The organism is Agromyces excoecariae (assembly GCF_051715505.1).
Taxonomy (GTDB): domain Bacteria; phylum Actinomycetota; class Actinomycetes; order Actinomycetales; family Microbacteriaceae; genus Agromyces.
On sequence record NZ_JBPSLA010000012.1, the window covers coordinates 113,952 to 171,622 of the forward strand.

The 57,671-nt window shown below is 69.4% G+C and carries 50 protein-coding genes and 4 tRNA genes (2 of these 54 cut by a window edge); 14 read left to right on the forward strand and 40 right to left on the reverse strand.

What is annotated here, in order from left to right:
• From efp to ACSJD1_RS12305, 12 genes are all read right to left on the reverse strand, one after another.
• Positions 1–456: the 5' portion of an elongation factor P gene (gene efp, locus ACSJD1_RS12250; RefSeq protein WP_438855580.1), read on the reverse strand. 108 nt of this gene lie to the left of the window's left edge; only the first 456 of its 564 coding nucleotides appear in the window; its start codon is at positions 454–456; its stop codon lies beyond the left edge, outside the window.
• A 97-nt stretch (positions 457–553) separates the two neighbouring features.
• On the reverse strand, positions 554–994 hold the full coding sequence (gene aroQ / locus ACSJD1_RS12255) for a type II 3-dehydroquinate dehydratase (RefSeq protein ID WP_438855581.1): 441 nt from the start codon (positions 992–994) through the stop codon (positions 554–556).
• A gap of 55 nt (positions 995–1,049) precedes the next feature.
• A complete protein-coding gene (gene aroB / locus ACSJD1_RS12260) occupies positions 1,050–2,132 on the reverse strand; it encodes a 3-dehydroquinate synthase (protein ID WP_438855582.1) in 1,083 nt (360 codons plus the stop codon).
• Positions 2,129–2,677 carry a shikimate kinase gene (locus tag ACSJD1_RS12265; protein WP_438855583.1) on the reverse strand — a complete coding sequence of 183 codons (549 nt, stop codon included), beginning with the start codon at positions 2,675–2,677 and terminating at the stop codon, positions 2,129–2,131. Before ACSJD1_RS12265 ends, aroB begins: the two co-directional genes overlap by 4 nt.
• Entirely contained in the window at positions 2,670–3,881 is a 1,212-nt protein-coding gene (gene aroC / locus ACSJD1_RS12270; protein WP_438855584.1) for a chorismate synthase, read from the reverse strand. Before aroC ends, ACSJD1_RS12265 begins: the two co-directional genes overlap by 8 nt.
• A gap of 24 nt (positions 3,882–3,905) precedes the next feature.
• The gene (locus ACSJD1_RS12275; RefSeq protein WP_438855585.1) at positions 3,906–4,784 is read right to left on the reverse strand and encodes a shikimate dehydrogenase; all 879 of its coding nucleotides are present in this window, start codon (positions 4,782–4,784) and stop codon (positions 3,906–3,908) included.
• Between the two features lie 7 nt (positions 4,785–4,791).
• A complete protein-coding gene (mltG, locus tag ACSJD1_RS12280; RefSeq protein ID WP_438855586.1) occupies positions 4,792–6,492 on the reverse strand; it encodes an endolytic transglycosylase MltG in 1,701 nt (566 codons plus the stop codon).
• An 82-nt stretch (positions 6,493–6,574) separates the two neighbouring features.
• Entirely contained in the window at positions 6,575–7,045 is a 471-nt protein-coding gene (gene ruvX / locus ACSJD1_RS12285) for a Holliday junction resolvase RuvX (RefSeq protein ID WP_438855587.1), read from the reverse strand.
• Positions 7,046–7,047: 2 nt separating this feature from the next.
• Positions 7,048–9,705 (reverse strand): alanine--tRNA ligase, encoded by a 2,658-nt coding sequence (alaS, locus tag ACSJD1_RS12290; protein WP_438855588.1) that lies wholly within the window; start codon positions 9,703–9,705, stop codon positions 7,048–7,050.
• A gap of 69 nt (positions 9,706–9,774) precedes the next feature.
• Positions 9,775–9,963, reverse strand: a complete 189-nt coding sequence (locus ACSJD1_RS12295; RefSeq protein ID WP_155052127.1) for a hypothetical protein — start codon at positions 9,961–9,963, stop codon at positions 9,775–9,777.
• Between the two features lie 134 nt (positions 9,964–10,097).
• Positions 10,098–10,721 carry a 30S ribosomal protein S4 gene (rpsD, locus tag ACSJD1_RS12300; RefSeq protein WP_438855589.1) on the reverse strand — a complete coding sequence of 208 codons (624 nt, stop codon included), beginning with the start codon at positions 10,719–10,721 and terminating at the stop codon, positions 10,098–10,100.
• A gap of 185 nt (positions 10,722–10,906) precedes the next feature.
• Positions 10,907–12,385: a replication-associated recombination protein A gene (locus ACSJD1_RS12305; RefSeq protein WP_438855590.1), complete on the reverse strand. Its 1,479-nt coding sequence runs from the start codon at positions 12,383–12,385 to the stop codon at positions 10,907–10,909.
• A 117-nt stretch (positions 12,386–12,502) separates the two neighbouring features.
• Between ACSJD1_RS12305 and ACSJD1_RS12310 the strand changes: the two genes are divergently transcribed.
• The 3 genes from ACSJD1_RS12310 (at position 12,503) to ACSJD1_RS12320 (ending at position 15,364) form a co-directional block, all read left to right on the forward strand.
• Positions 12,503–13,267, forward strand: coding sequence for a peptidylprolyl isomerase (locus ACSJD1_RS12310; RefSeq protein WP_438855591.1), 765 nt, complete (start codon positions 12,503–12,505; stop codon positions 13,265–13,267).
• Positions 13,268–13,378: 111 nt separating this feature from the next.
• Entirely contained in the window at positions 13,379–14,611 is a 1,233-nt protein-coding gene (locus ACSJD1_RS12315; RefSeq protein WP_438855592.1) for a DUF349 domain-containing protein, read from the forward strand.
• Positions 14,612–14,779: 168 nt separating this feature from the next.
• Positions 14,780–15,364, forward strand: a complete 585-nt coding sequence (locus ACSJD1_RS12320) for a type IV toxin-antitoxin system AbiEi family antitoxin (protein WP_438855593.1) — start codon at positions 14,780–14,782, stop codon at positions 15,362–15,364.
• On the opposite strand, the gene ACSJD1_RS12325 is transcribed toward ACSJD1_RS12320, so the two are convergent.
• From ACSJD1_RS12325 to pdxS, 10 genes are all read right to left on the reverse strand, one after another.
• Positions 15,334–17,589 (reverse strand): RelA/SpoT family protein, encoded by a 2,256-nt coding sequence (locus tag ACSJD1_RS12325; protein ID WP_438855594.1) that lies wholly within the window; start codon positions 17,587–17,589, stop codon positions 15,334–15,336. The two genes, ACSJD1_RS12320 and ACSJD1_RS12325, sit on opposite strands and share 31 nt — an antisense overlap.
• A 74-nt stretch (positions 17,590–17,663) precedes the next feature.
• Positions 17,664–18,677 (reverse strand): protein translocase subunit SecF, encoded by a 1,014-nt coding sequence (secF, locus tag ACSJD1_RS12330; RefSeq protein WP_438855595.1) that lies wholly within the window; start codon positions 18,675–18,677, stop codon positions 17,664–17,666.
• A complete protein-coding gene (gene secD / locus ACSJD1_RS12335; protein ID WP_438855596.1) occupies positions 18,677–20,422 on the reverse strand; it encodes a protein translocase subunit SecD in 1,746 nt (581 codons plus the stop codon). Before secD ends, secF begins: the two co-directional genes overlap by 1 nt.
• A 63-nt stretch (positions 20,423–20,485) precedes the next feature.
• Positions 20,486–20,863 (reverse strand): preprotein translocase subunit YajC, encoded by a 378-nt coding sequence (yajC, locus tag ACSJD1_RS12340; RefSeq protein ID WP_438855597.1) that lies wholly within the window; start codon positions 20,861–20,863, stop codon positions 20,486–20,488.
• A 67-nt stretch (positions 20,864–20,930) separates the two neighbouring features.
• The gene (gene ruvB, locus ACSJD1_RS12345) at positions 20,931–21,974 is read right to left on the reverse strand and encodes a Holliday junction branch migration DNA helicase RuvB (RefSeq protein ID WP_438855598.1); all 1,044 of its coding nucleotides are present in this window, start codon (positions 21,972–21,974) and stop codon (positions 20,931–20,933) included.
• A complete protein-coding gene (gene ruvA, locus ACSJD1_RS12350; RefSeq protein ID WP_438855599.1) occupies positions 21,971–22,591 on the reverse strand; it encodes a Holliday junction branch migration protein RuvA in 621 nt (206 codons plus the stop codon). Before ruvA ends, ruvB begins: the two co-directional genes overlap by 4 nt.
• Positions 22,588–23,211 (reverse strand): crossover junction endodeoxyribonuclease RuvC, encoded by a 624-nt coding sequence (gene ruvC / locus ACSJD1_RS12355; protein WP_438855600.1) that lies wholly within the window; start codon positions 23,209–23,211, stop codon positions 22,588–22,590. Before ruvC ends, ruvA begins: the two co-directional genes overlap by 4 nt.
• A 10-nt stretch (positions 23,212–23,221) precedes the next feature.
• Positions 23,222–23,980: a YebC/PmpR family DNA-binding transcriptional regulator gene (locus ACSJD1_RS12360; protein WP_438855601.1), complete on the reverse strand. Its 759-nt coding sequence runs from the start codon at positions 23,978–23,980 to the stop codon at positions 23,222–23,224.
• A gap of 94 nt (positions 23,981–24,074) precedes the next feature.
• The gene (pdxT, locus tag ACSJD1_RS12365) at positions 24,075–24,719 is read right to left on the reverse strand and encodes a pyridoxal 5'-phosphate synthase glutaminase subunit PdxT (protein ID WP_438855602.1); all 645 of its coding nucleotides are present in this window, start codon (positions 24,717–24,719) and stop codon (positions 24,075–24,077) included.
• The gene (gene pdxS, locus ACSJD1_RS12370; protein WP_438855603.1) at positions 24,713–25,603 is read right to left on the reverse strand and encodes a pyridoxal 5'-phosphate synthase lyase subunit PdxS; all 891 of its coding nucleotides are present in this window, start codon (positions 25,601–25,603) and stop codon (positions 24,713–24,715) included. The genes pdxT and pdxS overlap by 7 nt, the downstream gene beginning before the upstream one ends.
• A gap of 123 nt (positions 25,604–25,726) precedes the next feature.
• Here pdxS and ACSJD1_RS12375 point away from each other — a divergent pair, with 123 nt between their 5' ends.
• Both ACSJD1_RS12375 and pdxY read left to right on the forward strand, forming a co-directional pair.
• Positions 25,727–27,067 carry an aminotransferase class I/II-fold pyridoxal phosphate-dependent enzyme gene (locus tag ACSJD1_RS12375; RefSeq protein ID WP_438855604.1) on the forward strand — a complete coding sequence of 447 codons (1,341 nt, stop codon included), beginning with the start codon at positions 25,727–25,729 and terminating at the stop codon, positions 27,065–27,067.
• 7 nt (positions 27,068–27,074) lie between these two features.
• Positions 27,075–27,926, forward strand: coding sequence for a pyridoxal kinase PdxY (gene pdxY, locus ACSJD1_RS12380; RefSeq protein ID WP_438855605.1), 852 nt, complete (start codon positions 27,075–27,077; stop codon positions 27,924–27,926).
• Positions 27,927–27,981: 55 nt separating this feature from the next.
• On the opposite strand, the gene ACSJD1_RS12385 is transcribed toward pdxY, so the two are convergent.
• From ACSJD1_RS12385 to ACSJD1_RS12425, 9 genes are all read right to left on the reverse strand, one after another.
• Positions 27,982–28,548, reverse strand: a complete 567-nt coding sequence (locus ACSJD1_RS12385) for an HIT family protein (protein WP_438855606.1) — start codon at positions 28,546–28,548, stop codon at positions 27,982–27,984.
• Positions 28,545–30,455, reverse strand: a complete 1,911-nt coding sequence (gene thrS / locus ACSJD1_RS12390) for a threonine--tRNA ligase (RefSeq protein ID WP_438855659.1) — start codon at positions 30,453–30,455, stop codon at positions 28,545–28,547. Before thrS ends, ACSJD1_RS12385 begins: the two co-directional genes overlap by 4 nt.
• A 453-nt stretch (positions 30,456–30,908) precedes the next feature.
• Positions 30,909–31,667, reverse strand: a complete 759-nt coding sequence (locus tag ACSJD1_RS12395; RefSeq protein ID WP_438855607.1) for a PP2C family serine/threonine-protein phosphatase — start codon at positions 31,665–31,667, stop codon at positions 30,909–30,911.
• A 2-nt stretch (positions 31,668–31,669) separates the two neighbouring features.
• Positions 31,670–32,380 carry a vWA domain-containing protein gene (locus ACSJD1_RS12400; RefSeq protein ID WP_438855608.1) on the reverse strand — a complete coding sequence of 237 codons (711 nt, stop codon included), beginning with the start codon at positions 32,378–32,380 and terminating at the stop codon, positions 31,670–31,672.
• A 20-nt stretch (positions 32,381–32,400) separates the two neighbouring features.
• Positions 32,401–34,629: a hypothetical protein gene (locus ACSJD1_RS12405; RefSeq protein ID WP_438855609.1), complete on the reverse strand. Its 2,229-nt coding sequence runs from the start codon at positions 34,627–34,629 to the stop codon at positions 32,401–32,403.
• On the reverse strand, positions 34,607–37,192 hold the full coding sequence (locus ACSJD1_RS12410; RefSeq protein ID WP_438855610.1) for a hypothetical protein: 2,586 nt from the start codon (positions 37,190–37,192) through the stop codon (positions 34,607–34,609). The genes ACSJD1_RS12405 and ACSJD1_RS12410 overlap by 23 nt, the downstream gene beginning before the upstream one ends.
• 596 nt (positions 37,193–37,788) lie before the next feature.
• Positions 37,789–37,863, reverse strand: a tRNA-Val gene (locus ACSJD1_RS12415).
• 30 nt (positions 37,864–37,893) lie between these two features.
• A tRNA-Cys gene (locus ACSJD1_RS12420) sits at positions 37,894–37,964 on the reverse strand.
• A 52-nt stretch (positions 37,965–38,016) separates the two neighbouring features.
• A tRNA-Gly gene (locus tag ACSJD1_RS12425) sits at positions 38,017–38,089 on the reverse strand.
• Positions 38,090–38,384: 295 nt separating this feature from the next.
• Here ACSJD1_RS12425 and ACSJD1_RS12430 point away from each other — a divergent pair.
• Positions 38,385–38,460: transfer RNA gene (locus tag ACSJD1_RS12430), tRNA-Val, on the forward strand.
• A 57-nt stretch (positions 38,461–38,517) separates the two neighbouring features.
• Here the strand turns inward: ACSJD1_RS12430 and ACSJD1_RS12435 are convergent.
• The 3 genes from ACSJD1_RS12435 to zapE all read right to left on the reverse strand — a co-directional run bounded on the left by ACSJD1_RS12435 (position 38,518) and on the right by zapE (position 41,653).
• Positions 38,518–39,102, reverse strand: a complete 585-nt coding sequence (locus ACSJD1_RS12435; protein ID WP_438855611.1) for a type II toxin-antitoxin system PemK/MazF family toxin — start codon at positions 39,100–39,102, stop codon at positions 38,518–38,520.
• A gap of 41 nt (positions 39,103–39,143) precedes the next feature.
• The gene (locus tag ACSJD1_RS12440) at positions 39,144–40,367 is read right to left on the reverse strand and encodes an ammonium transporter (protein ID WP_438855612.1); all 1,224 of its coding nucleotides are present in this window, start codon (positions 40,365–40,367) and stop codon (positions 39,144–39,146) included.
• A 230-nt stretch (positions 40,368–40,597) separates the two neighbouring features.
• Entirely contained in the window at positions 40,598–41,653 is a 1,056-nt protein-coding gene (gene zapE, locus ACSJD1_RS12445) for a cell division protein ZapE (protein ID WP_438855613.1), read from the reverse strand.
• Positions 41,654–41,796: 143 nt separating this feature from the next.
• Between zapE and ACSJD1_RS12450 the strand changes: the two genes are divergently transcribed.
• Together ACSJD1_RS12450 and ACSJD1_RS12455 are read left to right on the forward strand one after the other, a co-directional pair.
• Complete coding sequence (locus tag ACSJD1_RS12450) at positions 41,797–42,696, forward strand: sulfurtransferase (RefSeq protein ID WP_438855614.1); 900 nt, start codon at positions 41,797–41,799, stop codon at positions 42,694–42,696.
• 35 nt (positions 42,697–42,731) lie between these two features.
• Positions 42,732–43,172, forward strand: coding sequence for a SufE family protein (locus ACSJD1_RS12455; protein WP_438855615.1), 441 nt, complete (start codon positions 42,732–42,734; stop codon positions 43,170–43,172).
• Between the two features lie 39 nt (positions 43,173–43,211).
• On the opposite strand, the gene ACSJD1_RS12460 is transcribed toward ACSJD1_RS12455, so the two are convergent.
• Positions 43,212–44,396, reverse strand: coding sequence for an alpha/beta hydrolase family protein (locus tag ACSJD1_RS12460; RefSeq protein WP_438855616.1), 1,185 nt, complete (start codon positions 44,394–44,396; stop codon positions 43,212–43,214).
• Between the two features lie 102 nt (positions 44,397–44,498).
• Here ACSJD1_RS12460 and ACSJD1_RS12465 point away from each other — a divergent pair, with 102 nt between their 5' ends.
• From ACSJD1_RS12465 to ACSJD1_RS12485, 5 genes are all read left to right on the forward strand, one after another.
• Positions 44,499–45,089 (forward strand): DUF3000 domain-containing protein, encoded by a 591-nt coding sequence (locus ACSJD1_RS12465; RefSeq protein WP_438855617.1) that lies wholly within the window; start codon positions 44,499–44,501, stop codon positions 45,087–45,089.
• A complete protein-coding gene (locus ACSJD1_RS12470) occupies positions 45,082–46,278 on the forward strand; it encodes a ribonuclease D (RefSeq protein ID WP_438855618.1) in 1,197 nt (398 codons plus the stop codon). The genes ACSJD1_RS12465 and ACSJD1_RS12470 overlap by 8 nt, the downstream gene beginning before the upstream one ends.
• Before the next feature lie 77 nt (positions 46,279–46,355).
• Positions 46,356–47,564, forward strand: a complete 1,209-nt coding sequence (locus ACSJD1_RS12475; RefSeq protein WP_438855619.1) for a thiolase family protein — start codon at positions 46,356–46,358, stop codon at positions 47,562–47,564.
• Between the two features lie 11 nt (positions 47,565–47,575).
• Positions 47,576–49,714: a 3-hydroxyacyl-CoA dehydrogenase NAD-binding domain-containing protein gene (locus ACSJD1_RS12480; RefSeq protein WP_438855620.1), complete on the forward strand. Its 2,139-nt coding sequence runs from the start codon at positions 47,576–47,578 to the stop codon at positions 49,712–49,714.
• Positions 49,715–49,778: 64 nt separating this feature from the next.
• On the forward strand, positions 49,779–50,309 hold the full coding sequence (locus ACSJD1_RS12485; protein WP_438855621.1) for a dihydrofolate reductase family protein: 531 nt from the start codon (positions 49,779–49,781) through the stop codon (positions 50,307–50,309).
• Positions 50,310–50,409: 100 nt separating this feature from the next.
• Here the strand turns inward: ACSJD1_RS12485 and dxs are convergent, their stop codons facing one another.
• The 5 genes from dxs to dut form a co-directional block, all read right to left on the reverse strand.
• Complete coding sequence (gene dxs / locus ACSJD1_RS12490; protein ID WP_438855622.1) at positions 50,410–52,353, reverse strand: 1-deoxy-D-xylulose-5-phosphate synthase; 1,944 nt, start codon at positions 52,351–52,353, stop codon at positions 50,410–50,412.
• A gap of 130 nt (positions 52,354–52,483) precedes the next feature.
• Positions 52,484–55,294: an aconitate hydratase AcnA gene (gene acnA, locus ACSJD1_RS12495; protein WP_438855623.1), complete on the reverse strand. Its 2,811-nt coding sequence runs from the start codon at positions 55,292–55,294 to the stop codon at positions 52,484–52,486.
• Positions 55,295–55,452: 158 nt separating this feature from the next.
• The gene (locus tag ACSJD1_RS12500; RefSeq protein ID WP_438855624.1) at positions 55,453–56,220 is read right to left on the reverse strand and encodes a DUF3159 domain-containing protein; all 768 of its coding nucleotides are present in this window, start codon (positions 56,218–56,220) and stop codon (positions 55,453–55,455) included.
• Entirely contained in the window at positions 56,217–56,837 is a 621-nt protein-coding gene (locus ACSJD1_RS12505; protein WP_438855625.1) for a DUF3710 domain-containing protein, read from the reverse strand. Before ACSJD1_RS12505 ends, ACSJD1_RS12500 begins: the two co-directional genes overlap by 4 nt.
• Entirely contained in the window at positions 56,834–57,292 is a 459-nt protein-coding gene (dut, locus tag ACSJD1_RS12510; RefSeq protein WP_438855626.1) for a dUTP diphosphatase, read from the reverse strand. Before dut ends, ACSJD1_RS12505 begins: the two co-directional genes overlap by 4 nt.
• 38 nt (positions 57,293–57,330) lie before the next feature.
• On the opposite strand from dut, the gene ACSJD1_RS12515 reads away from it, so the two are divergent.
• Positions 57,331–57,671: the 5' portion of a DUF3093 domain-containing protein gene (locus ACSJD1_RS12515; RefSeq protein ID WP_438855627.1), read on the forward strand. 124 nt of this gene lie beyond the right edge of the window; only the first 341 of its 465 coding nucleotides appear in the window; the start codon lies at positions 57,331–57,333; the stop codon falls past the right edge of the window.

Below are 57,671 nucleotides of genomic sequence, written 5' to 3' on the forward strand. Positions count from 1 at the left end.
GGCCGCCTTGGTGCCGCCCGTCGAACGGTCGCCCTGCAGGCCCGGCTCGGTGTAGGTGATCTCGAGCACGACCGACGCGGGCAGCTCGATGTAGAGCGGGTTGCCGTTGTTCAGCGCGATGGTGACCGCCTGGTTCTCGAGCATGAAGTTCTTGGCGTCGCCGACCACCGTGGCGGGAACGGTGAGCTGGTCGTAGTCGGTCTGGTCCATGAACACGAAGCCGTCGCCGTCGTTGTACAGGTACGTGAAGTCGCGACGGTCGACGTTCTCGACGTCGACCTTGGCACCCGCGTTGTACGTCTTGTCGACGACCTTCCCGGTCACGACGTTCTTCAGCTTGGTGCGCACGAACGCACCGCCCTTGCCGGGCTTGACGTGCTGGAACTCGACGACGCTCCAGAGCTGGCCGTCGATGTTCAGGACGACGCCGTTCTTGATGTCAGCGGTGGATGCCATGGAAGTGCTTTCCGTTCGGTGGAGGGGAAGTCTCTGGGCACGCCGAAGGGCATGCGACTGATCGAGTGTAGTCGACTCGGCTGGACGAGCGCAGGAGTCAGCCGGCCGACCGCAGGAGCCAGTCGACCGCGAGCCGGTACGAGTCCGACCCGAAGCCGGCGATCACGCCGGTCGCGACGCCCGAGATCACGCTCGTGTGGCGGAACGTCTCGCGCGCGTGCGGGTTCGACAGGTGCACCTCGACGAGCGGCAGGCCCACGGTCTTCAGCTGCGCGGCTGCGTCGCGGAGGGCGTAGCTATAGTGCGTGAACGCCGCGGGGTTCAGCACCACCGGCAGGCGGCGATCGACGGCCTCGTGGATCCATCCGATCAGCTCGGCCTCGTCGTCGCTCTGGCGCAGGTCGATCTCGACGTCGTCGGGCACGGATGCCTGCAGGCTCGCACCGATGTCGGCGAGGGTCTCCGACCCGTACACCTCGGGCTCGCGCGTGCCGAGCCGGCCGAGGTTCGGTCCGTTGAGGACGAGGATCGTGGTCATGCCCGAAGCCTAGCGGCGCAGCATCCGTCACCCGACCGGTGGCCCGACGCGGCGCTCAGGACGCGATCTCCTGGTACGCCGCGAAGAGCAGCGACTGGTCGGGGGCGAGCATGACGGTGGGCTTGGCGAGGTCGTCGAGCACGATGAACCGGAGCTGCCCGGCTCGGGCCTTCTTGTCCCGCTGCATGGTCGCGAGGAGCGTGTTCCAGCGGCCGGCCGGGTAGGTGGTCGGCAGGCTCAGCAGGTCGAGCACGCGCTTGTGCCGGTCGGCGACCTCGTCGGAGAGGCGCCCCGAGAGGCGTCCGAGTTCGGCAGCGAACGCCATGCCGACCGCGACCGCCGCGCCGTGGCGCCACTGGTAGCGCTCGGCGTGCTCGACCGCGTGGCCGAGCGTGTGGCCGTAGTTGAGGATCTCGCGGAGGCCCTGCTCGGTGAAGTCCTCGCTCACCACGTCGGCCTTCATCCGGATGGCGAGCTCGACCACGCGCCGGAACTCGGGCGTCGACGGGTCGGTCGCGACCTCGGGGTCGGCCTCGATCAGATCCAGGATCTCGGGGTAGCGGATGAACCCGGCCTTCACGATCTCGGCGAAACCGGCGAGGATCTCGTTCGTGGGCAGCGTGTCGAGGACCTCGAGGTCGCACAGCACCTCGGCGGGTGCGTGGAAGGCGCCGACGAGGTTCTTGCCCTCGTTGGTGTTGATCCCCGTCTTGCCCCCGACGGCCGCGTCGACCATGCCGAGCACCGTCGTGGGCACCTGTACGATCCGGACGCCGCGGAGCCAGGTCGCGGCGACGAAGCCCGCGAGGTCGGTGATCGCTCCCCCGCCGAAGCCGACGATCACGTCGGTCCGCGTGAAGTCGGCCTGCCCGAGGATCTGCCAGCAGAACGCCGCCACCTCGACGCGCTTGGCCGCCTCGGCGTCGGGGACCTCCGCGAGGAGGACCTCGAACCGGTCGGCGAGCGACTCGCGGAGCGCCGCGGCACGCGCGCCGAGCGTGGCCGGGTGCACGATGAGCACCTTGCGCGCCGACGAACCGATCGCCTCGCCGAGCCCGTCGACGACACCGCGCCCGATTCGCACGTCGTACCCCGCCTCACCACCGACCCGGATCACCGTCGCCTCGTGCTCGCTCATGCGCGTCCTCCAGCCCACTCGGTGATCTCCGCGACGATCCGCGCGACCGAGCGACGCGTGGTGTCGATGCTGAGGCCGGCGACCTCGTCGTACAGGGGGCGGCGGTCTTCGCGGATCCGGGTCCAACGCTCGATGCCGCCGTCGGCGAGCAGGGGCCGGGTGCCGCCGCTGAGCCTCGGGGCGACCGCCTCGGGCCGCACGTCGAGCCGGACGACCGTGAGGGCCGCGAGGTCGGCGCGCGTGTCGGCGTCCAGCACCGCGCCGCCGCCGAGCGAGACGATCGCCTCCTCGCGGAGCGCGTCGGCGACCACCTCGCGCTCGATCACGCGGAAGTACGCCTCGCCCTCGCGGTCGAAGATCTCGGTGATCGGGCCGTAGCGTTCGACGATGCGCTGGTCGGTGTCGATGAAGGGGGCGCCGACGGATGCCGCGAGCCGGGCGCCCACGCGGGACTTGCCCGAGCCCATCGGCCCCACGAGCACGATCGGCAGCGGCACCGGGCGTCGACCGCCGGGCACGACGTTCGCGGTCGAGCGCTCAGGCACGGACCGCGCCGTCGGCGACCTCGCTCGCGAGCGCATCGGGGATCGCCGCAAGGTACCCCTCGAGGTTGCGACGCGTCTCGCCCACCGAGTCGCCGCCGAACTTCTCGAGCACCGCGTTCGCGAGGGTCAGCGCGACCATCGCCTCGGCGACGACGCCGGCCGCCGGAACGGCGCACACGTCGGATCGCTGGTGGTGGGCGGGTGCGGGCTCGCCGGTCGCCACGTCGATCGTCGGGAGCGCGTGCGGCACGGTCGCGATCGGCTTCATGCCGGCCCGAACGCGCAGCACCGTGCCCGTGGACATGCCGCCCTCGGTGCCGCCCGCGCGGTCGCTCGCACGCACGATGCGGCCGTCGGCCAGGTGCAGCTCGTCGTGCGCGGCCGAGCCGCGCCGGGTGGTGGTGAGGAATCCGTCGCCGACCTCGACGCCCTTGATCGCCTGGATGCCCATGAGTGCGGCCGCGAGCTGGGCGTCGAGGCGACGGTCCCAGTGCACGTGCGAGCCGAGCCCGGGCGGAAGCCCGTACGCGAGCACCTCCACGACGCCGCCGAGCGTGTCGCCGTCCTTGTGCGCGGCGTCGACCTCGGCGACCATCCGCTCGCTCGTCACCGGGTCGAAGCAGCGCAGCGGATCGGCGTCGAGCCGGTCGACGTCGCCGGGCATGGGCAGTTCGCTGCCCTCGGGGACCTGGACCGGACCGATGGCGACGGTGTGCGAGACGAGGCGGATGCCGAGCTCGGCGAGGAAGGAGCGAGCGACCGCGCCGAGCGCGACACGGGCCGCGGTCTCGCGCGCGCTCGCGCGCTCGAGCACCGGGCGGGCCTCGTCGAAGCCGTACTTCTGCATGCCGACGAGGTCGGCGTGCCCCGGGCGCGGGCGCGTGAGCGGCGCACCCCGACCGCGACCGAGCGCCTCCGCCTCGACCGGCTCCGGGCTCATCACCTGCTGCCACTTCGGCCACTCGGTGTTGCCGATCCGCAGCGCGACCGGGCTGCCGAGGGTCAGCCCGTGCCGAACGCCGCCCGAGACGGCGAGCTCGTCCTGCTCGAACTTCATGCGCGCGCCGCGGCCGTAGCCGAGCTTGCGGCGCGCCAGGTCGGCGCGGATGTCATCGAGGGAGACGGGGATGCCTGCGGGGAGGCCTTCGAGGATCGCGACGAGTTCGGGGCCGTGCGATTCCCCGGCGGTGAGCCAACGGAGCATGCCCACCATCCTCCCACAGCGGGGTCAGAGGCTCCGGCGCATGACGTCGAGCACCGCGGCCTCGTCGGGCAACGGTTCGAACGGCTCGCCCGAGACGAAGATGCGCACCTGGAGCAGCGCCTGGTGCAGCAGCATCCCGAGCCCGTGGGTCACCCGGCCCTCCCGTTCGAGCCACGCGGCGGCGAGCACCGACGGCCACGGGTCGTAGGCCACGTCGAGGAGCACGGCCGAACCGGCGAGCGCGTCCGACGGGGCGACGCCGAGGTCGGTGCCGCCGGGCACCGTGCTGACGACGAGGTCGGCGGATGCCGCGAACGCGAGTTCCGCGAGCGGTCGCACGCGCACGACGATTCCCAGTCGGCGTGCGAGTTCCTCGACGCCGATCGCGCGGTCCGGGTTGCGCACGAGCACGTCGACCTCGACCGCGCCGAGGTCGGCGATCGCGACGAGCGCCGACGATGCCGTCGCCCCGCCGCCGATGAGCACCGCACGGTGGACCCGCTCGAGGCCGGCCTCGCCGAGCGTGCGGACGATGCCGCCGACGTCCGTGTTGAACCCCTGGATCGTGCCGTCCTCGGCGAACCGCACGGTGTTGGCCGCACCGGCGAGTTCAACGAGCCGATCGGCCCTGTCGAGATGGTCCAGCACCTCGTGCTTGAGGGGCATGGTGAGCGACAGGCCGCGCCAGGACGCACCCGCATCGCCGCCGACGCGCTCGAGGAACTCGGCGAGCCCGCCCGATCTCACCTCGATCGCGTCGTAGTCCCACTCGAGTCCGAGCCGGTCGTAGGCCGCTCGATGCAGCGCCGGGCTCCTGGAGTGCTCGATCGGCGACCCGAGCACGGCCAGTCGCACGCGGTGCGTCGGCGCGACCGGATCCGTCGCTCCGGGCGAGTTCGCCATCGAGGTGCTATCCGTTCTCGTCGAGGTATCGCAGGAACTGCTCGACCGCCGCCTCGTGCTCCTCGAGCGTGGCCGAGAACACGGTCTCGCCGGTCTCGAGGTTCACCGTGACGAAGTAGAGCCACGGACCGTCGGCCGGATTCTGGGCGGCGTCGATCGCGACGTCGCCCGGGTTTCCGATCGGGCCGGGCGGCAGGCCGGGGTGCACGTAGGTGTTGTACGGGTTCGCGGGATCGGCACGCTCGGCGTCGGTGGTCGTCACGACCGTGTCGTCGCCCGTGCCGTAGTGCACGGTCGAGTCGAACTGGAGCAGCTGCGACGGGAACTGGTTCGCATCGAGCCGGTTCCGGATGACGCGCGAGACCTTGTACGCGTCCTCCTCCGAGCCCGCCTCGCGCTCGATCATCGAGGCGATGATCACGGTCTCCCAGCGGTCCTCGGGCGCGACCCCGGCGTCGTCGAGGGCCTGGAACGACCGGTCCACGAGCGTCTGCACGACCTCGTCGGCGGTGACGTCGGGCCCGAAGGTGTAGGTCGCCGGGAAGAGGAAGCCCTCGACGCCGGTGGCCTCGGCCGGCAGGCCGAGCGCCTGCGGGTCGGCCGCCGCGGCCTGGAGGTCCTCGACGGGGATCCCGGTTGCAGCGGCGGCGTTCGCGAGTGCGTCACGCGCCCAGAGGCCCTCTTGGATCACGAAGGTGTTCTCGAGCTTGTTCTCGGGGTCGAGCAGCGCGTCCAGGGCGGCATCCGCGCTCATCTGGTTCGCCATCCGGTAGGCGCCCGGATAGAAGATCGGCTGCTCGGAGCGACTCGTGACCTCCTCGATGAAGGCCTCCGAGGAGGCGACGATGTCCTGCTCCTCGAGGTTCGCTGCGATGGTCTCGCCGCCGTCGCCCTCGTTGATCATGAAGACGACCTCGCCGCTTCCCGCCCCGGTGTAGTCCTCGGGCGGCTGGAAGCGCTCCATGAGCGAGGTGATCGGCCCCTGCAGGAAGAACGCGGCGCCCGCGACGAGCGCGCCCAGCACGATCAATGCGATGAGGCATCCCCAGGCTCCCCGTCGACGACGGTTGGGCTCGCGTTCGTGCTCCTCGAACTCCCATGCGGCCGCCGCCCGACGGTCGGAGCGCGACGGGCGCGACGCGTCGTCGCCCAGGTCGGCGAACGGGTCCTGGTGGTGGGGGTCGGTCTCGGCGACCAAGCCGCGTCCACCGGTCGGCGGCCAGTCGTCCGGTCCGGCACCTGCGCGGCCGCGGAGCGGTCCGGTGGACGTCGCGGCGAACGCGTCGTCGGTGGCGTAGCGGTCGCGGTCATCGGCGGCGTAGCGATCACGGTCGTCGGCGGCGTCTCCTCGCACGCCCTCATCGTCCCACTGGGCCACCGGCTCGCGCGCCGGCTGCCGGACCGGATGCTGGCCGGGCAGTCCCATCGACCCGGTCCGCGCGACGCGTGCGGACTGCGGCGGCGGCACCTCCTCCCGACGCACGGCCTGCGGCGCCGCCTGTGCGGCGCGCCACTCGGCCTCTGCCGCACGCTCCGCTTCCTCGGCCGCCGCACGCCGCGCCTCCATGGCGGCCTGGCGCTCTGCGGCCGCGGTCGCGGCATACCGGGCCTGCTCGGCCGCCGCACGCCGTTCATCCTCCACGGCGGCGCGCTGTGCGGCCTCCGCCGCCTGCCGCTGCTCCATCTCGCGCAGTTCGCGACGGGTCATCGGCGCCGCCGTCGGCGGGTCGGTCGGGGGCGGCGTGGGTGCGGAGCCGCTTCGGCGCTCTGGGGGGAGCTGGGTCACGAGGTCAGGAGCCTTCCTCGACGGAGATCGTGCGTCCGGGGGCGGTGCCCGATGCGCGCTCGGCATCGATGGCATGTTGCAGAATGATAACGGCTGCGGCTTGGTCGATGATCGGACGCTGCTTCTTGGCGGACTTCCCCGCGGACCGAAGCGCCTGCTGAGCGCTCACGGTCGACATCCGCTCGTCGACGAGTCGCACCGACGCCCCGGTCTCCGCCAGTCGCTCGGCGAAGCCGACCGCATCGGCCGTCGAGGCCGTCGGCAGGCCCGACAACGACAGCGGGTTCCCGACCACCAGCTCGACGGCCTCGTACTCAGCGGCCAGGTCGAGCACGCGACGGAGGTCTGAGCCGTCCTCGTCGGCGCTGCGCGCGATCGTCTCGACGGGCACGGCGAGGATCGCCGACGGATCGCATCTCGCCACCCCGATGCGCGCCCGGCCGACGTCGATACCGAGTCGCGCACCGGCTCGCACGATCAGGCTCCCGCTGCGGTTCGCGCGGCACCGAGCGCCGCGGGGATCGCCCCGAGGTCGGTGCCGCCGCCCTGCGCGAGGTCGGGCTTGCCGCCGCCCCCGCCGCCGAGCGCCGCAGCCATGGCCTTCGCGATCGCGCCGGCGTTCGCACCGGCGTCGCGCGCGGCCGGCGACGTGGCCGCGATCGCGAGCGGCTTGCCGCCGACCTCGCCGACCAGGGCGACCACGGATGCCGCATCGCCCAGCCTGCCGCGCACGGCTGTCGCGAGCGAGCGGAGCTCGTCGCCCGAGCCGAGCTTCCCGACCGCCTCGGTGACGAGCAGCAATTCACCGACGCGCTGCGCCTTCGACGCGAGGTCGGGGACGCGGTCGTTCAGGGCCTTCGACTCGAACGCCTGGATCTTCTTCTCTGCGGCCTTGAGGCTCGCGACGAGCTCGCCGACTCGGTCGACCAGCAGCTCCGGCCGAGTCTTCAACGTGCCGGTGAGCTCCTGCACGAGGGCGCGCTCGGCGGCGAATCGGGCGAACGCATCACGCCCGACGAGCGACTCGACGCGTCGGTTCGACGCGCCGACCGAGGACTCGCCGACGATGTTGATCATGCCGATCTCGGCGCTGCGGGCGACGTGCGTACCCGCGCAGAGCTCGCGCGACCAGGGTCCGCCGATGTCGACGACGCGCACGACGTCGCCGTACTTCTCGCCGAACAGTGCCATCGCCCCGAGCGCCTTGGCGTCGTCGATGGGCATCTCGCGGGTGACGACCTCGAGGTTCTCGCGCACGGCGCCGTTCGCGACCTCCTCGATCTCGCTGCGCGTCTCGGCGGAGAGCGCCTGGTTCCAGCCGTAGTCGAGGCGGAGGTAGCCCGCCTTGTTGAACGAACCGGACTGGTGCGCGGTGGGCCCGAGCACCTGGCGGAGGGCCGCGTGCACGAGGTGGGTGCCCGAGTGCGCCTGCGTCGCGCCGCGGCGGTAGTCCTCGTCGACGATGCTCGTCGCCGGGACCCCGACGCCCACCTCGCCGGCGGTGACCTTCACCGTGTGGCTGATGAGCCCCTTGACGGGCTTCTGCACGTCGAGCACCTGCAGCTCGAAGCCGTCACCGACGATGCGGCCCTGGTCGGGCGCCTGGCCGCCGGACTCGGCGTAGAGCGAGGTCTCGGCGAGGATGACCTCGGCCGTCTGGCCGGCCGAGGCCGCCGCGACCGGGCGGCCGTCGACGAGGATGCCGAGCACGCTCGAGTCGGTCACGAGGTCGGTGTAGCCGGTGAAGACCGTCTCGCCCTTCGCGCGGAAGTCGCTGTAGACCGAGAGGTCGGCGAGCACCTTCTTCTTCGACTTCGCGTCGGCCTTGGCGCGCGAGCGCTGGTCGGCCATGAGCGTGTCGAACGCCTGGCGATCCACCGCGAGCCCGGCCTCCTCCGCCATCTCGAGCGTGAGCTCGATCGGGAAGCCGTAGGTGTCGTGCAGGAGGAACGCCGTGTCCCCCGCCAGCCGCTCCGCGCCATCCGCCTTGGTCTTCGCGACCGCGGTGTCGAGGATCGCGGTGCCGGCGGTCAGCGTGCGGAGGAAGGCGGCCTCCTCGCCGAGCGCGAGCTGCTCGATCTGGGTGTAGCTCGTCGCGACCTCGGGGTACGCGGCCGACATCGCGTCGCGCGAGGCGGCGAAGAGCTCCCGGAAGGTCGGGGCCTCGACGCCGAGGAGTCGCATCGCGCGGATGCTCCTGCGGAGCAGGCGTCGCAGGATGTAGCCGCGCCCCTCGTTCGACGGCGTGACGCCGTCGCTCATGAGCATGAGGGAGGAGCGGATGTGGTCGGCGATGACGCGCATGCGCACGTCGTCCTCGTGGTCGGCGCCGTAGCGACGACCCGAGAGCCGCGCAGCGGCGTCGAGGACCGGGCGGACCTGGTCGATCTCGTACATGTTGTCGACGCCCTGCTTGATGAAGGCGACGCGCTCGAGGCCCATGCCGGTGTCGATGTTCTTCTTCGGCAGTTCCTTCACGATCGTGAAGTCGACCTTCGACTTCACGTCGGCGATCAGGTACTGCATGAACACGAGGTTCCAGATCTCGACGTACCGGTCGTCGTCGGTCGCCGGCCCGCCGTCGATGCCGTACTCGGGTCCGCGATCGAAGAAGATCTCCGAGCACGGCCCCGCCGGACCGGGCTGGCCGGTGTGCCAGTAGTTCGTGTCCTTGCCGAGGCCCTGGATCCGCTCGTCGGGCAGTCCCGCGACGCGCTTCCAGATCTCGCGCGCCTCGTCGTCCTCCTCGTAGACCGTGACCCAGAGGTCCTTCGGGTCGAAGCCGTAGCCTCCCTCGGCCTCCGAGGTGGTCAGGAGCTCCCACGCGGCCGTGATCGCCCCCTCCTTGAAGTAGTCGCCGAAGGAGAAGTTGCCGTTCATCTGGAAGAACGTGCCGTGACGAGGGGTCTTGCCGACCTCTTCGATGTCGTTCGTGCGGATGCACTTCTGCACGCTCGTGGCGCGGGGGTACGGTGCGGGAACGACTCCGGTGAGGTACGGCACGAACGGCACCATGCCGGCGACCGTGAAGAGCAGCGACGGGTCGTCGGACACGAGCGAGGCCGACGGCACGACGGTGTGGCCCCGCGCGGCGAAGAAGTCGAGCCAGCGCTGGCGGATCTCGGCAGTCTGCATGATTCCGTTCTGGTTCGTGGGAATGGTGGAACGTCCCGCGCCTGGCGCGGGTTGCGTCGCGCGCCGCGACTAGTGGTCCTCGGCCGCCCGGAGCTCGGCCTCGCGCGCGTGGTAGCCCTCGGCGACCGCGCGACCGAACGCCCGAGCCTTGGCGTCGATCCCTTCGAAGAACTCACGGCCCTGCGCCGTGCGGTTGACCTGGTGCGCGACCGCGAACCCGGCCGCCACGCCGACGGTGAACCACAGGATGCTCTTCACGTCTCACTCCTCGAGGGGTCGTTGCGCTGCGCAGCGCGCACGCATCCCCCCAGTCTAGGGCGTGCGACGGATGCCGCGCGGAGACGACGAACGGGGCCGCGGCGAACCGCGACCCCGTTCGGGCGAACCGCCGACTAGCGGGCGGCGTAGTACTCGACGACGAGCTGAACGTCACACGTGACGGGCACCTCGGCGCGCTTCGGGCGACGCACGAGCGTGGCCTGGAGCTTGTCGAGCTCGACCTCGAGGTAGCCCGGGGTCTTGGGAAGCACGTCGACGTGGCCGCCGGCCGCCGCGACCTGGAACGGCTCGGTGCCCTCGGAGCGCTGCTTGACGCCGACGACCTGGCCCGGCTTCACGCGGAACGACGGACGGTCGACGATCTTGCCGTCGACGGTGATGTGGCGGTGCACGACGAACTGGCGGGCCTGCGAGATGGTGCGGGCGAAGCCGGCACGGAGCACGAGCGCGTCGAGGCGCATCTCGAGCAGCTCGACCAGGTTCTCACCGGTCAGGCCGTCGGTGCGGCGGGCCTCGTTGAACGCGATGCGGAGCTGCTTCTCGCGGATGCCGTACTGGGCGCGCAGGCGCTGCTTCTCGCGAAGGCGCACGGCGTAGTCGGAGTCCTGCTTGCGCTTGGTGCGGCCGTGCTCGCCGGGAGCGTACGGACGCTTCTCCATGTAGCGGGCGGCCTTCGGGGTGAGGGCGACGCCGAGCGCACGGGAGAGGCGGGTCTTGCTACGAGACTGGTTGGTCACGATGTCCTTTCGGAGGATTCTCAAACGGTGTGGTTCCGGGCGCGCCGAGCGCCGGAAAGACGATGTTCAGAGGGGTTCGCCACGGGGCGACCGGCTACAGGTCGCATCCCTTCGCCGTGGAAACCGCGCAGCCGCACGCGAGAATCTGGCTTCAGGCCAGCGTCGATCCTACCATGCGCGGCCCGTCAGCGCTCACCGCGCACGATGCGGCGGAGCTTGGCGAGGCGCGCGGACACCTCGCGTTCGTTCCCGTGCTCGGTCGGCGTGTAGTAGACGGCTCCCCCGAGCTCGTCGGGCAGGTACTGCTGGGGCACCACGCCGATCGGGTCGTCGTGGGGGTAGGCGTAGCCCCTGCCGTGCCCCAGCCGCTTCGAACCCGGGTAGTGGGCGTCGCGCAGGTGCTTCGGGACGCGGCCCGCACGACCCGCCCTGACGTCGGCGAGGGCGGCGTCGATCCCGAGGTAGGCGGCGTTCGACTTCGGTGCGGTCGCGAGGTGCACGACGGCCTGCGCGAGCGGGATCCGCCCCTCGGGCATGCCGATGTACTGGACGGCGTCGGCCGCGGCGACCGCCACGCCCAGCGCGGTCGGGTCGGCCATGCCGATGTCCTCCGAGGCCAGCACGATGATCCGACGCGCGATGAACCGCGGGTCCTCGCCGGCCTCGATCATCCGCGCCAGGTAGTGCAGTGCCGCATCGACGTCGCTCCCGCGCACCGACTTGATGAAGGCGCTGATGACGTCGTAGTGCTCGTCGCCGTCGCGGTCGTAGCGGAGCAGTGCCCGATCCACGGCGCGCGCGACCACCTCGGGCGTGATCACCGGCAGCGACACCGGTTGCGGGACGGCGTCGGGATCGGCTCCACCGACCTCGCCCTCCTCGTCGCCGTCCGCATCGTCACCGCGCCCGCCGGCTTCCGCCCCGCGCCCGACGGCGTCGGCACGGGCGGCTGCGCCGGGCGCATCCGCCGCCGCCTGAGCCGCCTCGCTCACCGCCGACGTCGACGCCGCCTCGAGCGCGGTGAGCGCGCGACGCGCGTCGCCCGACGCGAGCCGCACGATCGCGGCGCGCGCCTCGGGTGCGAGTTCGACCCGACCGCCGAGGCCGCGCGGATCGGCGACCGCGCGGTCGACGAGCATCGCGAGGTCGTCGTCGTCGAGCGTCTCGAGCGTGAGCAGCAGCGATCGCGAGAGCAGCGGCGAGATCACGGAGAACGACGGGTTCTCGGTCGTCGCCGCGACGAGGATGACCCAGCCGTTCTCGACGCCGGGGAGGAGCGCGTCCTGCTGGGCCTTGGTGAAGCGGTGGATCTCGTCGAGGAACAGCACCGTCGACACGCCGTAGAGGTCGCGGTCGGCGCGCGCCGCCTCCATCACCTGGCGCACGTCGCGGACGCCGGCGGTGACCGCCGAGAGCTCGACGAACTTGCGCCCCGACGAGCGGGCGATCGCCTGCGCCAGCGTGGTCTTGCCCGTGCCGGGCGGGCCCCACAGGATCACCGAGACCGCCCCCGACTCCCCCGTGCGGTCGGCCGCGAGCGCGACGAGCGGTGAACCGGGCGTCAGCAGGTGTCGTTGTCCGGCCACCTCGTCGAGGCTCCGCGGCCGCATGCGCACCGCGAGGGGGGTGGCGCCCGCGCGCAACCCCTGGGCCGAATCCACCATGCCGTCCAGCGTACTGGCGGGCACCGACACTCCCCCGCTCACCCGAACCGCAGGATTCGCCCCGGAATGCCGCGGTTGCGTAGGCTCTCCTCCGCAGGATTCCCCCGAAGGAGCAGCGTGGCAACGAACGACCGTCAGGCGCGCGAGGAGCGCTCGCGCCTCCGCACGTACCAGGCCCGCCAGGAGGTCCACCGACGCGCGGTGCGTCGCCGGACGCGCGACAACGTGATCGCCGGTGTGGCGCTCGTCGTGGTGCTCGCGATCGCAACCGCCGCCCAGCTGTTCTACTTCTCCGGCGGGCCGGGCACCCCCGAGGCGGAACCCACGCCCTCGCCGACTCCGACCGCCGAGGCCGAGGCGCCCTCGCCCGACCTGGCGGAGGACCGCACCTGGGTCGGGGCACTGACCCTGAACGACACGACGCTCTCCGTCGAGCTCGACGGCGCAGCGGCGCCGCAGGCGGTCTCGAGCACGGTCAGCCTCGTCGACTCCGGCTTCTACGACGGGCTCACCTGCCACCGGCTCACCACCGAGGGCATCTTCGTGCTGCAGTGCGGCGACCCGAACGGCGACGGTTCGGGCGGCCCCGGGTACAGCTACGGCCCGATCGAGAACGCCCCCGCCGACGACGTGTACCCGGCCGGCACCATCGCCATGGCCCGGCAGGGCGGAGCCGCCGAGAGCCAGGGCAGCCAGTTCTTCATCGTCTACGAGGACTCGACGATCCCCTCCGACGCCGCGGGCGGGTACACCGTGATCGGCCGCGTCACCGATGGGCTCGACGCACTGCGAGCCGACATCACCGGCCAGGGCGTCGCCGACGGAGCGACCGACGGGGCTCCGGTCCGTCCGGTGAGCATCACGTCGTTCGTGGTGGAGTGAGCCTCGGCGTCCCGCGTCCTCCGCGGGACGGGCACGGGTCTCGGGGGTGCAATAGGCTTGATGCCGTCATCCGCCGCGCATGCGGCATCCGCACGACGACAGGGTGAGTTCGTGACCGATTCAGCACAGCAACCGTGGGGCCGCGTCGACGAGACGGGCACCGTCTTCGTGCGGACCAGCGAGGGCGAGCGCGAAGTCGGGCAGTACCCCGACGCGACCCCGGAGGAGGCGCTGGCGTACTTCGAGCGGAAGTACGCCGACCTCGCGGGCGCCGTCGGGCTGCTCGAGCAGCGTGTGCGGCGCGGAGCGCCCGCGGCGGATGTCGCCAAGGCCGTCGCCACGCTCCAGGCGAGCGTCGCCGATGCCCACGCGGTCGGCGACCTCGAGTCGCTCACGCGCCGTCTCGAGGCGCTCTCCGGCACGACGCAGGAGCTCACCGCCCAGCAGCAGGCCGAGGCGAAGGCGGCGCTCGCCGACGCGATCGCCGAGCGCACCCGCATCGTGGAGGAGGCCGAGGCCCTCGCCGCGCAGGACCCGTCGAAGACCCAGTGGAAGCAGACGTCCGCTGAACTCGATGCCCTGTTCGCCCGCTGGCAGCAGCACCAGCAAGAGGGCCCCCGCCTGCCGAAGGGCGAGGCGAACGACCTCTGGAAGCGATTCCGCGCTGCGCGCTCGACCATCGAGCAGCACCGCAAGGCGTTCTTCGCCGAACTCGACGCGGCGCACCGCGAGGTGCGCCAGCGCAAGCAGCGCCTCATCGAGCGTGCCGAGGCCCTGGCACCGCGCGGTGCCGACGGGGTCGTCGAGTACCGCGCGCTCCTCGACGAGTGGAAGCAGGCGGGCCGCGCCGGCAAGAAGGTCGACGACGCCCTGTGGGCGAAGTTCAAGGCCGCCGGCGACGTGCTCTTCCAGGCCAAGGCCGAGATCGACGCGAAGGACGACGAGGAGTACCGCGCGAACCTCACGCAGAAGCTCGCGCTGCTCGACGAGGCCGACGCGCTGCTCTCGTCGAAGGACGCCCGGGCCGCACGCTCCTCGCTGAACGGCATCCAGCGCCGGTGGGATGAGATCGGGCGCGTGCCGCGCGATCAGGTCCGGACGGTCGAGGATCGCCTTCGCAAGGTCGAGAACCACGTGCGCGGCCTCGAGGACGAGCGCTGGGAGCGCGAGGACCCCGAGAAGAAGGCGCGGTCCGAGGGCATGCTCGGCCAGTTGCACGACGCGATCGCGAAGCTCGAGGCCGAGCTCGCCGACGCCGAGGCCGCCGGTGACGCGAGGGCGGTCGCCGCCGCGCGCGAGGCGCTCGATGCCCGCCGCGCCTGGTTGAAGGCCGTCGGCGGCTGAGCCGTCCCGTTCTCCACTCGACCCGTCGTCGCGCTCGCGGCGGCGGGTCGAGTCGCGTCGGCAACGATCGCGCCACGCTCCTCCGCGCGCCACGAAGGCGGTAGCGACGTTCCACAACCCGGGATCACGGTCACCCGCCGTCGCAGCGGATGCCGCAACATGGCTCGCATGGCCCGACTCCCCTCAGTCCTCGATGTCGACGACCTTCCCCTGGCCGAGCTCTGCGCCGCGAGACTGGACGGCGAGGTGATGCGGATCGGAGCCGGATGGTGTCCGATCGACGAACCCGACCTTCCGGGCCTCCGCGCGGCCTCGGTCGCGCCGCGCCTTCCACCGCCGTTCGTCATCGAGCGCCGCTCCGCGGCCTGGGTGCACGGGGCGCTGCCGACTCCGCCTCCCATCGCGGAATGCTGCGTCCCGCACTCCGAACGCGTGGCGACCCGATCACTGCCGGCGGACATGCTCCTGCGCGAGGTCGCGATCGAGGCCGTGGACATCGTCGTGATCAGTCACATCCGATGCACCACGCTGCACCGCACCGTCTACGACCTCGTCCGCGACCCGGCCGCCGGGCGCGACACCGTCGACATCGTCGCCCGGCTGCTGGCGGTCGATCGCTCCGCGGGTGGTGCGGTGAGAGCCCGTCTCGAAGGGGCCCATCGTCTGCCGCACAAGGCGGCCGCGCTCGCGCGCCTCACCTCGGCGGAGACTCTCGCGACGGCTCAGCCGTCGCTGACCCGGTACACGTCGTAGACGGCGTCGATGCGGCGCACCGCGTTGAGCACCCGGTCGAGGTGGGTGGTGTCGCCCATCTCGAACACGAAGCGGCTGATGGCGAGCCGGTCGGACGACGTCGAGACGTTCGCCGAGAGGATGTTGACGTGATGCTCGCTGAGCACCCGCGTGACGTCGGAGAGCAGTCCGGCCCGATCGAGCGCCTCGATCTGGATCTGCACGAGGAAGACGCTCTTCGAGCTCGGCGCCCATTCGACGTCGATCATGCGGTCGGGCTCGCGGAGCAGGGACTGCACGTTGTGGCACGAGGCCTGGTGCACCGACACGCCGGAACCGCGGGTGATGAAGCCGACGATGTCGTCGCCGGGGACCGGTGTGCAGCACCGCGCGATCTTGACGAGGATGTCGGGCGCGCCTCGAACGAGCACCCCGGAGTCGCTCGTCCGCGGCAACGGCCGCGACCGGACCGGGATCGCCGGCAGCTCGGGCTCGTCCGCGTCGTCGACGTCGCGTACGAGCGCGATGACCTTCTCGATGACGGACTGCGTCGACACATGCCCCTCGCCGACGGCCGCGTACAGCGCGGAGACGTCGTCGTACCGCAGCTGCGAGGCGACCTCGGCGAACGACTCCTGGCTCATGAGCTTCTGCAGCGGCAGGTTCTGCTTGCGCATGGCCCGCGCGATCGCGTCGCGCCCGTGCTCGATCGCCTCGTCGCGCCGCTCCTTCGTGAACCACTGCCGGATCTTGCTCCGAGCGCGCGGGCTCTTGACGAAGTTCAGCCAGTCCTTGCTGGGGCCGGAGTCGGGGTTCTTCGACGTGAAGACCTCGACGACGTCGCCGCTCACGAGCTCGCTCTCGAGCGGCACCAGGCGCCCGTTGACCTTCGCACCCATGGTTCGGTGGCCGACCTCGGTGTGCACGGCGTAGGCGAAGTCGACGGGCGTCGCGCCCGCGGGCAGGCCGATCACCCGCCCCTTCGGAGTGAAGACGTAGACCTCCTTCGCGCCGATCTCGAACCGCAGCGAGTCGAGGAACTCGCCTGGGTCGGCGGTCTCCGCCTGCCAGTCCGAGATGTGCGCGAGCCACGCCATGTCGGCGTCGCCGCGCGTCGCCGCGCCGTCGGTGTGGCCGGCCGCCATCCGCTCCTTGTACTTCCAGTGCGCGGCGACACCGTATTCGGCCCGCTGGTGCATGTCGTGCGTGCGGATCTGGATCTCGACGGGCCGTCCCTTCGGGCCGATCACCGTCGTGTGCAGCGATTGGTACAGGTTGAACTTCGGCGTCGCGATGTAGTCCTTGAACCGGCCGGGCACCGGCGTCCAGCGGGCGTGGATCGAGCCCAGCACGGCGTAGCAGTCCCGCACCGAGTTCACGAGGATCCGGATGCCCACCAGGTCGTAGATGTCGTCGAAGTCGCGGCCGCGCACGATCATCTTCTGGTAGATCGAGTAGTACTGCTTCGGCCGGCCGACGACCTTGCCGCGGATGCGGGCCGCCTTGAGGTCGTCGGAGACCAGGTCGATCACCGACTGGACGTACTCCTCGCGCTGCGGGGTGCGCTGCTTGACGAGGCTCTCGATCTCGGCGTACAGCTTCGGGTAGAGCACCGCGAACGAGAGGTCCTCGAGTTCCCACTTGATCGTCTGGATGCCGAGACGGTGCGCGAGCGGCGCGTAGATCTCGAGGGTCTCGGTCGCCTTCCGCGTCGCCGACGCCGCCGGGACGAAGCCCCAGGTTCGCGCGTTGTGCAGGCGGTCGGCGAGCTTGATGATGAGCACGCGGATGTCCTTGGACATCGCGACGATCATCTTGCGAACGGTCTCCGCCTGGGTGGAGTCGCCGTACTTGACCTTGTCGAGCTTCGTGACGCCGTCGACGAGCATGGCGATCTCGTCACCGAAATCGGCGCGCAGCTGGTCGAGCGTGTACGCGGTGTCCTCGACGGTGTCGTGCAGGAGCGCCGCAGCGACCGCCTTGGAGCCGATACCGAGGTCGGCGAGGATCTGCGCGACCGCGATCGGATGCGTGATGTACGGCTCGCCGCTTCGCCGCTTCTGCCCCTCGTGGGCACGTTCGGCGACCGTGTAGGCACGCTCGATGACCGACAGGTCGGCCTTCGGATGATGCATCCGCACGGTCCGCATGACGTTGTCGACCGCCCCAGCGGGGAGCGCCTTGGAGAAGATCCGAGGCACGAGTCGACGCAGTGACGCCGTCGAGTTGACACCGGTATCGGTCATGAGCCCCGCACCTCCAGACCTCAATTATCACCGCTTCCGAAACGGTCGGGCGCCATCGAGGTCCGGAGGACGCCTCACGCGACCGGCAGGGCCTCGGCGGTCGACCCGCCGGCGCGCTCCCGTTCCTTGAGGACCTTCTGGTCGTGCCGCTTGATCACGGGCTCTCCCTCGCGCAGCTGCGAGTACAGCGGAGCGGCGATGAAGACGGTCGACCACGTGCCGACGAGGATGCCGATGAGCAGCGCGAGCGAGATGTCGCGGAGCGTGTCGGCACCGAGCACGCCGGCGCCGATGAACAGGATCGCGGCGACGGGGAGCGCGGCCACCACGCTCGTGTTGATCGAACGAACCAGCGTCTGGTTCACGGCGAGGTTCACGGACTCGGCGAACGTGCGGCGCGATTCCTGGCCGTCCTCGGAGGTGTTCTCACGGATCTTGTCGAACACCACGACGGTGTCGTACAGCGAGTAGCTGAGGATCGTCAGGATGCCGATCACGGCCGCCGGGGTCACCTCGAAGCCGACCGCCGCATAGAGCCCGGCGGTCACGACCAGGTCTCCGAGGAGCGACAGGATCGCCGCGAGCGACATCTTCCACGTGCGGAAGTACAACGCCATGATGACGGCGGCGAGCAGGAGGAATGCCAGGAGACCGACGAGCGCCTGTCGCGTGATGTCCGCGCCCCAGCTCGCGCCGATGAACGACGAGGTCACCTCGGATTCGGGCACGCCGTATGCATCGGCGAGGGCCGTGGTGAGCTCGCGCGACTCGGCCTGCTCGAGCTGGTCGGTCTGCACGCGCACCCCGTCGGAGCCGACGATGGTCACGCGCGCGACCGCACCGGGAACGACCTCGCCGACGGCATCGATGGCGGGCTGCTCGGTCGCGTTCGCGACTCCGCTGATCTGGAACTGCGATCCGCCGCGGAATTCGATGCCGAAGTTGAATCCGCGGAGGACGGGGACGAGCACGGAGAGGATGATGAGCACGGCCGCGATGGCGTACCACTTCCTGCGCCCGCCGACGAAGTTGAACGACCGCTTGCCCGTGTAGAGGTCGTTGCCGAACCTGGTGAGTCGGTTGGCCATCAGGACTCCTTGCTCTCGCCGGCGCCGACGGTGGCGTCGGCCTGCGCCGCCTTGCGCTCGGCGATGGTCTGGCGCTTCTGCGCCTCGCGCGAGCTGGATGCCGCCTTCTTCGCCGGAACGGCGACCGGCTTGCGGAACTCCGCTCGGCCGCGGTAGACCGCGCCGAGCGCCTGCGGGTCGAGACCCGACCACGTGTGCCCGCTGGAGAAGAAGCGCGTCTGCGCCAGCAGCTGGAGCATCGGGTGCGTGAACAGGATCACGACGATGACGTCGATGATCGTGGTCAGACCGAGCGTGAACGCGAAGCCGCGCACGCTGCCCACGGCGAGGATGTAGAGCACCACCGCCGCGAGGAGGTTCATCGACTTCGACGACAGCACGGTGCGCAGTGCGCGCTTCCAGCCGGCCTCGACGGCACCGACGAGGGGCCTGCCGTCGCGGAGCTCGTCTCGGACGCGTTCGAAGTACACGATGAACGAGTCCGCAGTGAAGCCGATCGCCACGATCAGACCGGCGATTCCCGCGAGCGAGAGTCGGTAGCCCTGGTACCAGCCGAGGATTGTGATCATCAGGTAGGTGATCACGCCCGCGATGATCAGCGACGCGATCGTGACCGAGCCGAGGGCGCGGTACTGGAACAGCGTGTAGATCACGACCAGGATGAGGCCGATGATGCCCGCGATCAGCCCCGACTGGAGCTGCGAGGTTCCGAGCGTCGCCGAGATGGTGTCGGAGGACTGCACTTCGAAGCTGATCGGCAGGGCACCGAACTTCAGCTGGTCGGCGAGGGCCTTCGAGGACTCCTGCGTGAAGTTGCCCGTCACCTGCGGGCGGCCGTCGGTGATGACGCCGTTCATCTGCGGTGCCGACAGCACCGCGCCGTCGAGCACGAACGCGAACTGGTCGCGCGGCGTCTGCCCGTTCAGGGCGAAGAGCCGCTGGCTCACCTCGGAGAACGCCGCGGTGCCGCGATCGTTGAAGATGATGTTGACGGCCCACTGGCCGGTGGTCGCACCGGTCTGGGTCTGCACCTGGCCGTTCGTCGCGTCGACGATGTCCTCGCCGCTGACCTCCACCGGTCCGAGCAGGTACTTGATCGTCCGGGTCGAGTCGCACGTCACGAGCGGCTCATCGGAGGGGGCGACGTTCGCGCCGCTCTCATCGAGCGTCGCGCAGTCGAACGTGTCGAACTCGTCCTGCAACGCGGGAGTCACCCAGTTCGGGTCGCTGGCGTCGGTCGGCTCGACGCTCGGCGTCGCGGAGAGCGCCTCGTCCTCTGCACCATCGGTCGGCTCGGGACTCTCGCTCGGGTCGATCGACTGGTTCGTCGCGGCGTCCGCGAGCAGCACCGGCCGGAGCTCGAGCTTCGCCGACGACTCGATCCGGTTGCGCGTCTGCTCGTCGAGCTCGCCCGGGATCGCGACGACGACGTTCTGGCCGCCCTGCGTCGTGATGTCGGCCTCCGACACGCCGGAGGCGTCGACGCGCTGGCGGATGATCGAGACCGCCTGGTCGAGCTGCTCCTGCGAGACGGTCTCACCGTCGGCGAGCTGCGGCGCGAGGATGATCTGGGTGCCGCCCTCGAGGTCGAGCGCGAGCTTGGGCGTCCAGGAACCACCGCCCCAGATGACGCCGGCCGCGTTGATGCCGAACAGCGCGACGATGATGACGCCGAGCCAGGTCAGTGATCGCACGGCCTTGCGGACGGGCGTCGGTCGCGAGGACCGCTTGGATGGTGCAGCCACGGTGTGTGCCTTCTCTGCAGGGAGCCCGCGCAGCGTCGCGCGGGCAGAGCTATGGGGTGGGCCTCAGTCGTCCGACTTCTTGGTTTCGGGCGTCTCGTCGTTCGGGGACTCGTCGACGCGCTCACCGAACTCTGGCTCACCCTCGATCGCGGCAGCAGCCTCGACGGGGGCCTCGACCGGCTCCACCACACGGGCGATGGTCTGGCGGTGCACCGTGAGGACGGTGCCGGGGGACGACTCGAGCTCGACCCGGTTCTCTTCCTCGTCGATGGAGAGGATCGTTCCGAACACCCCGAAGTTCGTCATCACCTTCGCGCCCGGCGCGACCTTCGACTGCAGTTCACGTGCCTCGGCCTGACGCTTGCGCGAGTTGCGGAACATGAAGAAGATCAGCACCGCCAGGACGGCGAGCATGATGAGAGTCAGCGGATCAAGGACCATGGGGTGGGAACCTTCCGGTGTGCGCACTGCGCACGATCAGGGGCGGGGTGGCCGGAGCCTCAAAGGATTATAGGTCATCGATGGGAAGCGCCACCCCGGTGCCCTCGGCCTCACTGACGAGTCCGAAGTGCCGCCAGGCGGTGGGCGTGGCCATCCGCCCGCGCGGCGTGCGCGTGATGAGTCCGATTCGGACGAGGAACGGTTCGACCACCGCCTCGATGGTCTCCGCCTCCTCGCCGACCGAGACGGCGAGCGTGTTGAGGCCGACGGGCCCGCCGCCGAACCTCGTGAGGATCGTCATCATGACGGCGCGGTCGAGCCGATCGAGCCCGAGCGGGTCGACGTCGTACAGTTCGAGTGCGGCGCGCACGGCATCGACGTCGGCCCTGCCGCCGTGGACGAGCGCATAGTCGCGCACGCGACGGAGGAGTCGGTTCGCGATGCGCGGCGTGCCGCGGCAGCGACCGGCGATCTCGGCGATCGCCGCGCGATCGATGTCGAGCCCGAGCATGACCGCGGCGCGGACGAGCACCTGCTCGAGTTCGGCCTCGTCGTAGAACTCGAGGTGTGCGGTGAACCCGAACCGGTCGCGGAGCGGATTCGGCAGGAGACCCGCCCGTGTGGTCGCTCCGACGAGCGTGAACGGCGAGAGGTCGAGCGGCACGGATGTCGCGCCCGCTCCCTTGCCGACCATGATGTCGATCCGGAAGTCCTCCATCGCCAGGTACAGCATCTCCTCTGCGGAGCGCGCCATGCGATGGATCTCGTCGATGAACAGCACCTCGCCGGGCACCAGCGACGACAGGACGGCGGCGAGGTCGCCGGCGTGCTGGATGGCGGGACCGCTCGACATGCGCAGCGGGCGCCCGCCCTCGTGCGCCACGATCATGGCGAGCGTCGTCTTGCCGAGCCCGGGCGGACCCGCGAGGAGGATGTGGTCGGGCGTCCGCTGCTGCATGGCGGCTGCGGAGAGGAGCAGTTGCAGCTGACCCCGCACGCGGGTCTGACCCACGAACTCCCCGAGGCTCTTCGGTCGCAGGGCGCCCTCGAACGCGAGCTCGGCCTCGGAGGCGAGTTCGGGGTCTGTGAGGTCGAGGTCGTCGTCGCTCATCGCGCCCGGGCCCCCTGCTGCGCCGGGCCGAGCCGGGCGAGCGTGAGACGCAGCAGCACGGGCACCGAGGCCGCGGCCGCGGGATCCGCCGTCTCGAGCGCCTCGGCGAGCGCTTCGCCGGCGAGCTTCTCGGACCAGCCGAGCCCGGTGAGCGCGGCCAGCACGTCGTCGGCGACCCCGCCCGTCGTTACCGGGGCGCCGCTCGCGGCAGCTGCCGGAGCGACGAGCTTGCCGACGAGCGAGAGGGTGATGAGCTTCGCGGTCTTCGGGCCGATGCCGCTGACGCGTCGGAAGGCGCCGTCGTCCTCCGACTGGACGGCACGGGCGACATCGGTCGGGGACATCGCGGACAGGACCCCGAGCCCGGACTTCGGCCCGACGCCGGTGACGCCGATCAGGAGTTCGAAGACCTCGAGCTCGTCTCGCGTGGCGAAGCCGAAGAGCGTGAGCGAATCCTCGCGGACGACGAGGGAGGTGTGGACCAGCACCTCGTCGCCGACCCGGCTCGCGAGCACGAACGCCGGCGTGGCGTTCACGAGATAGCCGACCCCGGACACCTCGACGACGAGCGAACTGCCGGAGGCGTGGAGCACGCGACCGCGGAGGGAGGAGATCACTCCTTCACCCTACGGGCAGCTCCCGACACGGCTGCGGCGCGCTCCGCGGCGAGCCATGCCCGCTGTGCGGGCGTGAGCGCAGTGCCCGCCGCATCGCGCCCCGCACCGGCTCCGGCCTCCGCGTCGGCGATCGCGGCGCCCGCCGCTCCCCCGGTGCGCCACGCGTGGCAGATCGCCAGCGCGAGCGCGTCGGCGGCATCCGCCGGCTTCGGAACCGCCTCGAGCCCGAGGATGCGCGCGACCATCGCCCCGACCTGCGCCTTGTCGGCGCGCCCGTAGCCGGTGATCGCCGCCTTCACCTCGCTCGGCGTGTGCAAGGCGACCGGTAGCATTCGCCGCGCGGCGATGAGCATGGCGACGCCGGAGATCTGGGCGGTGCCCATGATCGTCGAGACGTCGGAGCGCGCGAACACGCGCTCGAGTGCCACCGCCTGCGGGCGGTGCTCCTCGAGGATCGCCTCGAGCCCGTCGGCGATCCGAGCGAGGCGGCGGGGCGTGTCGAGGTCGGCGGGCGAACGCAGCACCACGACGTCGACGAGCCTGGCCGTGCGGTTCGGCTCGACATCGACCACGCCCACGCCGCAGCGCGTGAGTCCCGGGTCGATGCCCAGCACGCGCACGGCGATCGGCCTAGTCCTCGGACTCGAGCTCGGCCTGCACCTCGGCGGTCAGGTCGAAGTTGCTGTAGACGTTCTGCACGTCGTCGCTGTCCTCGAGCGCGTCGATGAGGCGGAACACCTTGCGTGCCGTCTCGGCATCGATCTCGACCTTGAGGTTCGGCACGAACTCGATGTCGGCGGACTCGTAGTCGAGGCCCGCCTCCTGCAGCGCCTTGCGGGTGTCGACCATCGACGACGGGTCGGTGATGACCTCGAACCCCTGCGCGTGCGGCTCGATCTCCTCGGCCCCGGCGTCGAGGGCCGCCATCATGACGTCGTCCTCGGTCGTGCCCTCGCCGGTGACGACGATGACGCCCTTGCGCGTGAAGTTGTACGCGACCGAGCCGGGGTCGGCGAGCGTGCCGCCGTTGCGGCTCAGGCCCGTGCGGACCTCGGCGGCCGCGCGGTTCTTGTTGTCGGTGAGCACCTCGATCATGAGGGCGACCCCGTTCGGGCCGTAGGCCTCGTACGTGATGTTCTGGTACTCGACCGCCTCGCCGCCGATGCCGGCGCCGCGCTTGATGGCGCGGTCGATGTTGTCGTTCGGCACCGAGGTCTTCTTCGCCTTCTGCACCGCGTCGTACAGGGTCGGGTTGCCGTTCAGGTCGGCGCCGCCGAGCTTGGCCGCGACCTCGATGTTCTTGATGAGCTTGGCGAACGACTTCGCGCGGCGCGCGTCGATGACGGCCTTCTTGTGCTTGGTCGTCGCCCACTTGGAATGCCCGGACATGCGTCTCCCGTAACGGTGATCAGTACCCCGACATTCTAGGCCAGCGCGCCCGCGTCCCCCTTCGCGCACGCTGGCGGGCGCCGAACGGCACCCCTCATGCCGCCGCGGCGACCGCCGCGCGCACCTTCGACAGGAAGTACTCGTGGAACCTGTGGTCGCCCTCGATCTCCGGGTGGAAGCTGGTGCCGATCAGGTCGCCCTGTTCGACGGCCACGACACGACCGTCGGCGAGCGCCGCGAGCGGCCTCGCGTTCTCCCCGACCGATTCGACGACGGGACCGCGGATGAACACGGCGTGGACCGGTTCGTCGCCGAGGGCCGGCACCGACAGCTCGGTCTCGAAGGACTCGTTCTGCGACCCGAACGCGTTGCGTCGCACGACGACGTCGAGACCGCCGAAGTTCTGCTGGCCGTCGATCGTGTCGAGCAGCGTGTCGGCGATCATGATGAGGCCGGCGCACGTGCCGTAGACGGGCAGGCCGTCGGCGATCCGGCGCTTCAGCGGTCCGGCGACGCCGAACGCGCGAGACAGCTTGTCCATGACGGTCGACTCGCCGCCGGGGATCACGAGCCCGTCGATCCCCTCGACGTCCTCGGGCCGGCGGACGAGGACGACGCGGGCGCCGAGCTCGCCCAGCACGCGCGCGTGCTCGCGGAAGTCGCCCTGGAGGGCGAGGACGCCGACGGTCGGACCTGTGGCATCCGTCGCCCCCAGGGACTCGTCGCGGAGACTCACCATCCGCGCTCGGCGAGCCGGTGCGGAGCGGGCAGGTCGCCGACGTTGATGCCGACCATGGCCTCGCCGAGGCCGCGCGAAACCTCGGCGACCACCTTCGGGTCGTCGTAGAAGGTCGTCGCCTTCACGATCGCGGCAGCGCGCTGCTCGGGGTTGCCGGACTTGAAGATGCCGGAACCCACGAACACGCCGTCGGCGCCGAGCTGCATCATCATCGCGGCATCCGCCGGCGTCGCGACCCCGCCCGCGGTGAAGAGGACGACCGGGAGCTTGCCGGTCTCGGCCACCTCGAGCACGAGGTCGTAGGGCGCCTGGAGCTCCTTCGCGGCGACGTAGACCTCGTCGCGCGTCATCGACTTCAGCTGGTTGATCTCGGAGGTGATCTTGCGGATGTGCTTGGTCGCCTCGGAGACGTCGCCGGTGCCGGCCTCGCCCTTCGAGCGGATCATGGCCGCGCCCTCGTTGATGCGACGCAGCGCCTCGCCCAGGTTGGTGGCACCGCACACGAAGGGCGTGGTGAAGCCCCACTTGTCGATGTGGTTGACATAGTCGGCGGGCGAGAGCACCTCGGACTCGTCGATGTAGTCGACGTCGAGCGCCTGGAGCACCTGCGCCTCGACGAAGTGTCCGATGCGCGCCTTCGCCATGACCGGGATCGAGACCTCGGCGATGATCGCCTCGATGAGGTCGGGGTCGCTCATGCGGGCGACGCCGCCCTGAGCGCGGATGTCCGCGGGGACCCGCTCGAGCGCCATGACGGCGACCGCGCCGGCATCCTCGGCGATGCGCGCCTGCTCGGGCGTGACGACGTCCATGATGACGCCGCCCTTCAGCATCTCGGCGAGGCCGCGCTTCACGCGGCTCGAGCCGGTCTCGGCAGAGCTCATCGGGGTTCCCTTTCGACGGATGGTGCGCATTCGCGCCAATGTGACGGACAAGACGTTGGCTTGACCTAGGCCAAAAGATAGCATGGGCCGAGTCCCTACCTCGGAACAGTGATGGATCGTGACATGACCCTCGAGATCACCGGTCGCTCGGCCGCCGACATCGCCGCGAGCGTCCGCGCCCTCATCGAGCGCGGCGCACTGCAGCCGGGCGATCCGCTGCCCCCCGTTCGCGGTCTCGCCGACGAGCTGGGCATCAACCGCAACACGGCCGTGGCCGCGTACCGGCAGCTCACCACGGCGGGTGTCGTGGTGACACGCGGTCGCGGGGGCACCAGGGTCGCCGACCGATCGCCCGTCGCGCAGGAGGGGTTCGCGGCCGACAGCGTGCTCCGCGACGTCGCCACGGGCAACCCCGATCCCGAACGCATCCCCGATCACTCACGCGCCCTCGCGGGCATGGCCGGCCGGCCGGTGCTGTACGGCGAGCCCGTCATCGATCCGCTGCTCGAGCGCTGGGCGCACCAGTGGGTGGAGGCCGACCTGGCGCCCGCCGACATCCGGCTCACGATCACGAGCGGCGCGGCCGACGCGGTCGAGCGCCTGCTCGCCCAGGCCCTCGTGCGCGACGACGCCGTCGCGCTCGAGGACCCGTGCTTCCTGACGAGCATCCACACGGTCCGCGTCGGCGGATATCGCCCGGTACCGGTTCCGGTCGACGACGAGGGCATGACCGTGGCAGGGCTGCGCTCGGCGCTCGAGCAGGGGGTGCGGGCCGTCGTCTGCACGCCGCGCGCCCAGAACCCGACCGGGGCGAGCCTCTCCGAGCAGCGTGCCGCCGACCTGCGCGACGTGCTCCGCCAGCATCCGTACGTGCTCGTCATCGAGGACGACCACTTCTCGATGCTCTCGCGGAGTCCGTACCGATCCCTCATCGGTCCCGACCACCGCCGTTGGGCGCTCGTCAGATCGGTGTCGAAGTTCCTCGGTCCCGACCTCTGCCTCGCGATCACGGCATCCGATGCCGAGACCGCAGACCGGCTCGCGATGCGCCTCACCCCCGGCACCACGTGGGTGAGCCACCTGCTCCAGCGGCTCGCGCTCGCGCTCGTGACCGACCCCGACGTCGCCGTCGGCATCGACGCCGCCCGCGCGCACTACGCCGAGCGGAACGACGCGTTCGCGGCGCGACTCACCGAGCTCGGCCTGACGACGACGGCGGGCGACGGGCTCAATCTCTGGGTCCCACTGCCGGTCCCGGCACGAGACGTCTCGGAGCAGCTGATGCGCCGCGGATGGCTCGTCCGACCGGGCGACGAGTTCGCCCTCGCCGATGCCCCCGCGGCACGCCGCCTGCGGCTGACGGTGCACGACCTCTCCGACTCCGACGCCGACCGGCTCGCATCCGACGTCGTCGCCGCCGTCCGCGCCTCGGGCGGTCGGCTCGCGCCATCCGGGATGGAATGATCGAGGGGTGAAGGTCCTCTCGATCCAGTCCGCCGTCGCCTACGGCCACGTCGGCAACTCCGCGGCCGTCTTCCCGCTCCAGCGCATCGGCGTCGAGGTCATGCCCGTCTACACGGTGAACTTCTCGAACCACACCGGGTACGGCGCGTGGCGCGGCCCGCTGATCGCTCCAGCCGACGTCGCCGACGTGATCGCCGGCATCGAGGACCGCGGCGCCTTCCCGAGCATCGACGTGATCCTGTCGGGCTACCAGGGCTCCGAGGGCATCGCCGACGTCATCCTCGATGCCGTCGCCCGCATCAAGGCGGCGAACCCCGCTGCGATCTACTCGTGCGATCCGGTCATGGGCAATGCGAAGAGCGGATGCTTCGTCGCGCCCGCGATCCCGGTGCTGCTGCGAGATCGGGTGGTGCCCGCCGCCGACCTCATCACCCCGAACCAGTTCGAGCTCGGCTACCTCACGGAGACCTCGCCCGACTCGCTGGAGTCGACGCTCGCCTCCGTCGACCTCGTGCGCGACTCGGGCCCGAAGACCGTGCTCGTCACGAGCGTCGAGCGTCCCGACCGGGAGGATGGCACGATCGAGATGCTCGCCGTCGACGACCGCGGCGCCTGGATCGTGCAGACCCCGCTCCTGCCGATGAAGGCCAACGGCTCGGGGGATGTCACGGCAGCACTGTTCACCGCGCACTATCGCCGCACGGGCGACGCGGCCGACGCGCTCGCGCGCACCGCATCCAGCGTCTTCGACCTGCTGACGAACACCCATGAGTCCGGCGAGCGCGAACTGCAGCTCGTGGAGTCGCAGGCGTCGTACGCGCACCCGCGGCTGCAGTTCGAGGTGCGCCGGGTCCGCTGACGCGGCCGACTGCAACGTCCGTCGCCGCCTCGGCGCGAATCGGGCCGGCGACCGATCAGCGCGGCCAGGCCCCCGCGATCTCCTCGCGCACCTCGCCGAGCAGTCGCGGCAGCGCCTTCGTGCCCGCGATGATCGGGAAGAAGTTCGCGTCGAGCGCCCACCGCGGCACGATGTGCTGGTGCAGGTGCCCGGCGATGCCGGCGCCGGCGATCCGACCCTGGTTCATGCCGATGTTGAAGCCGTCGCAGCGCGACACCTGCTTCACCGTGCGCATCGCGACCTGCGTCAGCTCGCCGATCTCGGCGACCTCCTCCGTCGTCGCCTCGTCGTACGTCGCGATGTGGCGGTACGGGCAGACCAGCAGGTGACCGCTGTTGTACGGGAAGAGGTTCAGCAGGACGTACGCGTGGGTGCCGCGCGCGACGATGAGCGACTGCTCGTCGCTCAGCTCGGGCGCACGGCAGAACGGGCACGAGTGCTCGTCGGGCTGCTGGCCGTGCTGGATGTAGACCATCCGGTGCGGGGTCCACAGGCGCTGGAACGCGTCGGGAACTCCGGCCAGGTCCGCCGCGTCATCCGTGGGAACGCCGTCGAACTCGTCGGGCTGGTAGGCGCGGGTCATGCGAAGAGGTCGTCCCGAGTGCCCACCTGGCGACGATCGGCGATCGCCTCGCGGATGCGCCGTTCGGCGTCGGCGATCGCCACGCCGTTCTCCTGCGTGCCGTCGCGGAAGCGGAAGCTCACCGTCTGGCCGGTACGGTCGTTCTCGCCCGCGATGAGCTGGATCGGCACCTTCTGCGTCGTGTGGGTGCGGATCTTCTTCTGCATCCGGTCGTCGCTCGTGTCGAGCTCGGTACGCACGCCCGAGCCGGCCAGCTGCGTGAGGATGCCGCCGAGGTAGGGGGCGTACTCGTCCGCGACGGGGATGCCCACGACCTGGACCGGGGACAGCCAGAGCGGGAACGCGCCCGCGTAGTGCTCGGTGAGCACCCCGAAGAAGCGCTCGATCGAACCGAACTTCGCCGAGTGGATCATGACCGGCTGCTGGTGGGTGCCGTCGGCAGCGGTGTACTCGAGGCCGAAGCCCTCGGGCTGGTTGAAGTCGTACTGGATCGTCGACATCTGCCAGGTGCGGCCGATCGCGTCGCGCGCCTGGACCGAGATCTTCGGGCCGTAGAACGCGGCGCCGCCCGGGTCGGGCACGAGTTCGAGACCCGAACGCTCGGCGACGTCGCGCAGCACGTTCGTCGCGACCTCCCACTGCTCGTCGGTTCCCTTGAACTTGTCGGAGTTCGCGTCGCGGGTGGAGAGCTCGAGGTAGAAGTCGTCGAGGCCGAAGTCGCGCAGGAGTCCGAGCACGAAGTTCAGCAGGTGCTCGATCTCGGCGGGCGCCTGCTCGGGCGTGACGTAGCTGTGCGAGTCGTCCTGCGTGAGGCCGCGGACGCGGGTGAGGCCCTGCACGACGCCCGACTTCTCGTACCGGTAGACGGTGCCGAACTCGAAGAATCGCAGCGGCAGCTCCCGGTACGACCGGCCGCGCGACCGATAGATGAGGTTCTGCATCGGGCAGTTCATCGCCTTGAGGTAGTACTCGCTGTTCTCCAGCTCCATCGGCGGGAACATCGTGTCCTTGTAGTACGGCAGGTGGCCGGACAGCTCGAAGACGTGCGCCTTCGTGATGTGCGGGGTCGAGACGTACTGGAACCCCTCCTCGATGTGGCGACGGCGGACGTAGTCCTCCATCTCGCGCTTGATCACGCCGCCCTTCGGATGGAAGACGGGCAGGCCGGAGCCGATCTCGTCGGGGAAGCTGAACAGGTCGAGCTCGAGTCCCAGCTTCCGGTGATCGCGGCGGGCCGCCTCCTCGAGGCGGTGCTGGTAGGCGCGCAGCTCGTCCTTCGTGGGCCAGGCGGTGCCATAGATGCGCTGCAGCTGCGGGTTCTTCTCCGACCCGCGCCAGTAGGCCGCGGCCACGCGCATGAGCGCCCAGCCGTTGCCGATCATCCGGGTGCTGGGCAGGTGCGGCCCGCGGCAGAGGTCCTTCCACGCCACGTCGCCCGTCTTCGGGTCGACGTTGTCGTAGATCGTCAACTCGGCGCCGCCGACCTCGACCGACTCGTTGTCGTCCTGGCCGGCCTCGCCGCCCGTGGGGTGGCCCTTGAGGCCGATGAGCTCGAGCTTGTAGGGCTCGGCGGCGAGCTCGGCACGTGCCTCGTCGTCGGTGACGACGCGTCGGACGAAGCGCTGGCCCGAGCGGATGATGCGCGCCATCTCCTTGTCGAGCACCTTCAGGTCTTCCGGCGTGAAGGGCTCGGCGACGTCGAAGTCGTAGTAGAAGCCGTCGGTGACGGGTGGCCCGATGCCGAGCTTCGCGTCGGGGTTGACCTTCTGCACGGCCTGCGCGAGCACGTGGGCGGTCGAGTGGCGGAGGATCGCGAGTCCATCGGGCGAGTCGATCGTGACGGGCTCGACGACGTCGGTGTCGCCCACCGTCGTCGCGAGGTCCTTCAGTTCGCCGTTGACGCGCATCGCGACAACCGATCGATCGGTGAAGAGCTCGAAGCCGTCGGCCAAGTGGATCCACTCCCTGCAGTGTGAGACGCAACCCCTCAACTGTAGTCGCGCGTCGCGGGCGGAGCGCACCGGCCAGGATCGCGCGCGACGCCGCACTTCCGATGGAAGAAACGACGAAGGCCCCGGCTGCTGCTGGGTCTCCGCCGGGACTCGACGACGACTACCCGGAAGAAGGTCAAAGTCTCCCGCCCACGCCAAGCTCGCGGGCATCATCGACTCCGCCGAAGCCCGGTACACGCCCCGCGTGACCCTCTCGGCCATCGGCGACCTCCGCTCGGGCGGGGCCACTGAGCTGCGCGGGAAAGACCTGACGGTCGAGAGTGACGTCACCCATCAGGCCCCGGAGCCCGGACGCGCACCCGCGCGACATCGAGCGCAAGTTCATCGCTGTCGAGTTCAGTAGACACGTCAGGTCAACCGCCTGGCGAGGAGCCCGATGGAGCAGTCGTCGTTGGTTCGAGTGCGAACTTCGACGTCGAGGAACTGCCGCAATTGTCTCCTGTGTGCGCGGTCGCGCGACCGCTTCGACGGGGCAGCTGCGACGAACTCGACCATCTTGAGGCAAGCACTGGCGAGCTCATCTTTCCGCGCGAGGTACAACGTCTCGGCGGTCCCGTCGCTCATCAGGATGAATCCAGAAACTCTGTCCAAGCTCCCACGCACGACCGTTGTCGCCGACGTCGCCGACGCCGACGTTACAAACGTCGTTTGGTTCGCGAACTCGCCATTGTCCGGACCAGACACCACGACGAGTTCGCCGTCGACCACCGCGCCGATCACCCCGTCGCCCACGTGAACCGCGATGAACTCATTCGCTGCCGTGGCAACCGCGAGGTAGGTCGAAGCCAACTCATTGACACCGCACTCTTGCCGGGCAGCTGTCAGTTCGAGCTTCGTTCGCAGGGCCTCAAGGAGCGATCGGGCGATCTCGTATTCGTCCCGCTCGAGTGACGCGAAGTCTTCGAAGCGCTCTGCAAGCAATTGGCAGCCGTGGTGCGCCACGACCTGCGCTCCGATGTCTGACTTTGAGGCCGAACCGGCTCCGTCTGCAAGGGCGATAACTTGCACGCCGTTTCTCGCGAGGTAGTTCGTCCTGTCTTGGCCAGACAAGCCTGACGCTACGTGCCGACGGCCACGAACGTGTGCGTGAAACTCTTTGAAGCGCAACGCTACCTCCGCCTCAGGCCCTCGAAGCCGTGAACTCGCTTCTTGAGTTCAGGCGACAGCTCGGGTTCAGGCTCTGCACCGGGTCCGAGGCTCCTCGACACCGCGGAGATCGATGCGGAGAGCCATTTGAAGAACTCGCCGAAGTGAGCGGTGTCGAGCCGCAGCGGAGGAACCGATGAACTGAACGATTCGAGAACGTTCATGTTTGCGTCGCCACCGATGCCCACCGGGATTACCGTGAGCCTTCCTGCGCTCGCGAGGTCAGCGACTCGTTGACGTGCCCGGTCGAGTTCCGACTTGCTTCCGTTTGGCTGCCCGTCGGTCATCAAGACAAGCCACGGCTGGAAGGACCCTCGGCCCGCGGCAACGTACGCCTTCTTGCGCTGCTCGAGGATGTCGAGCGCCAGGTTGACGCCCTCGCCCAAGCGGGTGTTCCCACTCGCGGGAATTCCGGCCAGACGCTGCAGACGTTCGATGCTCGCGAAGTCCTGAATGACGCTGGCGGCGTCGTCGAACTGCACGATCGCGATCTCTGCGGAGTCATGGGCGTCATCGTCATCGTCCACGGCGTCGTAGAAGAGGTTGATGCATTCGATGAGTTCGGTCATCTTCTCCCCGAGCATCGAGTAACTCGTGTCGATGCAGAGCGCGACGGGCACGCGCCGGGTGGGGTTCGATGCAAGGTCGTCAGCACCGATATTGAGCTTTACCAAAGTGGGTTCCTCTTTTCCTACTAGCGGCCGAAGAGCCAGTCGCGCCACGACTTCTTCTTCGCCGGGGCGGGCTGCACAGTACGCGGCTCGGCCTGTCTAATGCCGCTGTGATCGCGCACCGTCGCAGACGCAACCGACGGGGTGTCAGCCAGTTGCGGTCGCGTGCCACGCGTGCTTGTCGGGGACGCCGCCGCCGCCGGGCAGAACTGTTTGATCGCCTCGTGGGACTTTGCGACGTCGTACCCCCGGCTCACGAACCACTCCACGTGCTTCAGCGTGATGAAGAGCCCGTTGCAGTCACGACAGCGGCGTTCGGGATCGAACTCGTTGTCGCGAGTCTTCTTACAGTTGCGGCAAAGACCGCCGACCACGGAGTGAGCCTCATACCGCTTCTGGCACGAAACACATGCCGGAAGGTTGGCCAGACAATCCTGGCATCGCTTGGGCCTGTGGTAGTCGACAATGCGCTTGCCCTCACGTTTCGGGATGCCTGCGAGTGAACATCCGCATTCGGAGCACTCGTACAGTGCTTCCTCGGTCGCGGCGCGCAACCTTGGCGGGTAAACGTCATCCGAGTGCGGGTCGAAGTCGTGCGCGAGCCACCCCTTGAAGCGCGTGAGCGCCCCCAGCCACTCGTCCACAGTCGGTCGGTTCGCGTACCGGTCGCCGTCCCGGTGGAACGTGTGCCAGAACAGGTCCTTCACGCCCGGCCGGTCTTGCGACCCGTTCTTCGGGAGGTGACTCCACATGAACTTCCATGGACCGAGCGGCTGATCCTTCTCGCTTCGGTCACCGAGCTGAAAGGCAAACTTGGCCTCCCGATTCAGCCGCTCCGGATCGTCCATCGGTGCGCCGATCCGGTCGTAGACGCCGCATCCGGTCATGAGGATGCGGAAGAGCACGACGGCCACCGCGAATCGCTCATCCTGAACAGTCCGCAATGCACCTACCGTGGCCTCAGGTGCGGTGAACTCCGGAAAACCGACGGGACACGGATAGCCCTCGAACTGCCACGAGTCGGCGTCAATGATCCAGACCTGCTTGTTCGTGTCCACCAGCAGGTTCTTGGGGTTCAGATCGCCGATGAGGATGTTCTGTGAGTGGAGGTATCGCACCTGCTTCAGGAAGGAGATGCAGACGTCTACGAGGTCCGACTTCTTCCAATCGGGGAAGTTGCGCGCGAAGCGCTCGGGCCTCGTGATGGCGCGCGAGAATTCGATGCCACGTGCCTTGGGCATCGCATACCCGACGAACTCCCCCGCGGAGTTCTTGACGAATCCAGTTGGAAAGGCGATTCGCTCGTACGTGAATCCGCGCTCAATGAGGAGGCTGACCTTCTCCAGGCGGTGGCGTGTGATTCGGGTTTCCTTGAAGATTTTGACGACCGTCGCATCGTCGATCTCATAGACGCGACCTTCCCCGCCGTCCCCGAGCGCAGTCCCCAGCACCCGCGTCACGGTGTCCGTCGCCGAAGCGATCCTGATCTCGTCGCCAGCGCCAGGAACGAAGGTGACGGCCATCAACGTGTCCGGGCCCTGAGCCAGCGGCGCATCTGCGAATGCCCTGGGCCCATTCTGAACAGCGGCCGACCGTGAGTCCTGCGTCGATGATCGCGGAGGACGCTTGGCAACAGGGTCGTAGCAGCCGAATGCGGCTTTGTATCGGGGCAGCACGTCCGAAAGCTCGTCGCGGTCGCGCCCGTCTGAGCGGCCCAGCTTTCGAAGCCCGCGCTCGTAGAGGTCCTGCGGACTTTCGAAGTAGATCAAACCCTCGGGGGTGAGCGTTCCGGCGCGCAGGTTGCGGTCGACCTCCCGACCCAGGACGTTCAACCTGAGCAGCACCGTGATGTCGAACGTCACGACACACAGTTCGAGGGCACCTCCGTAGGCCCTGAACACATCCTCGAAGTTTTGATCCGCGTAGTGGTTCGTTTGCGCGTCGCCGAGCACCTCGACGGTGCCAGCTTTAGTTGCCGCGGCGATCGCAGACAGGGCTGAGTTCGCAGCCTCGACGAGCTCTGTGTCGCGACCTGGAACCGTTGCTGCCTTCCTTCTGAGCTCCTGCAGCACCTTCGCGGTGACCACCAGCGGACTTCTGTTATCCCAAATTGCATCGGCACAGCGGTCGACCAATTCGGCGAGCCCCTCGTGTTCGCGGTGAAGGAACGTGTTGGTGTCGAGGAAGAGCCTCTTGCCCGGCTGAACCCACTCGGCCGGCTCGACAAGTTCAGTTGCGCGAGTCGCCGTCACGGAAGGTCACTCGCTTTCTGAACTCGTGGTTCACGACAACAGCGCTCTCGACGTCCGCAACCTCGACGTCGGCGGCCCGACCCACCTTCTGCGTGCGAGCCGCTTCCTTGGGTGAGCCGAAGGACAGGTCACGAGTCGTCGGGGGTTTCGGGATGGGCGGAAGCTCCGTCCTCACGGCTGCAGCTTGCTGCGCGTCCGGAAGTTCTCTTGATTCCAGACGCACGGCAGCGGCCACCCGTGCGTGCGATGCGCCGACAACTTCGAGCTGCGCACCCGACGTCACTTTCTTGATCGCGAGCTTGATCCGCTCGACGAGGGCCGTCGTGGGGTAATCGGTCGCGACGGTGGAGTCCTGCGGCAGGACTTGGTCGCGATAGACGTTGATCAGCCTGCGGACAACGAAGTTGGTGAAGTTGTCGTCGTCCTTGCGGTACAGGTAGTCGATGAAGAACGAAATCGATATCGCAAGGTATTCGCCGAACTTGTCTTCGCTCTCATTCAGCGCGTTCTGAATGTTGTCATTGGCCTCGTTTGCGATTGACGCAAGGTATTTGGCTAGGTCATCACGCTTCTCATCAATGTCCGAGATGCCGCCAAGTTTCATTCGGATGCTCTCGGCGTATGGCGAGCCCGCAGGATAATCTTCCCCCGGATTCGCCAGAGACTCTAGGTGGCGTGCAATGTGCAGAAAGACGTTGTGCCGGAAGCTGAAATGTACCGTCTTCAGGAGATCAAACGCGGCGTCGAGGTCGGGGTCACGGATACTGCCGCTCAGTTCGTCCCGCAGCTTCTCGATCCGAGCGTCGGCATCGTCAGTCGGCTTGACGCCGACAGCTTCAGAAAGCGCACCAGTGTTCCGGAAGAAGATGTCAAGGACGTCGGACTTGAGGCCGTTGACGTGGTCGACGTAGAAGTCGTCAAGATCACCATACTTGGCAATAATCTCGCGACGGAGTCGCTTCGCTTCCTCACGGTAGAAGACGTAGTAGTCGGTCTGGCCCGCCGCAGAGTACTCCCAGTTCGCCTTACCCAGGAAGAAGCCATCCGAGAGTGCGGTTGCGGTCTCGGCATGGATCCGTCGCACGTCGGCCTTGAACGACTCGGCCCACGCTCCACTGTTCGTGGCTCCCTTGTCGCGTTCTACTTCATAGCGGTTGTACTCATCCTTGAGTCGTCGGCTGATGCGCTTCACCTGATCGTTCAGCCAGCGATCCTCGAGCGGGATGCGCTTGAGGATCTGGTTCATGGTGTGCAGCAGACCGTCGAGAGTCCGAGCGACGTCATCGTTGGTCTCCTGCTCCGCGAGCGCGTACTCGAAGGCCTCGCGGTCCATGCGCGGAAGCCGTTCACCGATACGAACCAAGAGCGCGTCGAAGAGGTCGGCTACGGATGCCGCGTCCGTGGCGTTGAACCTCACAAGATCGATCGCGTCGTCCTGCTGGGCGTCGTTGATCTTGCGGCGGAAGTCGTTCTCGAGGGTTTGCGCAAGCTCGTCGCGACCTGTGAAGACGTTCACGCCGGCCGCGATAAGGTCGCTTCGTCGCCGTACTCCGAGTTGCACTCGGCGCAACTGGTCCACGTTCGAGGCGATACCGCTCTTCACGAAGCCGTCGGCGTCGCCGGGCTTCATGATCAGGAACACCTGGTCGATGCCATCTTCCAGCCCGCTCAGGTGCGTCGCCGCGACGGAATCACCGATCTCGCCGAGGCCGGGAAGGTCGACCAATCCGATCTTGATCTCCTCGAGACGCGGGAACTCGCAATAGATCTTGACCTCGTGAACTGCGAGGTAGGCACGTTCGGCAGGCTTGCCGTCGGCCTGCGCGCGCTCAATCTCGTCGTCTGTTGGATACGCGACGAACCTCCGAAGGTCTTCGAGCTCCACTCGAGACTCTCGACCGATCAGGTGACGCTCATATGTCTCAAGGCTTGCCTGCGCCTCTTTGAGGCTGCTCAGGCTATTGCTCGTGCGTGAGTCGACGTTGTTGCCGAGGTAGTCGGGAAGTCGGACCGAGCGGAGCTCAGCGAGGCTCCGGATGGTGATCTGCGGCGACGTGACCTGGTTGATCGTGTCGACGAGCGGCGCGATGTAGTCGGCAATGAACGACGCCTGGTCCCGGAAGGTGATTTCGGCGTGTTTGTCGGGGCTGTTGAAGATCATCGACCTCACGGCGGTGACGGGGAGGCCCTTGCCGGTCGGGATCTGGGTGTCGGAGAGGCCGGAAAACTGCTGCAAGGTTGTGGACTTTCCGACGCGGGCCTCGCCGGAGACACCGATATTCACGGTGTCTCGCTCGAACCGGGTGCGCAGCGCCTCCAGCGCCCCAACGCGGGACCGCTGCGACTCGCGAAGCCGGTCGATCTCGGTGGTCGCGTGGTGGACGGCGCCGCGTTCCTCGTCGTCCATCTTCATCGGTTCGAGTTCGCGCAGGAGTGCAAGCACGCTTTCGAGCCCCGCGACTCGATTCGTCGTCTGGGACAGCGCCGAGTCGACCCTGGGCAACATCTCGCGCCGCCTCGCCAGGATCTCATTGATCCGAGCCTGAAGTTCTGATGCTGCCATCGGGTCCCTCTCAATCACATCTGCGTGCAAGGAATCGCTCTGACGAGCGTGGGTATGCGATCGCCGCTCGTCGCGAGGGCGATCACGAACCCCGATCACTACTCGGCCGGGTCGAGGCCGGGGAGGGGGTTCACGATTTGCGCGTCAGCTTCTCGAACCGAGTGCCCTGGTCCCGCTTGTCGATCGAGGTGGAACGAATGTGATCGAGAACGTCGCGGATGCCGGCGGGCAAGATACCTCCAGGGGTGGTTCGGGTGAGTCGAATCTATCGGTCCCTGGAGCGGGGTCGAGCGCGCTAGGCGACCCACGAAGTGGGGGCATAGCAGAACGCGACGGCGCGAAGCACCAACGCGGGCGACGTTGACACCACCACTCAGTTGCCGACCCTCGTGCCCCAATCGAATGGGCCGTGTGACAGGCTGATCTTGCTTCCAGCAGTTCCGTATGCATGCGCGCCCGCGAGGTCTGGGCACGACCTTGATCCGTATCGTCCCACGCTGCTATCGACGTTCTATTCACGTCCGCGGGGCACATAGACGGCACGAACAACACCCCGGGAACGACGAAGGCCCCGGCTGTCGCCGGGGCCTTCGTGCTGGTGGGCGATACTGGGATCGAACCAGTGACCTCTTCCGTGTCAGGGAAGCGCGCTACCGCTGCGCCAATCGCCCGTGATGAGTGAGCTCCAGGAGCTCGTCTCGAGGTGGATACGGGATTCGAACCCGTGTATACGGCTTTGCAGGCCGCTGCCTCGCCTCTCGGCCAATCCACCGTTGCTTGGGTTCACCACCAAAGAACAAACCGGCTTGCGCCGGCTTGGTCAGAGCGGATGACGAGACTCGAACTCGCGACCCTCACCTTGGCAAGGTGATGCGCTACCAACTGCGCCACATCCGCGTTGTCGCTGTTTCGGCGACAGAGAGACTCTAACCGATGACGTGAACGAATGACAAACCGAGGCCCACTGCACGCCGATTCGGGCCGATCAGCCAGTCAATCGAACCACGCGACCCGGGCGTGTCGCGCTCTCGCGCTGCCGCGTCGAGGCGGCGTTGGAGCGCGATCCGCACCTTCGAATCGAGCGGCTGCGAGCGCGGACCACCACGCAGCGCGCCGATGTGCAATCGACCCACCGCGTGGGCTAGTATCGAGTCCGCGGTCGCGATCCGATCGGGTCCGCGAATCCCAAGATGGGCGATTGGCGCAGCTGGTAGCGCGCTTCCTTCACACGGAAGAGGTCGTCGGTTCGAGCCCGGCATCGCCCACCACCCACGAACGCCCCCGCACCTGCGGGGGCGTTCGTCGTCTCGGTCGGTGCGGGCTCGTCAGTCCCACCCGTACCGCTCGGCGAGAGCGCGCGTGAGCTGTCCGTACCGCTCGGCGTCGAGCGACGCCGCCTCGCGGCGCATCCCGTCGGCGTGCACGAGGAACACTCGATCGATCCTCGCCCAGCTCGGGCGCCCCTCGCCGTCCCACGGCCCGGATCCGAGGGCGACCGCGTCGCGGTCCCGATCCTGAGGCTTGCTCGTGAGCTGCACCGCCAGGAAGCGCTGCTCGGTCCCCGCAGCCACGACGACGACCGGACGGTCCTTGCCGCGCCCATCGCGCTCCTCGTACGGGACCCAGGTCCAGACGACCTCACCGGGGTCAGGTTCGCCGTCACGCTCCGGCGCATACGCGAACCGGACGCGGCGGATGCCGTCGGGATCCAACTCGACGGTCGCCGTCGGACCGTCCCGCCCAGGCCACGCGTCATCGTCCGTGCGGGGCCGCCTCGCGGCATCCGTCGCCGCGGCACCCGTCGCAGCCCGGGCCGGCACGGCCGGCCGGGTCGGTCGTGCGCCCTGCGAGCCCGAGAACGAGCGGATGACACGCCCGAGGGCGGTGAGGAAGCGGCGGGTGTCAGGCACACCCGCACACTACCCTCACCGCCCTCGCGGTGATCGCAGGATCAGACGGTCTCGAGCTTGTAGCCCTCCTCGCCGTGGACGATCGTGTCGATGCCCGCCAGCTCGTCCTCGTTCTTCACACGGAAGCCGATGGTCTTCTCGATCGCGAAGCCGACCACGAAGGCGACGATGAAGGAGTAGAGGAGGACGCCCACGGCGGCGATCGCCTGCACGGCCAGCTGACCGGCGTCGCCACCGACGAAGAGGCCGGTGCCGGTCGCGAAGAAGCCGAGGTAGAGGGTACCGATGAGGCCGCCGACGAGGTGGATGCCCACGACGTCGAGCGAGTCGTCGAAGCCCCACTTGAACTTCAGCTCGATGGCGATGGCGCAGACCGCACCGGCGACGACGCCGAGGACCGTGGCCCAACCCGGGGTCAGGTTGGCACAGGCCGGGGTGATCGCGACGAGACCGGCGACGGCGCCCGAAGCGGCACCGACGGAGGTCGGCTTGCCGTCCTTGATCTTCTCGACGATGAGCCAGGCGAGGATGGCCGCAGCCGTGGCGACGAGGGTGTTGACGGCGATGAGGCCGACGCCGGGCATGCCCTCGGCGAGGAACTCGGCACCGGCGTTGAAGCCGAACCAGCCGAACCACAGGATCGAGGCGCCGAGCAGGGTCAGCGGCACGTTGTGCGGCTTGTCCATGCCCTTCTGGAAGCCGACGCGCTTGCCGAGGACGAGCGCGAGGGCCAGGGCCGCCGCACCGGCGTTGATGTGGACCGCGGTACCACCCGCGTAGTCGATGACGCTCGGGAGTCCGAGGGTGTCTCCGAGCGAGAGGATCCAGCCGCCGCCCCAGACCCAGGCCGCGACCGGGAAGTAGACGAGCGTGGCCCAGATGCCGGCGAAGATCATCCACGCGCCGAACTTCGCGCGGTCGGCGATGGCGCCGGAGATGAGCGCGACGGTGATGATGGCGAACGTCGCACCGAAGACGACGCCGAGCAGGTCGGCATTGGCCGACTCACCGGACGCGATGCCCGCGAGCCCGAAGTCGGAGAAGGGGTTGCCCGCGAACTCCCAGGCGCTGCCGACCGCGCTCATGTTGAAGCCGTACAGCACCCACAGGACGCTGATCAGGCCCATGGCGCCGAAGCTCATCATCATCATGCTGACGACGCTCTTCGCCTTGACCAGGCCGCCGTAGAAGAACGCGACGCCCGGCGTCATGAAGAGCACGAGCGCGGAAGCCGTCACGGCCCACGCGATGTTGCCGCTATCCATAGGTAATCCTCACACCTCGGTTTGCAGGGGACGTACCGCGAGGGGGATGAGACTGGGGCTCGTCTCGAGGTACGACGTTCAGAATGGTGCGGGAACGTTTCGACCACGGGGCACGCTGCGTTTCGCGACGGTTACGGAATCGCGCGTGATGTAACGAGCATGTTTCCGGATGCCGCGACGAGCCTCCGAAATCGCTGCCGGGGACTTGTGCCGGGTGTGCGGCGGACCGCTCAGTCGTGCGGAGGGAGCTCCCCCGTCGTCAGGGCGATCATGCGGGACATCGAGCGCAGGTACTTCTTCCGGTACCCGCCGGAGAGCATGTCGCCTCCGAACACCTCGTCGAGCGCGACGCCGCTCGCGAGGATCGGCACCTCAGCGTCGTAGACGCGGTCGATGAAGGCGACGAGCCGGAGCGCGGCGTTCTGGTCGGTGAGCTCTCGGACGCCCGTCAGCGAGATGAACTCGAGCCCCTCGATGAGCTTGATGTACTTCGACGGATGCACGGTCGAGAGGTGCGCGAGCAACGCGTCGAACCCGTCGAGCGAGACGCGGTGCCCTCGCGCGGCGAGCGTCGCAGCCGCGTGCTCGACGGCCGCGTCGTCGGCGAGCGCCTCGGCGTGCCCCTCGGTGTCGCGGCGCCGGTAGTCGAGTCCGTCGATGCGAAGCGTCTCGAAGTTCGACGACAGCGCGTGGATCTCGCGGAGGAAGTCGGCGGCGGCGAAGCGCCCCTCGCCGAGCGCGTTCGGCGGGGTGTTGCTCGTCGCGGCGACGCGGGTGCCGCCGGCCATGAGCTCGCCGAGGAACCGGGTCATGAGCATCGTGTCGCCCGGGTCGTCGAGCTCGAACTCGTCGATGCAGATGAGGCGCGCGCCACGCAGGAGCTCGACCGCGTGCGCGTACCCGAGCGCCCCGACGAGGGCCGTGTACTCGATGAACGTGCCGAAGTACTTCGGGCCGTGGGCGACGTGCCAGAGCGAGGCGAGCAGGTGCGTCTTGCCGACACCGAAGCCGCCGTCGAGGTAGACGCCGGGAAGCTCGATGCGGGCGGGGCGCTTCCGCGAGAAGAACCCGCCGGGCCGCTGAGCGGCCCGCCACGCACCGGCGAAGGCGTTCAGCCGATCGAGCGCGGCCTGCTGCGACGGGAAGTCGTGGTCGGGCCGGTACGACTCGAACGAGGCGTGCGCGAACTGCGGCGGCGGAACGAGCTCGGAGGCGATCTCGGCCCCGGTGATCGACGGGTTGCGGTCGACGAGTCGCTCGAGAGCGGATGCCGCGGCAGTGGTCATCGGCGTGGGATCTCCTGTTGCACCTCGTGACATGTGCGGTGACGACGACCAGCATGCCGCGTAGATTCGGTGGTGGACGGGTCACCAGCCTAGTCCGCTCCCCGACCCGCATCGCCCGACCGGGCGACGACTGGAGGTTCCCCATGTCCGTCGAGTCCGACCCCGCAGCCAAGCTCGCCGAGTACGCCCACCCGGAGCGCCTCGTCACCACGGACTGGCTCGCCGAACGGCTCGACCGGCCGGGGCTCGTGGTCGTCGAATCCGACGAGGACGTCCTGCTCTACGAGATCGGCCACATCCCGGGCGCCGTGAAGGTCGACTGGCACACCGAGCTGAACGACCCGGTCGTGCGCGACTACCTCTCGGGCGAACAGTTCGCGGCCCTCCTCGGCGGCAAGGGCATCGCGCGCGACGACACCGTCGTGATCTACGGCGACAAGAACAACTGGTGGGCCGCGTACGCGCTCTGGGTCTTCACCCTCTTCGGCCACGAGGACGTCCGCCTCCTCGACGGCGGGCGCGACAAGTGGATCGCCGAGGGGCGCCCGCTGACCACCGACGCGCCGGCGCGCGAACCCGTCGAGTACCCGGTCGTGGAGCGCGACGACACCGTCATCCGCGCCTTCAAGGACGACGTCCTCGCCCACTTCGGCAACCCGCTCATCGACGTGCGCTCGCCCGAGGAGTACACGGGCGAGCGCACGCACATGCCCGCGTACCCCGAGGAGGGGGCGCTGCGCGGCGGCCACATCCCCACCGCGGCATCCGTTCCCTGGGCCCGCGCCGCGGCAGAGGACGGCACGTTCCGCACGCGCGCCGAACTCGACGCGATCTACCGCGATGAGGTCGGACTCGAGGCCGGCGACGACGTCATCGCCTACTGCCGCATCGGCGAGCGCTCGAGCCACACCTGGTTCGTCCTGACGCACCTGCTCGGGTTCGAGGGCGTCCGCAACTACGACGGTTCGTGGACCGAGTGGGGCAGCGCCGTGCGCGTCCCCATCGCCACCGGCCCCGAGCGCGGCGAGGCTCCCCGCGGGTAGGCGCCCTCCCTGCCGCGGGTGGGAGAATGGGGCGGATGGATGCCACGACCCTGCCCGCTGCACTCGCCGAGACTCGCGACGACTTCCTGTCGCTCGGCGTGAAGGACCGGCTGACGCTGCTGCTCGACTTCTCCAACGAGCTCCCCGAGCTGCCGGAGCGCTACCGCGACCACCCCGACCTGCTCGAGCGCGTCGAGGAGTGCCAGTCCCCCGTCTACATCTTCGTCGAGCTCGACGAGGACGGGCTCGTCCGCATGCACGCGACCGCCCCTGCGGAGGCGCCCACGACCCGTGGATTCGCCTCGATACTCGCGCAGGGGCTCGACGGGCTCACGCCCGACGAGGTGCTCGCGATCCCCGCGGACTACCCGCAGTCGCTCGGGCTCGGCGAGGCCGTGTCGCCACTCCGCGTGCGCGGCATGTCGGGCATGCTCGCACGTGCGAAGCGCCAGCTCGCGGAGCGGCTCGCGGCCTAGGCCGCGCTCGGTCCGCCCGGCCCGCTTCGGCGCGCCGGGTCAGCGTTCCGCGAGCCAGTCGTGCAGGAGCATCGTCCAACGCGACGGATCGTGGTTCCAGAGCTTGGTGTGGCGCGCACCCTCGAACACCTCGAACTGCACGAGGTCGGAACGGACCTCGGCGAGCCGGCGCGCCCCGTCGATCGGGACGAACCCGTCGTCCTCGCTGTGCATCAGCAGGATCGGCACGTGCAGCTCGTCGGCCCGGGCGACCGCGTCGAGCGCCTCGAGGTCGATCGGCGCGGCCAGGCCGGTCAGCGTGCCAGCGATCGGTGCACTCAGCACCCGAGCGACCGCGCCGCCGAGCTCGGCCGGGAGACCGAGGGCTCGGCCCTGGAACCGCAGGATGTCCGGCCAATCCACGGCCGGCGATTCCAGCACCACTCCGACGAGGTGCTCGCGGACCTCCTCGGAGCGAAGCACGGTCTGCAGTGCGATCGAGCCGCCCATGGACCAGCCCATGAGCACGACGCGCCGGGCGCCGCGATCGACGGCGAACCGGACCGCGGCGACCACGTCCTCCCACTCCGTGCCGCCGAGCCCGTACCGGCGGTCCTCGCTCGCCGGCGCCTCGCCGTCGTTCCGGTACGAGACGAGCAGCGAGGACCACCCGGCCCGCGTCGCCGGCTCGACCGCGCGCAGGCCCTCGTGTCGCTTGGCGCCGCGACCGTGCACGATGACGAGCCAGTCGGTCGACGGCGCGCCCGAGACATCCGCGGCCGGCACGAACCACGCCGGGGCGGGCCCGAGCGGGGTCGGGACGAGCACATTCTCGTAGCGCTCCGCGACCTCCCATGGGCCGAGGTGCACCCATCCGCTGATCCGCCCGCGTGCGGCGCGGTCCAGTCGCCCGAACTCGACCGACTCGATGACCCGGCGGACCCGGTGCCCGTCGTCGTGCAGCACGTCGCCGACGCGCGCATACCCGGAGTCGTGCTCGAACCAGAGGCCGTACCGGCCGCGCATCCGCGCATCCTCGGAACCCGAGAGCACCACTTCCCCTGCCGCGAGGTCGACGCGCTCGATGCGAAGGTCGTCCTCCCGCTCGAGTTCGGGCGTCACGACGCGCCGGGCGAAGACGATCGCGGTCGCCGCGGTCGCCGCCGCGAATGCCGCGCCGACGATGGCGATTCCGCCGAGCACCGCGCCGATCGGCCCCACCACGGTGCGCTCGAGCCTCGACATCCCGCCTCCAGTCCTCCTCGCCGCCGTCCGTGCGAACGGGGTACCGGCCATCACGCGGCGCGCCGCCACCCGGCCCCGTGATCGAGACTCTAGTCTGCACACGTGTCCGACTCGGCGACCGCGCCTCCCCCTGAGTTCGCCGCAGCGCTGGAATCGCTGCGGTCCGCGACACCGCGAGCCGAACTGCGCGTGTCGGAGATCTCCGCGCCCTCCTCGCTCGCCCCGTGGGCGGTCGCGCTGTCGGCCGACCTGATCCCCGGTCGGCATGCGGAGGACTCCGACCTCGGCACCGGCCGGTTCGTCTTGCTCCACGACCCGTCCGAACCCGAGTCGTGGGGCGGGCGATTCCGCGTCGTCTGCTTCGCGCAGGCCCCCCTCGAGACCGACATCGGCGTCGATCCGTTCCTCGCCGACGTGGCGTGGTCCTGGCTCGTCGACGCGCTCGACGCGCACGGCGCGCGCTACGTCGCCGCGTCCGGGACCGTGACGAAGATCCTCTCGACGGGGTACGGCGAACTCGCCCGGCAGGGCGACGGCGCCGAGCTCGAGCTCCGGGCGTCGTGGACGCCGCTCGATGCCGTGATCGCACCGCATGTGGAAGGGTGGAGTGAGTTGCTGTGCATGCTGGCCGGCCTGCCTCCGAGCTCGGAGGGGGTGACGGCCCTTCCCACACGGAGGAGGAGACGTGGCTGACGAGTTCCACGTGATCGACTCCCGCGAGGCGTACGACGCTGCCGTCGAGTCCATCGCGGGAGGCGTGGGTCCGGTGGCCGTCGACGCCGAGCGGGCGAGCGGGTTCCGCTACTCGCAGCGCGCGTACCTGATCCAGCTGTTCCGCCGCGATGCCGGCACGTTCCTCTTCGACCCGACGATGATCGGCGACTTCGCGACCCTGCAGGACGCGATCCGCGACGAGGAGTGGGTGCTGCACGCGGCCAGCCAGGACCTGGCGTGCCTCCGGGAGGTCGGGCTCGATCCGACCGCGATCTTCGACACCGAACTCGCGGCGCGCCTGCTCGGCATGCCCCGGGTCGGCCTCGCCTCCGTGGTCGAGGAGCTCCTCGACATCCGCCTCGCCAAGGAGCACTCCGCGGCCGACTGGTCGACGCGCCCGCTCCCCCAGTCGTGGCTGCGGTACGCCGCGCTCGACGTCGAACTGCTCGTCGACGTGCGCGACCGGCTCGCCGAGCGCCTCGTCGACGCCGACAAGGAGGAGATCGCCCGGCAGGAGTTCGACGCGACCGTCCACCGCGCCGCGAAGCCCCCTGCCGCGGAACCATGGCGGCGGCTGAGCGGCATCCACGCACTGCGATCGCCCCGCAACCTCGCCGTGGCACGGGCGCTCTGGCACGCACGCGACGACCTGGCCTCCGAGACGGATGTCGCGCCGGGGCGGCTCGTCCCCGATGCCTCGATCCTGGCGGTCGCGAAGACCCTCCCGGAGTCCAAGCGTGCGCTCGCCGACCTCAAGGCGTTCAACGGTCGCGCGAGCCGCACCGAGATCGACCGCTGGTGGGCCGCCATCGAGGACGCGCGGACGGCGGATCCGCCCGCCTCGCGCGTGCCGAGCGACGCTCCCCCGCCCCCGCGGGCCTGGGCGTCGCGCAACCCGGAGGCCGATGCCCGCCTCCGCCTGGCGAAGGTCGCAGTGGGCGAGGTCGCCGAGGAGTACGGCATGCCCGTCGAGAACCTGCTGACGCCCGACCACCTGCGGCGCGTGGCGTGGCATCCGCCTGCCGATGCGACGCCGGAGGCGATCGCCGGTGCGCTTCACGAGCTCGGCGCGCGAGCCTGGCAGATTGAGGCTACCTCACAGATAATCGCCGAGGCGTTTGTGCAGGCGGCACAATCGCTCGAAGACGCCGCACACGACGCTTCGTAGGAACCGGCAACCGATTCCGAGGCGCGCTGAGGGCCTTCCTAGGATCGGGTGATCCTCCATCGAAAGGGAGCTGCAGCGTGGCTGAACGAGCTGACGTCGTGTTCGTCGACGGGGTCCGTACCCCCTTCGGCAAGGCCGGCGAAAAGGGCATGTACTGGAACACCCGGGCCGACGACCTGGTGGTGAAGGCGATCGTCGGGCTCCTCGAGCGCAATCCGAACGCGCCGAAGGACCAGATCGACGACGTGGCCATCGCGGCCACCACCCAGACCGGCGACCAGGGACTCACCATCGGCCGGAGCGCCGCGATCCTCGCGGGCCTGCCGAAGTCGGTCCCCGGCTTCGCGATCGACCGCATGTGCGCGGGCGCGATGACCTCGGTGGCGATGCTCGCCGGGTCCATCGGGTACGGGCAGTACCGCCTCGCGATCGGCGGTGGCGTCGAGCACATGGGCCACCACCCGATGGGCTCGGGCGTCGACCCGAACCCCCGCTTCGTCGCGGAGAAGATGGTCTCGGAGGACGCGCTCGTCATGGGCGCCACCGCGGAGCGCATCCATGACCGCTTCCCGCACCTGACCAAGGACCGCGCCGACCGCTATGCGATGGGCAGCCAGCAGAAGACGGCCGCCGCGTACGAGGCGGGCAAGATCCAGCAGGATCTCGTTCCCGTCGCGATCCGCAGCGGAGAGGGCTGGGGTCTCGCCACGCGCGACGAGGTCATGCGTCCCGAGACGACCCTCGAGGGCCTCGCGACCCTGAAGACCCCGTTCCGACCGCACGGCCGGGTCACCGCGGGCAACGCGTCCGGCCTGAACGACGGCGCCACGGCCGCACTGCTCGCCAGCGGCGATGCCGCGAAGGAATACGGCCTGAACGTCAAGATGAAGCTCGTGAGCTACGCCTTCGCGGGCGTCGACCCGGCCATCATGGGCATCGGTCCGATCCCCGCGACCGAGAAGGCGCTGCGCATCGCCGGCCTCACGATGGACGACATCGGCATCCTCGAGGTCAACGAGGCGTTCGCCGTGCAGGTGCTCTCGCTCCTCGACCACTACGGCATCGACGACGACGACCCGCGCGTGAACCCCTGGGGCGGCGCGATCGCGGTCGGTCACCCGCTCGCCTCCTCCGGCGTGCGCCTGATGAACCAGCTCGCCAGCCAGTTCGCCGAGCGCCCCGACGTGCGCTACGGCATCACCACCATGTGCGTCGGCCTCGGCCAGGGCGGAACGATGGTCTGGGAGAACCCGAACTACTCGCGCAGGGCCGCGAAGAAGGCCTGAGGACGACGACGATGACCGACTACACGCAGATCGACTTCACCGAGCTCGCCGGCATGTTCGACGACGAGGTCGTCACGCACTCCTACGTGCGCGACATCCCCCTCTCGGAGGGCCGCACCCTCGCGCTCGTCACCCTCGACAACGGCCGCGACCACACGCGACCGAACACGCTCGGGCCGAACACGCTGCTCGAGTACGCCGCGACCCTCGACCGGCTCGCCGAACGCGCCGCGGCCGGCGAGATCCACGCCGTGGCCGTGACCGGCAAGCCGTTCATCCTGGCGGCGGGCGCCGACCTCTCGAAGGTCTCGCAGCTGCCGAACCGCGAGGCGGGCCTTCGCATCGCGCAGCTCGGCCACCACGCGCTCGGCAAGCTGGCGACCGTGGGCGTGCCCTCGTTCGCGTTCATCAACGGCCTCGCGCTCGGCGGCGGCACCGAGATCGGCCTGCACGCCGACTACCGCACCGTCGACGCCTCGATGCCGGCGCTCGCGCTGCCCGAGGTCTTCCTCGGCATGATCCCCGGATGGGGCGGGGCGACCATCCTGCCCAACCTCATCGGCATCGAGAACGCGCTGAAGATCGTCGTCGAGAACCCGCTCAAGCAGAACCGGACCATCAAGGCCCCCGAGGTGCTGGAGCTCGGCATCGCCGACGTGATGTTCCCGTCGGTCAACTACCTCGAGGACTCGATCCGCTGGGCCGACGACGTCATCTCGGGCCGCGTGAAGGTGAAGCGTCCGAACGAGCCGGGCAAGCTCGAGCGGATGGTGAAGTGGGACGCCGCGATCGCCATCGCGAAGAAGATGCTGCAGAGCCGCATCGGCACCGTGCCGAAGTCGCCGTACGCGGCGCTCGAGCTCCTGAAGGCCGCGAAGTCCGGCACGCGCGAGGAGGGCTTCGCCCGCGAGGACGAGATGCTCGCCGACCTCGTGTCGGGCGACCAGTTCCACGCATCCATGTACGCCTTCAACCTCGTGCAGAAGCGGGCCAAGCGTCCGGCCGGCGCGCCCGACAAGGCCCTCGCGAAGCCCGTCACCAAGGTCGGCGTGCTCGGCGCCGGTTACATGGCCAGTCAGTTCGCCCTGCTGTTCCTGCGCCGCCTGCAGGTGCCGGTGATCATCACCGACCTCGATCAGGGCCGCGTGGACAAGGGCGTGGCCTACATCACGGGTGAGATCGACACGCTGCTCGGCAAGGGCCGCATCTCCTCCGACGAGGCGAACCGGCTGAAGGCGCTCGTGCACGGCACGACCGACAAGTCCGAGTTCGCGGACTGCGACTGGGTCATCGAGGCCGTCTTCGAAGAGCTCTCGATCAAGCAGGACGTGTTCGCCGAGATCGAGAAGGTCGTCTCCCCCGAGGCGGTCCTTGCGACCAACACGTCGTCACTGTCCGTCGAGGAGATCGGCGCGAAGCTCGAGCACCCCGAGCGGGTCGTCGGCTTCCACTTCTTCACGCCCGTCGCGGTCATGCCGCTCATCGAGGTCGTGAAGACGACGAAGACGGATGACGCGACCCTCTCGACCGCGATGGTCACCGCTGCGAAGCTCAAGAAGAACGCCGTCATCACCGCCGACACCCCCGGCTTCGTCGTGAACCGCCTGCTCGCCGTGCTCCTCGGCGAGGCGATGCGCGCGGTCGACGAGGGCACCTCGTTCGAGACGGTCGACGAGGCCATGGCACCGCTCGGCCTCCCGATGGCGCCGTCGGCGCTGCTCGACCTGGTGGGCCTCAAGGTCGGCGCGCACGTGCTCGACACCCACCACGCGGCGTTCCCCGACCGGTTCTACCGCTCGGAGAACCTGCACAGGCTGGCCGACTACGGCACGCTGCTCGACAAGGACGACAAGGGCAAGGTCAAGGGCTTCGACAAGGGCGCCCTGAAGATCGTGGCCGGCGGCACGAACCCGTCGAGCCCCGAGGAGATCCTCACCCGCCTGCAGGACGGCCTGGCGCGCGAGACGAAGCTCATGCTCGACGGCGAGGTCGTCGCGGCGGCCGAGGACATCGACCTCTGCATGGTCCTCGGTGCCGGCTTCCCGTTCCAGATGGGCGGCCTGACGCCCTACCTCGATCGGGTCGGCGCATCCGAGCGCGTGTTCGGCGACACCTTCCACCACCCGACGATCACGGGCGTCGAGGGCTGACCTCCACGCGACCGCTCGACCGGCCCCCGACGCGATGTCGGGGGCCGGTCGTATGTTCGGGGTCGTGACCCGCATCCAGTACTACGTCGCGTCGACACTCGACGGCTTCATCGCCGACGAGCACGATGGGCTCGATTGGCTCCTGCAGTTCGGCATGGCGGACTTCAGCGAGCACTACGAGCGGTTCTTCGCCTCGATCGGGGCGCTCGTGCTCGGTGCGACGACCTACGAATGGGTGCTCCGCGAGGGCGGTGGGTGGCCGTACGGCGAGTTGCCGACCTGGGTGCTCACGCACCGTGTGCTCGAGGCGCCCGATGGCGCCGACATCCGGTTCGCGTCCGGCGACGTCCGCGCCGTTGCCGATGCCGCGACGGAGGCCGCCGACGGGCGGAACGTCTGGGTCGTGGGCGGCGGCCCCGTCGCTGCGCAGTTCCTCGCCGCAGGGCGGCTCGACGAACTGCTCGTGACCTACATGCCGGTCGCCCTCGGGCGCGGGCGGCCGCTGATCCCCGTCTCCGGCGTCACGCCGGTGCTCACCCTCACCGAGGTGACCAGACTCGGCGACGCGGTCGAGCACGTGTACGACATCGGTTGACCAGGCGGCGCGATGCACTGCGCGCCGATCTGGCGGTCCCCTCGATCGAGTTCAGCGACGAACGGCGAACTCAGACCGAGTTCAGCGACGAGCGGCGAACTCAGACGCGTGGCTGCGCGCCCGTGTCGGCCGCGACGTCGACGCCCGCGTTGCGGGCGTGCGGGAGCTTGCTGCCGAGCACCATGGCGGTCACGTCGCGCGCGATGTGCTGCGGGGTGAGGCCGACGCGCTCCAGGATGTCGGCGCGCGAGCCGTGGTCCAGGAACTCGTCGGGCAGGCCGACCTCGGTGACCGCCGTGTCGACGCCGGCCTCCCGGAGGTCCTGCCGGATGCGCGTGCCGATTCCGCCGACCCTGATGCCGTCTTCGATGCTGACGACGATGCGGTACTCCCCCGCGAGCGACACGACGCTCTCGGGCACCGGGACGACCCAGCGCGGGTCGACGACGGTCGCGCCGATCCCCTGCGCCTCGAGCTTGCGTGCGACCTCGAGGCCGATCCCCGCCATCGGACCGACCGTCACGATCAGCACGTCGCGCCGCTCGGACTCGGCGAGGACGTCGACCCCGTCGTGCGCCCGGCGGATCGCCTCGTACTCGGTGCCGACGGTGCCCTTCGGGAACCGGAGGACCGTCGGCGCATCGTCGACCCGGACGGCCTCGGCGAGTTCCTCGGCGAGCCGAACGGAATCACGCGGCGCCGCCAGGCGGATGCCGGGCACGACCTGCAGGATCGACAGGTCCCACACGCCGTGGTGGCTCGGCCCGTCGGGACCGGTCACGCCGGCTCGATCGAGGACGAACGTCACGCCCGCCCGGTGGAGGGCGACATCCATGAGCACCTGGTCGAACGCCCGGTTGATGAACGTCGCGTACACCGCGACCACCGGGTGCAGGCCTCCGAAGGCGAGGCCCGCCGCGGAGGTCACGGCATGCTGCTCGGCGATCCCGACATCGAAGACGCGGTTCGGGAAGCGCTCGGCCATGCGGTGCAGACCCGTCGGGCGCAGCATCGCCGCGGTGATGCCCACGAGACGCTCATCGCGCTCGGCGAGCGACACGAGCTCGTCGGCGAACACGCTCGTCCAGGACGGCGCCGAGGCGGTCTCCAACGACTCGCCCGTCTCGGGGTCGATCTGGCCGACCGCGTGGAACTGGTCGGCGGCGTCGCGGCGGGCGGGCGCGTAGCCGCGCCCCTTCTCCGTGATCGTGTGCACGATGACCGGTGCACCGTAGTCCTTGGCCTGGCGCAGCGCCTCCTCGAGGGCGCGCTCATCGTGGCCGTCGATCGGACCGATGTACTTGATGTCGAGGTTCGAGTACAGCGCCTCGTTGCCACTGACCCGGCTGAGGAACCCGTGCAGGCCGCCGCGGACGCCGCGGTAGATCGCGCGACCCGGCGAGCCGAGGCGGTCGAACGCGCTCCGGCTCTTCAGGTGGAGCGAGCGGTACGACTGCTTGGTCCGCACCGAGTTGAGGAACCGCGCCATCCCGCCGATCGTCGGGGCGTAGGACCGGCCGTTGTCGTTCACGACGACGACGAGGTTGCGGGTGTTGTCGTCGGAGATGTTGTTCAGCGCCTCCCACGTCATTCCGCCCGTGAGCGCTCCGTCGCCGACGACGGCCACGACGTGACGGTCGCCCTGGCCGGTCATCTCGAAGGCCTTCGAGATGCCGTCGGCCCACGACAGCGAGCTGGATGCGTGGGAGCTCTCGACGACGTCGTGCTCGGACTCGGAGCGCTGCGGATAGCCGGCCAGGCCGCCCGTCTGGCGCAGCGTCGAGAAGTCTCGCCGGCCGGTGAGGAGCTTGTGCACGTACGACTGGTGCCCGGTGTCGAAGATGATCGGATCGCGAGGCGAATCGAAGACGCGGTGGATCGCGAGCGTGAGCTCCACGACGCCCAGGTTCGGGCCGAGATGACCGCCCGTCTTGGAGACGTCGGCGACGAGCACCTCTCGGATCTCGCGGGCGAGCTCCTCCACCTGGTCGTCGGACAGCGCATCGAGGTCGCGCGGTCCGCGGATCGTGTCGAGCAGCCTCATCCGTCGTGCCTCCGGGTGCGAAGGGCGCCGTGCGCCCGGTTTCGTTCGAGTGTACGCCGGGCGACCTGAGAGCCCGGGCAGAGATCGGGGGCGGCGAGCCGAAGCCCGCCGCCCCCGTTGCGTTCCGTCGTCAGACGAGGCTGCGGAGCACGTACTGCAGGATGCCGCCGTTGCGGTAGTAGTCGGCCTCACCAGGCGTGTCGATGCGGACGACCGCGTCGAACTCCACGGCCTGCTTGCCCTCGGGCGAGAACTCGCTCGGCTCGGCCGTGACGCGCACCGTCTTCGGCGTGACGCCTTCATTCAGCTGCTCGAGGCCCGAGATCGAGACGACCTCGGTGCCGTCGAGCCCGAGCGAGTCGGCCGACTCGCCGGCGGGGAACTGCAGCGGGACGACGCCCATGCCGATGAGGTTCGAACGGTGGATGCGCTCGAAGCTCTCGGTGATGACGGCCTTCACGCCCAGCAGGCTCGTGCCCTTCGCGGCCCAGTCGCGGCTCGAGCCCGAACCGTACTCCTTGCCGCCGAAGATCACGAGCGGGATGCCCTGCGCCTGGTAGTTCATCGACGCGTCGTAGATGAACGACTGCGGGCCGCCCTCCTGCGTGAAGTCGCGCGTGTAGCCGCCCTCGACACCGTCGAGGAGCTGGTTGCGCAGGCGGATGTTCGCGAACGTGCCGCGGATCATGACCTCGTGGTTGCCGCGACGGGAGCCGTAGGAGTTGAAGTCCTTGCGGTCGACGCCGTGCTCCGTGAGGTAGCGGCCTGCGGGGCTGTCGGCCTTGATCGAGCCGGCCGGCGAGATGTGGTCGGTCGTGACGGAGTCGCCGAGCCGGGCCAGCACGCGAGCGCCGACGATGTCGGAGACGGGCGTCGTCTCGATGGTCATGCCATCGAAGTACGGGGGCTTGCGGACGTAGGTGGACTCGGAGTCCCACTCGAAGGTCGCGCCGGTCGGCGTCGGCAGCGTGCGCCACCGCTCGTCGCCCTCGAACACGCTCGAGTACTGCTGGTCGAACATGTCCTTGTCGATCGAGGAGTCGATCGTGGCCTGCACCTCGGACGCGTCCGGCCAGATGTCCTTCAGGTAGACCTCGTTGCCCTCGGAGTCGGTGCCGAGCGGGTCGTTCTCGAAGTCGAAGTTCATCGTCCCGGCGAGCGAGTACGCGATCACGAGCGGCGGGCTCGCGAGGTAGTTCATCTTCACGTCGGGGTTGATGCGACCCTCGAAGTTGCGGTTGCCCGAGAGCACCGCGGTCACGGCGAGGTCGTTCTGCTGCACCGCCGCCGAGACCTCCTCGATAAGCGGCCCGGAGTTGCCGATGCAGGTGGTGCAGCCGTAGCCGACCGTGAAGAAGCCGAGGTCCTCGAGGTCCTGCGTCAGGCCGGCCTTCTCGTAGTAGTCAGTGACGACCTTCGAGCCCGGCGCGAGCGTCGTCTTCACCCACGGCTTCGCCTTTAGGCCCCTCTTCACCGCGTTGCGGGCGAGGAGGCCGGCGGCGAGCATGACCGACGGGTTCGACGTGTTCGTGCACGAGGTGATCGCGGCGATCGTCACGGCACCGTGGTCGAGCGTGTACGCCGTGCCGTCCGCGAGTTCGACCGAGGTCGGCTTGGACGCCGCCTTCGGCGCGTGCGACCGGTGGTGGTGCATGTGGTGGCTGTGCTCGTCCTCCGGCGAGTTGCCGGGCGGGTCGGATGCGGGGAAGGACTCCGCGATCTCGAGGTCGACCAGGTCGTGGTCGACGTCGGCGTAGTTGGTCAGGTCGGACTCGAACTGCGACTTGGCCTCGGAAAGCACGATGCGGTCCTGCGGACGCTTGGGGCCCGCGATCGAGGGGACGACCGTCGAGAGGTCGAGCTCGAGGTACTCGGAGTACACGGGCTCGTTGTCGGCGTCGTGCCAGAGCTTCTGCTCCTTGGCGTAGGCCTCGACGAGCGCGAGCTGCTGCTCGCTGCGGCCGGTCAGCCGGAGGTAGTCGATCGTGACGCCGTCGATCGGGAACATCGCCGCGGTCGAGCCGAACTCGGGGCTCATGTTGCCGATGGTCGCGCGGTTCGCGAGCGGCACGGAGGCCACGCCGGTGCCGTAGAACTCGACGAACTTGCCGACCACGCCGTGCTTGCGCAGCATGTCGGTGATCGTGAGCACGACGTCGGTCGCGGTGACGCCCGCCGGGATTGCGCCGGAGAGCTTGAAGCCGACGACCTTGGGGATGAGCATCGATACGGGCTGGCCGAGCATGGCCGCCTCCGCCTCGATGCCGCCGACGCCCCAGCCGAGCACGCCGAGCCCGTTCACCATGGTGGTGTGGGAGTCGGTGCCGACGCAGGTGTCGGGGTAGGCACGGGTCACGCCGTCGACATCGCGGTGGTAGATGACCTTCGCCAGGTGCTCGATGTTGACCTGGTGCACGATGCCGGTGCCGGGCGGGACGACCTTGAAGTCGTCGAACGCGGTCTGGCCCCAGCGGAGGAACTGGTAGCGCTCGCCGTTGCGCTCGTACTCGATCTCGACGTTGCGCTCGAGCGCGTTCTCGGTGCCGAACAGGTCGGCGATGACCGAGTGGTCGATGACCATCTCGGCGGGCGAGAGCGGGTTGATCCGGTTCGGGTCGCCACCGAGCGCGACGACGGCCTCGCGCATGGTCGCGAGGTCGACGATGCAGGGCACGCCCGTGAAGTCCTGCATCACCACGCGCGCGGGGGTGAACTGGATCTCCGTGTCAGGGTCGGCCGTCGGCACCCAGGAGCCGAGGGCCTCGATCTGCTCCTTGGTCACGTTGGCGCCGTCCTCGGTGCGAAGCAGGTTCTCGAGGAGCACCTTCAGGCTGAACGGGAGCTTCTCGTACCCGGGGACGGTGTCGATCCGGAAGATCTCATACGAGGCATCCCCGACCTGGAGCGTGTCCTTCGCCCCGAAACTGTTCACTGCAGACACGATGTCCTCTCCTTCGCGGATGCCGCGGATCCGGCCGTTCCAGGCGCCGCTCGCCGTGCTTCGCCGGGAGCCGCCCCAGCAAGGCTAGCCCAACCGCGTCACCGGCCGACAGGCCGCCGGCCGCACCCGTGATTTATCTTGATGTCGAGATAACTGTATCACTCGGGGGCGCGCTTCGCGGGGTAGACCGCGCGCACGACCAGCCACGAGAACACGAGCAGCAGCGCGTACAGCGGCACGCCCATGAGCAGTCGCGTCGCGCCGAGCGCCTCGACGTTGCCCGCGTAGTAGAACGGCACCTGCACCAGGAGCCGCGCGACGAACATGCCGAGCCATACGACGGTCAGGAACTGCATCGCCCGGTACTTCCGGCGCTCGCCCCGCCAGGCGGTCCCGTCGCCCATCAGGAACCCGACGACGAGCCCGACGAGCGGCCAGCGGACGAGCAGGGAGATGAGGATCGCGACCGCGTACGCGGCGTTCGTGTAGAAGCCGATGACGTAGTTGTCCTCGGCCCGACCCGTCCAGAGCGAGAGGGCGGCGGATGCCGCCACGCCGATGAGGCCGGCGATCGCCTGCGTCGGCTGGCTGCGGGTGAACAGCCGCAGGGCGGTGAACACCACGGCGAGGCCGAGTGAGCTCCCGAGCGCCCAGCCGAGTTCGCGCGTGAACGTGTAGACCACGAGGAACACGAGGCCGGGGAGGATCGCCTCCGCGAGGCCTCGGATGCCGCCGAGCGCCCCGACCAGGTCGGCGGGGGTCAGCGTCTCGTCGCGCGCGATCCGACCGAGGCCCGACTTCTCGGCGGCCGCGGCGACCTGGCGGCCGAACTCGGCGGCCGGGGCGTCGGCTTCCCCGTTCGAGGCCTCGGCGGCCTCGTCGGCGCGATCCGGGTCCGTGCGATCGGCAGCGCGGTCGTCACTCACGCGGACGGACCACCCGAGGACGGAGCGGGCATGCGCAGCGGAATGAGGTCGCGCGGGGGCATGGGCGTGTTGCCTCGCACCACGACGATCGAGCGGAACAGGTCCTCCACCTTCGCCGCTGCGGTCGGGTCGGCCGCCGCCTCGCCGGCGATCACGCCGCGCAGGAACCAGCGCGGACCGTCGACGCCGATGAATCTCGCGAGTCTCATCTGGCCGGCCTGCCCGTCGGCCGTCGTGACGGGGATCTGGGCGAGCAGCTCGGGGCCGAACGTGCCCTCGCGAACCTGGGTGGTACCGCCCTGGCGTGCGATCTGGTCGGCGATCTGGCCGCGGATCTCGTGCCAGAGGCCGCTCGACCGCGGAGCCGAGAACGGCTGGACCTGCAGGGTCGAGTTGGCGTAGTCGAGACCGACCGCGACGACGCGCTTCGTGCCCTCCTCGACCTCCAGCCGGAGGTGCAGCCCCTCCCGGGGCAGCACCTTGACGCCGCCGAGGTCGACGTACGGGCGGACCGGATTGGCCTCGGATTCGTCCAGCGGGCCGTTCGTCGCGCGGTCCTCCGGCGCGGACTTGGGGTGGTCGACGGGGATCTCGTCGATGTTCTCGATGTCGCTCACGCGTGTGCTCCTGACTGGTTCGCCCCGAATCCGGTGGACCCGAATCCTCCCTCGCCGCGAAGGCTCCCGGGCAGCTTCTCGACCTCGACGAACCGCGCTCGGCTCACCGGCATGACCACCAGCTGCGCGATCCGGTCGCCCGCCTCGATCCGATAGGGCTCGCGGGCGTCGGTGTTCAGCAGTGCGACCCTGATCTCGCCGCGATAGCCCGCGTCGACCGTGCCCGGCGCGTTCACGATCGTGATGCCGTGCTTGAACGCGAGGCCCGACCGCGGAACCACGAAGGCGACGTAGCCGTCGGGCAGCGCGACCGCGACGCCCGTGCCCACGCTGGCGCGCTCCCCGGGCTCGAGCACCACGGACTCGGCGGCGTGCAGGTCGGCCCCGGCGTCGCCCGGATGGGCGTAGGCGGGAACGTGGTCGGCCGTGATCAGCACATCGACGGAATCGGTCACCGTTCGAGGGTAGTGCAGAAGTCTGGTCTGATAGTTCCATGCCCGACTACCGCGAACGGCTCTGGCCGACGCCATGGATCTACCTCTCCAGCCTCCTGCTCGTCCCGGCGAGCATCCTCGTGCTCGCCCCGGTGTCGCTTCCGGCCGGCATCGTCACGGGCGTCATCCTCTACGTGGCGGTCGCGGGGTCGCTGACGCTCACCTCGCCGGTCATCGAGGTGGCCGACGGTCGGCTCCGCGCGGGGCGCGCCGTGGTTCCGCTCGAGTTCACGGGCGAGGCGGTCCCCGCCGAGGCCGAGGCCGCACGGACCGAACGCGGCACCGGCCTCGATGTGCGCGCATTCCTCGTGATCCGCGGTTGGATCCGCGACGTCGTGCG

What these genes read in the sequence shown, in the direction of transcription:
- aroQ (WP_438855581.1), bottom strand. Translation starts at nt 994, where the DNA reads ATGACCACGATCCTCGTCCTCAACGGACCGAACCTCGGCCGGCTCGGC.
- aroB (WP_438855582.1), bottom strand. Translation starts at nt 2,132, where the DNA reads ATGAGCGAGCACGAGGCGACGGTGATCCGGGTCGGTGGTGAGGCGGGG.
- aroC (WP_438855584.1), bottom strand. Translation starts at nt 3,881, where the DNA reads ATGCTCCGTTGGCTCACCGCCGGGGAATCGCACGGCCCCGAACTCGTC.
- ACSJD1_RS12275 (WP_438855585.1), bottom strand. Translation starts at nt 4,784, where the DNA reads ATGGCGAACTCGCCCGGAGCGACGGATCCGGTCGCGCCGACGCACCGC.
- mltG (WP_438855586.1), bottom strand. Translation starts at nt 6,492, where the DNA reads ATGACCCGTCGCGAACTGCGCGAGATGGAGCAGCGGCAGGCGGCGGAG.
- alaS (WP_438855588.1), bottom strand. Translation starts at nt 9,705, where the DNA reads ATGCAGACTGCCGAGATCCGCCAGCGCTGGCTCGACTTCTTCGCCGCG.
- ACSJD1_RS12305 (WP_438855590.1), bottom strand. Translation starts at nt 12,385, where the DNA reads ATGGTGGATTCGGCCCAGGGGTTGCGCGCGGGCGCCACCCCCCTCGCG.
- ACSJD1_RS12320 (WP_438855593.1), top strand. Translation starts at nt 14,780, where the DNA reads ATGGCCCGACTCCCCTCAGTCCTCGATGTCGACGACCTTCCCCTGGCC.
- ACSJD1_RS12325 (WP_438855594.1), bottom strand. Translation starts at nt 17,589, where the DNA reads ATGACCGATACCGGTGTCAACTCGACGGCGTCACTGCGTCGACTCGTG.
- secF (WP_438855595.1), bottom strand. Translation starts at nt 18,677, where the DNA reads ATGGCCAACCGACTCACCAGGTTCGGCAACGACCTCTACACGGGCAAG.
- yajC (WP_438855597.1), bottom strand. Translation starts at nt 20,863, where the DNA reads ATGGTCCTTGATCCGCTGACTCTCATCATGCTCGCCGTCCTGGCGGTG.
- ruvB (WP_438855598.1), bottom strand. Translation starts at nt 21,974, where the DNA reads ATGAGCGACGACGACCTCGACCTCACAGACCCCGAACTCGCCTCCGAG.
- ACSJD1_RS12360 (WP_438855601.1), bottom strand. Translation starts at nt 23,980, where the DNA reads ATGTCCGGGCATTCCAAGTGGGCGACGACCAAGCACAAGAAGGCCGTC.
- pdxT (WP_438855602.1), bottom strand. Translation starts at nt 24,719, where the DNA reads ATGGTGAGTCTCCGCGACGAGTCCCTGGGGGCGACGGATGCCACAGGT.
- pdxS (WP_438855603.1), bottom strand. Translation starts at nt 25,603, where the DNA reads ATGAGCTCTGCCGAGACCGGCTCGAGCCGCGTGAAGCGCGGCCTCGCC.
- ACSJD1_RS12375 (WP_438855604.1), top strand. Translation starts at nt 25,727, where the DNA reads ATGACCCTCGAGATCACCGGTCGCTCGGCCGCCGACATCGCCGCGAGC.
- ACSJD1_RS12385 (WP_438855606.1), bottom strand. Translation starts at nt 28,548, where the DNA reads ATGACCCGCGCCTACCAGCCCGACGAGTTCGACGGCGTTCCCACGGAT.
- thrS (WP_438855659.1), bottom strand. Translation starts at nt 30,455, where the DNA reads ATGCGCGTCAACGGCGAACTGAAGGACCTCGCGACGACGGTGGGCGAC.
- ACSJD1_RS12410 (WP_438855610.1), bottom strand. Translation starts at nt 37,192, where the DNA reads ATGGCAGCATCAGAACTTCAGGCTCGGATCAATGAGATCCTGGCGAGG.
- ACSJD1_RS12440 (WP_438855612.1), bottom strand. Translation starts at nt 40,367, where the DNA reads ATGGATAGCGGCAACATCGCGTGGGCCGTGACGGCTTCCGCGCTCGTG.
- zapE (WP_438855613.1), bottom strand. Translation starts at nt 41,653, where the DNA reads ATGACCACTGCCGCGGCATCCGCTCTCGAGCGACTCGTCGACCGCAAC.
- ACSJD1_RS12450 (WP_438855614.1), top strand. Translation starts at nt 41,797, where the DNA reads ATGTCCGTCGAGTCCGACCCCGCAGCCAAGCTCGCCGAGTACGCCCAC.
- ACSJD1_RS12455 (WP_438855615.1), top strand. Translation starts at nt 42,732, where the DNA reads ATGGATGCCACGACCCTGCCCGCTGCACTCGCCGAGACTCGCGACGAC.
- ACSJD1_RS12460 (WP_438855616.1), bottom strand. Translation starts at nt 44,396, where the DNA reads ATGTCGAGGCTCGAGCGCACCGTGGTGGGGCCGATCGGCGCGGTGCTC.
- ACSJD1_RS12480 (WP_438855620.1), top strand. Translation starts at nt 47,576, where the DNA reads ATGACCGACTACACGCAGATCGACTTCACCGAGCTCGCCGGCATGTTC.
- dxs (WP_438855622.1), bottom strand. Translation starts at nt 52,353, where the DNA reads ATGAGGCTGCTCGACACGATCCGCGGACCGCGCGACCTCGATGCGCTG.